Genomic DNA, 46,557 nt, shown 5'->3' on the forward strand with positions numbered 1-46,557 from the left:
ACCCCCAGCTGGGCGAGTACCCGGCGGCCTCAATTCTCAAGGTTATCGAGGAAAAAGATAAAAACGAGATTGACGACCGCACCCTTATCCTGGGCGACATCGCCAGAAAAGCCATGGAGCAGGTGCGGGAAAGCCTGGTAGAACTCCTGGCTGAAAAAATGGAACGCCAGAAGGCCGAGGAACTGGCCACCATTTTAAGTGAAGGCCGCTGGACCCATGACTATCCCATCAGTGTTGAGCAGTTAATAAAAATGGGGCTGCCGGTGAAAACCGGTTTGCCCCGGGAAATATACCAGCTTATGGAACTCTATCCCCAGCCGGCCGGACGCCGGCCTTCGGTCCAGTACGTGCCCCTGCCCTACAGCCGCCGCGACGGGGGGCGGCGTTAATATCCGGGAGCACCGGCACCTTAAAAGGGCGGTACCAGGGGCAGCCGCCTTTTGTGGGCACTGCAGGCGGCCATGGCCTCTATTTTCTCTTTCGCCGCCGGCGGCGCTTCTCCCGTCAGGAGATAATGATCCAGGACGGCATAGCTGAGGCCCATCTCGCCCTCATCTGTCTGGCCGGCCCACAGGCCTGCTGAAGGGGCTTTGGCAATAATCCTTTCCGGCAGTCTTAAATGACGGGCCAGTTCCCGTACCTGGGTCTTCACCAGGTTGGCCAGGGGCAGCAAATCCACACCGCCGTCACCATACTTGGTAAAGTACCCCACTGCCAGCTCACTTCTATTACCCGTACCAATGACCAGGTAATTGCGCTCGTTGGCATAGAAATAAAGGGTTAACATCCTGAGGCGCGGCTTTAAGTTAGCCAGGGCTAGGCTCCGCCGCTCAGCTGCGTAAGGTTTTCCCGTCAGCAGCAGTACCAGCTGGTCGTAGACGTCATCCAGCACCACCTCTACCACCGGTAGATCCAGGTGCCGGGCCACCAGCCGGGCGTCCTCTGCATCGCCCGGGTCGCTGTGGCAGGGCATGATCACACCCAGGCAATTATCCGGGAAGGCCTGTCGGCAGAGGGCCGCCACTACGGCGGAATCAATCCCGCCACTCAGGCCGACCACCGCACCCTGGGCTCCGGCCCTTTGCACCTCCTCCTGCAACCAGGCTACCAGATCGGCTGCCATTTTCGTTGTATCCACCATTGTTACCCCCCGGGCCGCTAAACCGGCTCCAACCACAGGCCGGTAGCAGCAGATTTTAGCCGCCGGCTGAGGGCCTCTCCCCGCTGCTACGCACCTTTGCCGCTTATGGCAGCACCCCCCTGCACTGCCGGGAACACCGGGTGACCACACCGGGCGACCGGCTTGAGCAAAAAGCCCAAGCTTTTTATCACTATTTTCGACGTAAAGACGCCAATTCCTGCCGCCAGTTCCCGGGAACTGGCAATCGCTAAGGACCGGCATAAAGATAGCCTCCGAAGTTATTCCCCCGGAGGCACTCTTACGGTTCAGTTACCTACACCCGGTACTGGGGTATTCCGCCACCTATCTGGGGCGCCATCCCCATCTGGGCACCCATCATACCACCCTGCTGGAGCTGCATTTGTTCCTGCTGCAGGCGCTGTTGCAGCTGGGTGATTTCCTGCTGGCTGGCCATGTTGAGCTGGTACCACCCTTTTGCGTGCATAACATCCCACACAGCCTTCAGGCAGTTCTGCTCATCCTGGTAAACGGCCATAAAATCCCGCCGCAGCTGATCGTTGGCGCACTCGGTAATCGCCATATTATAGGAGCTGGTTAAAAGCTTTTCGCTGGCCAAGCAATCGCTGAACATGGTCTTGTCGTCAAAAAGTTGCATGGGCTTGCCTTCCCCCTTTACATCATATGCTGCCCGCCCAGGTGGCGGATCAGGGTATTATAGTGGCGCTGGTGGGCCTGCTGCACAGAACTCAGGACCTGCTTCAACTGGGGATCGCTGCACTGGGCTGCATAAGCCCCGAATTTCCGGATCATCAACAATTCGTTACTTAAATTTTCCCGGAGCTGCATTAATTCGGCCTGGGTTAAACCAGCCATCGTATGGCCTCCTTCCGTATATTTAATTTTACCAGGGATCATTTTTCCCTACCGTCTGGCGCCTATACATAAAAATGGCAACCAATAAAAACCAGGCCGGGGTACTTACCCCGGCGTTAATGAAATATTTTATTCAAGCGATTTTCATCAAAGCCGACAATTACCTGGCCGTCAACGATCAGGGTGGGCACGGCGGCCAGGCCGCCATTACGCCGGCATAATTCCTCCCTGGCCCGGCCATCAACGCTAATATCCTTTTCTTCATAGTTAACGCCATGTTGGGAAAGATACTCTTTCACCGTCTTGCAGGTGGGTCAGGTCGGAGTAGTGTAGACGATTACATTATCTGGCATCAGGCTTACCTCCCGGAAGACTTTTTTCTTAGTCTGCCGGGAAGCCACCAGCTTTATGCCTTCTGAATAACCTTCTATTTGCGTTTCAACAGGGAACCCAGGACTGTTTTGGCGCTGCTTAAAGTTACACCGATAAAGCCATATCCGTGCAGGATAGTTTCCAGGGCCGCCAGCACCTGCTGAATCTCTTCTTCGGTGACAATCAAAGGCGGTTCCAGGCGGATAACATTGGGGTTATTTAACGTATAGGCCGTAATCACCTGATGTTTATTCAACAGTTCCCCGGCCACCAGGGACCCGAAATATTCCCCGGCCAGCTCATTAACCTTGCCCCGGGTAAGCTTGTCGAGCCACCCGCCAACGGGTTGGTTAAACTCCAGGCCGATGAGAAGGCCCCGGCCGCGGACGTCTTTAATGAGGCTATATTTCTCTTTAAGCTGCCGCAGCCGTTCCAGGAAGAAGCGACCTCTGGCTGCCGCCTGACCCGCCAGGTCTTTATCCAGGATGCTCTGCAGGGCCGCCAGGCCGGCAGCCGCCGCCAGGCTATTACCGCCAAAGGTGGAAGTGTGGAGCAAAGCTTTATCCATACTACCGTAGGCTTTATCCCAGACATCCGGACGGGCAATGTAAGCGCCGATTGGTATGACGCCGCCGCCCAGGGATTTGGCCAGGCACATGATATCCGGTACCACACCCTCATGCTCACAGGCAAAGAGATAGCCCGTCCGACCAAAGCCCGTCTGGATCTCATCGATGATTAACAGGCTCCCGTAGCGGTCGCAGAGGTCCCGCGCCCCCTTAAGATAGCCGTCGTGGGGGACGATCACACCCCCCTCACCCTGGATGGGTTCAACGATAAAGGCGGCCACATCACCACCGGCAAGTTTGGCCTCCAGGGCCTCCAGGTCATCATAGGGCACCGCCTCGCACCCAGGCAGTAAAGGAGCAAAGGGACGCTGGTATTTCTCCCGCCCGGTGACCGACAGGGAACCAAAGCTTTTACCGTGGAAGGAATTGCGGCAGTAGACGATCTTTTCCCGGCCGGTGGCGGCGCGGGCCAGCTTCAGGGCGCCCTCCACGGCCTCGGTACCGCTGTTGCAGAAAAAGACCCGCTCCAGGTCCCCGGGCGTCACCCGCGCCAGGTTGTGGGCCAGGGCCGCAGCCAGGGGATTTAAAGAGGCCTGGAGGATATTGGGCCGTCCCAGGACTCTTTTAACGGCGGCCAGCACCTCCGGCGGGTTGTGACCTAGATTGAGGGCGCCATAGCCACCCAGGAAGTCCAGGTAGCGCTTGCCCTCCCTGTCCCAGACGGCAACTCCTTGCGCCCGGACAAAGGACTTGTCAAAATCCAGCAGGGCCAGCATCCCCGCCAGGCCGGGATTGACATAGCGGCGATATACTTCCCGCGTCTCCTGACGGGAAAATTCCATGGCCTCTTCCAGGCTGTATAACTTATCCTCAGCCAATCTCTTCACATGCCTTTCAATAAAATGACCTCAAGAGCCTCTCTCAAGGTCATTTTACCATCTCTATCCGCTTTTTGTCTAATGTGTCCGGCAACAATTTTCCCCCTCCACTGTTACAGCTCCAGCTTTTCCTTCCTCTTCCCAGATGCGGTCGGCCACCTCTCCCCAGGCCCGGGCATAGGGGGCCAGTTTGGCGGCAAACTCCGCTGCCGTCTCGTCACTATGCAGCTGGGTCGAGCGGGCACCGGACTCGGCCACTATGTCCCGCAGCATTTCCGGGTTATCAATAAGGGGGCAGGGACGGCGCAGGTTCTGGTTAAAGGGCTGGCGCTTCTGGTAGGCGCGGAAAAGAGGGTTCTGCAGGGCTTCCACCAGGCTGACGTCCTTAATATTGCAAGTGCTGTAGTGGACAAAGGCACAGGGCTCCACTTCCCCGGCCGCGTTAATGTGGAAATAACGCCGCCCGCCGGCGATACAGCCGTTACTGGCCTCGCCGTCGTTCCAGAAGTCCACCAGGAAGATGGGTTTGGTCCGGCGGAAATACTGGATACGCTCAAACATCCAGGCCCGCTGGGACGGGGTGGCCATCATTTCCAGGTCCACGTCCTTGCCAATGGGGATATAGGTAAAATACCAGCCAAAGGCAACCCCTTTGTCTACCAGCATATCAACAAAGGCGTCGCTACCCAGTTCCTCGGTATTATTGCGGCTGTAAGTTACTGAGACCCCATAGACGGCCCCGGCGGCCCGCATGAGGTCCATGGCCTGCATTACCTTGGCGAAAACGCCTTTGCCGCGGCGGCTATCGGTTCTTTCCTCAAAACCTTCCAGGCTCAAGGCTACCGTGATATTACCCAGGCGGACCATATCGTCGACAAATTTTTGATCAATTAAAGTACCGTTAGTAAAGAGGTGGAAAACCTGGTCGGGGTGCTTCTCGGCCAGCCTGATAATATCGTCCCGTCGCAGCAGGGGTTCGCCGCCGGATAGAACGATAAAATTAATGCCCAGCTTCTCGCCTTCGGTAACTATGCGGTCCATGGTAGCAAAATCCAGTTCTTGCGCCCGCTGGTAGTCGCCGGCCCAGCAACCCAGACAATTTAAATTACACTTTTCCGTTGGGTCCATAAGGATGGCCCACGGTACGGCGACACCGAGTTTCGCCGCCCATTCCTTCTGCCGCGGCACACCGATAAAAGTCGAATTAACAAAGAAGTCCATAGCCAGGCGCTGCCTGATATTAGGATGGGTCTGAGTCAGCAACCTCTGGGCGAACTGGTACCAGTTGCTATTTCTGTCCTCCAAGACCCTCTTAACATTGGCCACCATTTCCCGGTGATAGGGATCCCGGGCCAGCTTTTCCGCCACGGCAATCAGGCGGGGAATATTCTTTTCCGGGTTATTGAGAATTAATTTAACCCCCTGCTCAAGCAACTTTTCCCCTACATAAGTTGCCGCCAGGTTCACGCACAAGACCTCCTTTCCAGCTTTATAAGCACAAAATGGTAGCCTTTACGTGCTGTCAACGCCGGCTACCACCTCCCAAAACACCCAAAAGACCAATTTTTGTTTTTATTATACGCTTATGACCATATCTGGTCAAGGGTTCCCTTCTGTGCAGAAACTACTTCTTATATTATTCTCTTTAAGGATCCAAACTAGCAACTGGACAGGGACCAATACTGCAAAGGAGGGCTTTTAAAAATTGACTGTTGGTACCAAAATGCACCAGACCCTCACCAGCCTGGAAGGCGCCATTGCCGATCTGAAGACCTATGCCCTGGAAACCCAGGATAAAAACGCCAAGAAGCAGTTTACCGATTATGCCAACCAAATCGAAAATATCGCCCAGGGCTTAAAGGGTCGAGTCAACTACCTGGAAACCCAGGAACCCCAGTACAAGGTTTTCCAGCAGGCGCAGGGCAAGATGCAGTAGCGTCCCTTTAGCATAGCCCCCGTAAAAACGGGGGCTTATATTTATAGCATATGCCGAGATGGAAAAGAATACAACGCTATTTTTTACCCTATCAGTTCAAGCTGCCCCCTCTGGTAATGGTATTTCTGCGGAAGAAAACCAGGGCGTATCAAATCTTCGACAAGCTTTACGATGGCAGCTACGGAGCTGGCAAACATCTTTTTTTGTTCTTCTTCATTCAGGGTGATTTCGATAATCTTTTCTACCCCGTCTTTACCAAGGATAACCAGGACGCCGACATAATAGCCTTCAACGCCATATTCGCCCTGCAGGTAAGCACAAACCGGCAGGAGGCGTTTTTTCATCGCGGAGAACGCCTTCCATCATCTGGATGGTAGATGCTGCCGGGGAATAAAAGGCCGAACCTTTTTGCAGCAGGATTACAATTTCTGTACCGGTATTGCGGATGCGTTCAATGATACCGCCAATTATTTCCCTGGCCCTGGCGCTGCTGTCATATTGAGAAGCTCCATTACCGGGATACCGTTAACGTTGGCATAACGGATGAGCGGTACCATTCTATCACCGTGGCCACCAAGAACAAGGGCATTGATGTCTTTATCAGAAACACCCAGTTCCCAGGTTAAGAAGGTAGCAAAGCGTGAGGAGTCAAGAACACCTGCCTGGCCATAGACCAGGTTCTTCGGAAAACCGGTTACATATTGCATAAGGGTAACCATGGCGTCCAGCGGGTTGGAGATAACAATGACATGGGAATCGGGAGCAAATTTTTTAATGTTTTCACCGACCGTCTTAATGATGTTGGCATTGATGGTGAGCAGGTCGTCGCGGCTCATGCTGGGTTTGCGCGGGACACCTGCCGTCACGATGCACAGGTCCGCTCCTTCGATATCCTCATAGGTATTCGTCCCGAAAAGCTTGATGTCAAACTGGTTAATGCGGGCAACCTCGGCTATGTCGAGGGCCTTGCCCTGGGGCATGTTTTCAACGATGTCGATCATGACAACATCGCCGAGCTGACGAAAAGCGCACAGCTGTGCCAGAACGCCGCCGATCTGACCTCCGCCGATCAGGGCAATTTTTGGACGTTTAAAAGCCACGGTGAACACCCCTGTTTAATTTTGTTTGTCACCCCTCTGCCGTATCCTGTTGCCAGGGTTCAGGAACGCACGAGGACGGTGCTTAGAAATTATAATGAATACAGCCTTTAATATAATGTATACATCCATTCATGTATAAATTAGCTATTTTTTTGTTTCTCCTTCTTAAGATATGAAAAAGTTTTCCACAAAAATTTAAAACCGTGGGGGAGGCTCCCCTGAAACCGCTAGTTCATTCCGGGACATTAATCTGCAATTTCCCATCTGTTAGCGATGTTGCCGGGCGCCAGCTTGAGGAAATATATACCCCGGGAGGATATACCCGAAAACCGGTTTCATTTTTACTCAATAAACAAACCCTGCAGCAGCGAGCTACAGGGTTTCGCGAGTTGTGACTACCAGTCACGACCTATGGTACGTGGGTAAGCGTAAAATAACCCCCACCTTGCATCTAAGGCGGGGGCTAAAACAAGCTTAACTATTCATCCGGCAGACAGGAGGCAAAGTTTCCGACCACGGCAGGAGTTGATCCAGGGCATTTTTATCCTTGAGGTCCAAGTTGGGAAGTTTTTCAAAGAGGTAAATGAGATAGTGGAAGGGATTTAACCCGTTTTCTTTTGCCGTTTCTATGATACTGTAGGTAATGGCACTGGCTTTAGCACCCCGCGGGGTGTTGGCAAACAACCAGTTCTTGCGGCCAATGACGAAGGGCTTGATGGAGCGCTCGCTGCGGTTGTTGTCGAGTTCCAGACGCCCGTCTTGCAAGAAGGCTACGAGTTTATCCCACTGGCCCAGGCAATAGTAAATCGCCTGCCCAAAAGTGCTTTTGGGCAGTACCCGGGATTTCTGGGTTTTTAGCCATGCCAAAAAGGCGTCCAGCACTGGTTTGCTGCGCACCTGGCGGATTTGATATCGTTCTTCCGGCGTTTTATCTTTCAACTCGCCCTCTATGGCAAAGAGCCGGTTGCAGTACTCCAGCCCCTCCCGGGCGGCTACCGCTGCATTGCGTTTATCTTCCGGCAGGGCCTTTAAGGCTTCGTCGAACTTGCGCCGGGCATGGGCCCAGCAGCCGACCAGGGTGACATCCGGCAGTTCGTTGTAGCCGGCGTAGCCGTCGACGTGTAGATAACCCTTAAAACCTGCCAGGAAGCGGCGGGGGTGTTTGCCGGCCCGGGTGGTCTGGTAGTCGTAAAGGATGATGGGAGGACCGTCCCGCCCGGTACGATAAAGCCAGAGGAATGACTTGGTGGCAGCTTCCCTTCCAGGTTCCTGAAGCACCTGTAAGGTCGTCTCGTCGGCATGGAGGATATCTCTTTTAAGCAGGTATTCATGGAGGCGGTCGTAAATAAGGGCTAACCAGGTGTTGGCTCCATGGAGCACCCAGTTGGCCATTGTCTGCCGGGAAAGGTCTATCCCTAAACCTTTAAACTGCTGCTCCTGGCGGTAGAGGGGTAACCCCGCCCCGTATTTCTGGGTCATGATGTAGGCCAGGAGGGAAGGAGATACAGGGCTGCCGGGAAGTACGGGCGCCGGAATAGGTGCCGTGACAACGGGAGTGGTTATCTCTTCCCGCTCGCAGCGGCGGCAGGAATAGACGTAGCGCACATGTTTAACCACTTTCACCTGGGCCGGGATGACCTTAAGTTCCTGCCGCACCTCGGTGCTCATCTCATGCAGGGGACCGCCGCAGCACGGGCAGACCCGCTCTTCTTCCGGCAGGCGGTGCTCTACTACTTCTACCGGCAGTTCTTCCAGGTTCATCTCCCGGCGGCTGTGTTTTTTGCGGCGCTGGTAGGTGATGGTTTCCAAATCGGGTTCAGGCGCCTCCGGCCGGGCTTCCGCTTCCGCCTCATTAAAAAGCAAAAGCTGCTCTTCTTCTAAAGGCCTGGTCCGTTCGCTGGAAACACCGAATTGCCGTTTCTTGCTTAAACGAAACTGCTCCATAAACCAATTCAGTTTAGCAGTCAGCTCGGCATTCTGTTGTTCCAGCCATCTACACTGCTCTTCCAGCTGTAGACAGCGGCTTTGCAGCTCTTCTATATTCATGGCAGCGATAGATTGCGAAGTAGTGTTCATGAATAAAAGATTCGACGAAACCCGTCGAATCCCTCTAGAATCAACCACAAAGTGAAAATATTTCTTTCTGGTGTTTTATATTACACGATGGTGCGCGCTTTTACCTCGGGATGGGCCTGAGGTTGTTTTAAGGGGAGGCCGTCGAGTAGCCAGCGCAGCTCCCGGCGGCTTATGGTGATGGTTGCCGAAGTGGTTTCTTTAGGCCATACGAATTTGCCCTTCTCCAGCCGGCGGTAATAAAGCCAGAAACCGTTGTGCTCCCAGTGGAGGATCTTTAGTTTATCGTGCTTGCGGTTACAGAAAACGAAAAGGCAAGAAGAGAAGGGGTCTAATTCAAACCCTTCCTTGACCAGCACCGCCAGGCCGTCAATGGACTTGCGTAAGTCAGTGGCACCGCAGGCGAGATAAACCCGGTCGATACCTAATTCGTTTAGCATAATGCTACCAGCACCTTAACCACCTGAGAAAGCAGGGCGGGATCAAAGCCGGGTTTTACTTCGATGCAGGTCTTGCCTATCCTGACCAACAAGGAGTTGCCCTGAACACCAGAAGATGGCTCCCTTATTTCTACCGGCAGCCACCGATTTGAGTTTCCCGGGGAAACTACGTCCTGGTTCTTATACTTCCGCAGCCAGTACCATAATTGTTTAGGGTTAACGTCTTCATGGGTAGCGCACCATTCTCTGACGCTTTGCCCGCTCTTCTTGTATTCGGCTATCCGGGTTTCCCATAGTGCTTGCCGTTCAGCTTTGGTCATAACAAAAAATCCTCCTCAGCTTGTGTTCTGAAGAGGATTATCCCCTATACTTGCGATTGGTGCCAAGGTGGGCTGTATTTGACGCTTACGTACGTGGCGGGTCCTGGCCGGCGGCTGACGGCCGGAAGGCCGGAAAAAGCGCCCGCAGCCAAAAAAACGGCGTCATGCCCTACCACAACTAACGAGATATGGGGAGCTCACCAGCGCCCTCTCTAAGAGCGCCCTGCAAGGCAGCGGAGGAAGTGGGCGCTTGCTTTTCCGCCCTAGAGCCGGCGCGGAGCATAGCCGTGCCGGAGCAGGGGCCGGGCCACAGGCCAGGCCGGGCGGAGGCCGGCGGAGCCGTGCGCGGGCCGGGGGCCAGGGCGCCACAGGCACCCGCCGGTAGAAGTAACCTTATCCGCCACTCTAACAAAGTGAGGTAGCCGTAGATCCCTACGCGCCCCCTCTTCCGGAACGTTTTTCGATCACGCTTTGGGATGAATGCCAACGTTTCATAAGCCAGCTTTACAAGAAAAATTCAAGAATAAACTAAGGGTTGAGAGCGCTATATTTAGCAATGATATCTTTTATATCACTAATATTGTAAGAGACATCAGCAAACCATTTCCCAAAACCGCCGTGGGTGTTAACTGCCATAACCCATTCTTTGAGCGCCTCCCTCTTGGCCCGGCTCTGCTCGTTATCCTGCCCCTTAACTTCCAGCGCCAGCATATTACCATTCTTAAACCGGATAAGATAATCGGGGCGGTACTTACGGACCACACCCTTATAGATATAAAGGATTTCAAAACCGAGATGATCATTTTTGACCCAGGCATCAATCTTGTCATCATTTTCAGGCCGATCAAATTCAAAGGCCTCGCTGGCTTCCCAGGTGCTGTCAAAGACGGCATGGCTAATGTGGGATTTCCTTGTTACCTCACAAGGTTTGCTGGTATACCAGGTAATCATGTCCCCTGTAGAGCGGATAGGTTTTTCGGTATCAAACACCAACTCCAGGGATACAGTATTTTCATATTTGATGGCATCAAATATGTGCTGGATAATCTTATTCATATTAAGGGTGATCAAAATCCGCCGACGCAGCTCATGCTGGTGGTAAAGAGTGGGGATCGAAATCTTGTCGGAGTTAATAAACTGCTCCACCAGCTTTATGAGCTGAATTAAGAGAAATTCCTTATTGCCATGCCAACCGGGTTTCATCTGGTCATAGATGTCCCTGGCCGTCTCAAAAATTATTTTCTGCAGGCGAAATTTTTTGCCCAGTTCTTCAAGGTCAATCTGGGTTATTTTACTCACATCGGGTTTACCATCAATTATTGGTGCCATTTCCGCCAGAGTAGGAGTTTCTTCAGGTTTAAGTTCTAATACTTGCAGCTTACTCCAGTCCAGGCTAAGTACAGGACGAAAGACACGTTCGATACGGATTATGTTGGGCCATTTAATTTCATACTGCCTTTTTTCTGGTACCGGTTCTATGCATGTTCGCGGTTTAGGAGGTGGCGGCGGCGTGCCGTCCCCACCTTCATGGGGCATAAAGGTAAAGGGGACCCCAAAAATGTTAACGTATTCTGGTTCAAATAGTCCCGTCTTAGGGTCAACTTCGTAGGAAGTACGTCTTAAACCTCTGCCTACTACCTGCTCACACAGGAGCTGGCTAGAAAAGGCTCTAAGACCCATAATATGGGTTACAGTTTTGGCATCTCATCCCTCCGACAACATGGCAACAGCAATTACATTCTGGATTTTCTCACCCGGCTTCCCTACCTTGCCTACCGTATCCACCATTTGCCTTAAAAGTTCAGCCTGGTCTTTCTTAGAAACCTTTTTTTGTTTTCCTTCATTTTCTTCTTCATCAAATAACAGTGATGCTGTATCCTCCAAATCAACTCTGCTCTCGGCTTCCTCTAATATCTTCGAATCAATACGCAGAGTCTTATCTGGGGCTTTCAATTCATCAATTTTGATTTTCCCCTGGTTAAAAGTATATTCAATACGCGCGGCAGTTTCCGTCCGATTACAAACGGTTATCATTACCGGTGGCGTTTTTATACCCGCCTGCTGCCACAGTTTATATGTCTCCAGCCAATCCAAACCAAGAAAATAATAAGCATTGGTGACCAGATCCGGGAGGGGTTCCTCCGGATTTGCTTTGCGATTTAAATCATCCTTGACCTCATCGTCCATATAGATATGGTAAAAGCGAGATCTCAAATCTTTGGTTAACGTCCCATCATCCCTTATTACCACCCGGGGTGTCTTTACTAACCCTGATTCGATTGCATCATTAAGGCCAAAATCAGAGACAATCCAACTAAAGAGTGCTTCTTCATAGTTCTTTTTCCCTGAAGGAGAGAAGGGAGTAGCGGAAAAGTCAAAGCAATAGAGGATGCCCCTTTTCCTGTGGATACGATCTAACCCTTCGACCCAGAGGGTAGCACGTTCTAGTTCATCTTTACTAACTCCTTTTATTTTTGATTCTGCCGGCACGCGCCAGGCATGATGGGCTTCATCATTAATAACGATAATATTCCTGGCGGTGGCCATATCGCCCAGAACCCGGCGGGTAAAGGCTTCATCGCTCTCCGGTCCTTTTTTTATTACTTTGGGACCAGCGTTCTCATCTATCGGCTTCATCATATGCCAGTTGATTATCATTATTTTCCCCTGGCGCAGTTTATCAAAAAGCGAAGATGGAACTATGTTAAATTCCTGGTAATAATTATGTGGATCTGCCGGATTGAGGACCTGGAGCCTGCTTTTTACCGTCAGGCCAGGTGCAACTATCAAGACATTCTTTGAAAAACGTGTATCCTGGGGATAGGTTACTTTATTCAATACCTGCCAGGCGATCAGCATGGCCATGACGATAGTTTTTCCTGAGCCCGTAGCCATCTTGGAACATAACCGGCGGAATTCCCCGCCATCGCCTGGTATCTCGATGCCCTGTTTACTGGCTGCAGGGGCTTCAATTAGCCAGATCAATGTTTCAATGGCCTCTAGCTGGCAGAAGAAAAATCGTTGGTGTTGTCGTTCTTCGGGATCGTGCCAGTGTTCTAAAAGCTTCCTGGTGATACCCGTTACCCCGGGATACCCTTGTTCCCGCCATTCATCTACCCTGGGACGGATTTTATTTACCAGAGGTAGTTCAATAAAGATACCCGGGTCATCAAAGGATTTAGAGGCGCGAGAAGCTACGATATAGCCTGCCGGCCGCCGTCCTTCTTTAAGGATAAATTCTCTTTTTTCGCGGTTGTAACTCCAATGTCGGGTTGGTTTTTCATAAGGGCTGTTGATAATTAATTTGTCTATTGTAGCAGCCATTATTTCACCTCCAGGACCTTTAAGGATTCAATGCCCCGGTCATCGATGATCTTGACTGCTACCCGCCGGTGTTTTCCTGGAGTAAAAGGAAGGGACACAGTACCGTGGTACTGTTCAATTAAATCTTCATCAATCTGGGCCTTCAAGTTCTTGGCCAACTTATTCCAACCATCCTTTTCGCCAGCCATTGGAAAAAATACTTGTTTAGGATAGAGGCTTCTCCCATCATAGTCAGTATCAAGCATCCACATAGCAATTTTTGAGGTGTCACCGGATTCAATTTGTCCAGTTTTAGGATTGTAATAGTCGAATCCGTGAACTTCTACAATATATTTTCCTTTTGTTTTACGTATTGAAATATCTGGTTGGCCAATTAACCAGAATGACTGATTGCTTGCGCGTTTCTTTTTTAAATCTGCTGTCAAAAGATCGGCATTCATCTGTACTTTAAGGAGCGTAACTCCAGGCCAGTTTAATTCGTCAATATCTTTGGCTGCTTCGGGGTCAAACTGGAAGGCTGCAAATACAATTAATTTCGGCCTGGGTACCAGCCTCTGTGCTTCTTCGATAGCCAGCTCCACCTGGCGCTGTTCCAGGGGCGCGTATTCAGGGCCAAAAGACACCACTACCCGTTTGGGTTCATCTTCTTTAGTTTCCCCGTCGGCATGAAGCCACCTAGTGCCTGGCAGGGGTTCGAGCCTGGCAAATTCAATACACTGACCTCCTTTACCACGGATACCTGTTTTTAAAAGCTCAGCCCGCCATTCTGCCTGCCGCAGGGTCTCGCCAGAACGAGAAATGGAGGCGTCGACGATCCCTGCTTCGCGTTCGACATCTTCCAGGGATTTAACCACAGGCGCCGGCACCGCCTCGACAGTAAAGGGGCCGGTGATCCGTTTCTTCTTACGGTCTATGTAAGGTTGGTCATAAAGAATCTCCTCAGCCGGGGGTTCGTTATTGGCGATTGATTTCAAGGTGATATGGGGGACGGTCTTGTACTTAAACCCGCCGCTCACTCCCTCTTCCGAGTGAGCCAGCTCATAGTAGTCAAAAACGGCAGTCATCAGGCGCTGTTTGGCCAGGGCAATAGCTACCCGAGAAGTGTCACAGGTGATCCAGCGCCTGCCCCATTGCTCAGCGACATAAGCAGTAGTACCGCTACCGCAGGTAGGGTCAAATACCAAGTCGCCTGGATCGGTTGTCATGAGGAGGCAGCGTTCTATAACCTTTTTGTTTGTTTGAACTACAAAGACTATTTCGGATTCCCCCATAAGATCCTGCCATATATTAGATAAAGTAGAGTATGGAAAATCATCAAAAAAATGAATATAGCGCAAAGAATTTTTTGTAGGAAGTAATCTTCCAGCCTTAGCCAACAACTTTAATCCTTCTAAATTTGTCCTCCAACCCGCATTTGGTCGTGGCAACCATTTTTTGCCATTATACTCAAATGGTTGAGTTGTACTAATTGAACCGCTGCGAGAATGAAGGTCTGTACTTTTAAAAACCTTGGCACCTTCTGGTAAAGGTAAAATTCCAAGCAATTCTTCCTTCTTTAAAGTTCGATAGCTACCATCAGGTAGTAAAATTTGCCTAAACTCTGTTTCATCCAAGCCAATTCTTTTAGGAATAAAAAGCGGATTGAATTTTATTTTAGTAATATCTTTAGCATACCATAAGATAAAATCACAAATTGTAGGTACAGTTGAACTCGTCTGGCTTCCAGATTTCCTAAAAATAATAGTTGTGCAATAATTCCCTCTTCCAAACACCTCATCCATTAAACACCGAACCAAATGCACATTCTCGTCACCAATCTGCACAAAGCAGCTCCCGCTCTCTGTTAGTAATTCTTTGGCTAATAGTAATCGGTCGCGTAAGTAAGTCAGGTAAGAATGGATGCCTAATTCCCAGGTATCGCGGAAAGCACGGATCATTTCTGGTTCGGACGTTAAATCCTCGTCTTTTCCGTCTTTTACATCCCGTTTATTAATAAAAGGCTGGAAATTAGAACTATACTTGACCCCATAGGGCGGGTCAATATATATCATCTGCACCTTGCCGGCCATGCCTTCTTTTTCTAATAGGGAATTCATTACTAAAAGAGAATCGCCGGCAATGAGACGGTTGCTCCAGTTCTGGTCGTGTTTATAAAAGTCTATCGCCTCTCGTAAAGGTAAAACATTCTCCGGTTTTTCAAATAAGCTAATCTGATGATATTCTTCTTTTTGATAGGTATCCTTACAAACATGGCGAATAATAGTCATAGGGTCAATTCGTTCGTGAACATGAAGGGAGACGGTATCTACCTCGAAACTTGTTCTTTCTGCTTTACCACTCCATTGTAATTGGGGATCCATATAAGGATCATACTGATATTCTTTTTTTGGAGCATCTTTATCTGTCTCAGGCGTAACTAAACCTACCGGGGGATTGTTTAGTCTTTTTTCTCTGGATAAAGATATTGCTCAAGAATTTCTTTTTCTTTACTTTTTTTCTTAGCCATATAGAATCACCCCAGTCAAATTATCGCCAAGTATACTTTTTTAACCTTGCCAAAAACCTGGTACCCTATTAAACAACGGTTAGAGAAATAGTCGGTAAAAAATTATAGGATTTGATTCCAGTTAGTTATTCTTTACATTCTTTCTTCCTGGCTCAAATTCACCTTTACACCATCTTATAAAATTCCAGGGATGTAAAAGATAAGTATGTGCTGTTTTATTGCTTAAAAGCCCTTAATCTATTTTTTATCTTTAGCTTAAACTGAAAAATTACATATTTACTTCATCGCTTATCTCCCTTCTCAACTTCTCCCTATCAGCTGCCAGATCCAAAACATGCATCTTACGGTGGCAGTTGGGACAAAGGGCGACGGTGTTATTTATGGTATCTTCCCCGCCGCGGGAAAGCCAGACAATATGGTGAACTTCTAAAAAGGGTTCTCCGTCTGGGTTTAAAAAAGGCGCGGGTTGATGGCAGAGTTGACATCTCCCATTTGCCCGTCGCCGGGCGTATTCAGCTACATAGGGGTTGCGTTCATAGGTGGTTGTGGTTACTTTTCTTGAGGCTGCTTCGGGACGGGAGAACTGGATGCGGCGCTGAAGTTCTTTCTCATCCAGTTTTCTGGCCTGTTTTGCTTTTTCTTCCTGTGTTTTGTATATAATTTCTGCAGGGATAGCTACGGTAGCTGCCGCATCTACTAGCCTTAAAGGGAAAATCCATACGTTACGCAGGTTACCATCAGCATCTGTTTGACGTTCCTGATAGGGTTCTCCAGCTAATTCTACCTGACCGATGTATGTATATTGTCCTGGTACAAATACCTCAAAAAGGTGGACTTCTACTCCACTATAACGTGATTCGGCCAGGGTTTTATTCTGCATAAAATTTAGATCTTGATCACCCCGCTTACCCATGCCTGTATAGTGGAATATATCCCCTATCCAGCGGTCTTCATAGATGGAGCGGGTATGATCGGATACAATGACTAAAGTATTGGTTTGGTGGGAGCGCCGCATGCCACCCTGACGACTGCAGCGAAATATTTCTGTTAGGCGCTGGTTATCGATGGTGTCACCGGGTTTTAGGCCCGGGTTAAAACTCATCTTCCCTCACCTTGCTTTACTATTCCAATTTCTCCAATTCGCCCTCTTTCTAAATTTTCCTGCTTATTGCTGCATCCTCGCCCAATATAAAAACCGCCAGACGATTTACCTGGTGATTTTTATATTTAGTGTATGGCAATCAGTTTTAACAGCCTGCCCACTATCTCTAAATCCGCCGGGACAAAGTCATACTCCGGTAAATCTTTGATTGGCACCCAGCGGTAGTCCTCGCATTCTATGGCTTCCGGTTCTCTAGAGGCAGGGGTCAGCCTGGCCAAATAGGCTATAAGCTGCATTTTACCCCAGGGATACTGATAAGTGAGGGCGTGAAAAATATCTATTACCTCTACTTCTATCCCCAGCTCTTCTTTAAGCTCGCGGATCAGGCAGTCTTTAGGTTTTTCCTTTGGCTCTACTTTACCCCCGGGGAATTCCCATTTGCCTTCAAAGCGATCGCCTTTTTTCCTCTGGGTAATCAGGACCATACCCTCGTTAAAAATTACGCCTGCTGTTACTAAGGTTGGGAGGGTTGGGTGGTCGGATTCTGGTGATATGCTCATGATGATACCCCTGTAATAAAGTTAAAGCACTTTAATCCGTTTACCAAATACATCTCTAAATTTAATCAGGTTTGTTATGGCCCAATCTTGAAGTTCTTTTAATTCTTCTTCGTCGGCATCAATGTTCCCATCCCGTATAATTGCAATCCTGCAGGCCCGGGCATTTTCTAACCTTTCCCAGCTCAAGGTCATACCTAATTCCCTTTCGATATCATCCTTCTGGGCATAAAGCAGGTCAAAAAATTGCTCGTTTTTATCTTTATCGCCAGTGTCTATATATAGCTCTATGCCAAACCGTTTCTTTGACTTAAAAGATGCCGAATACGCGAAGCCGCTCCTCCCGGCGCTAATATTGAACCAGTTCTGGGGTAGTCCTTTTTTGGCGTTAGTCAAACCCGGCGCCTGTTTTTTTATTTTTTCCAAGAAGGCTGTCCAAAAGGTCTGGTAGGCTTCGCCCCTGGGGCTGGTGGCTCTGGAACTGGCGACGCTTTTTTGCCATTCGTTAGGCTGGGATACTAACCTGAACAGGGGAGCGGGTCGGGAATTGTCTATACGTACCAGCTTTATCTCTATGCCAAAAAAGGCCTGATCTTCACCAGTGTTTTCGTTTAACCAGTCCAGGGCCTGGCGGTGTTCTTCGCGAAACTGTGGTGATATCCATATTACTATCTTGGCCTCACGGCCGGCAGTGTAGGTAAGCAATTGGCCTAAATGGGTGTGATCGGTGGGTTCGAGCTGGTTTTCGATAATTACCGTGTGCCCTGAACTCAGGTCCTTTCCTACCAGGTCGACGGCAAAGGGTCCTACCGCGCCTTCGCGCTCCGTTATTTCGATATCGAGCCCCAGCACTTGATTTAGTTGGTCGATATTATCTTTTAGCCAGGGGGTGAATTCCTTTGCTTCCTTAGTCCAAACCTGGCGAAGATCCACTTCAGTAAGGGTGCCGAGTTCCGCCATATATACTTTCCCTCCGTGATAATCTTTCTTACCCTGGAATTATACCTTCACGGCCGACATACCTTGCACGGCTGGTAGCCGGCGTTTATGGCCTCTTCTCTGCTGTTAAACTCTACGCGGGCTTATCTCCTTGGCCCACTGGCAGTCGGGGTGGTGGAATTTTTTTAAGTTGGAGTTGCCTATATACTTCGTTGCGCTTCCGGTGTCACCCCCGGTAGTCGGTGCGAGAGCGGGCGCAGTCACGGCCGCACCCCCATATACCCTTGCCCGCCTGTCGGGCCTCCCTTTGGAGCTTGACGAAAAGGTCGGCGTATTTGACGTTGAGCGGGACGGTCATCACTTTGGCGTAGCCGTTCAGAAGTAGCTTGGCATTATACATCTTGGCCCGGACTTCATCTTCGCTGTCGTTTGCCAGCTTTTCCAGCTACACGTAAGCCAGAAGCCGGCCGTACTTGTCCCGCTCGCCTACGTCCAGCTCCAGGTAGACCTGCCTGCCGGCCAGCCGCTTCTGGGTGTAGGCTAGGGCCTCCTCCCCGTAAGGCTCCTCTTTAATTCCCAGGTCCGGGTGGGCGCTCTCGGGCGTGTTGACGTCGATCAACCTCACTTTTTCTTTCTTGCCATTGATTTGGACATGCAGGGTGTCACCGTCGACCACTTCTGTAACCGTAGCTGGGATTAACTTTATTTGCCCGGTGTCCTGGTTATTGGTTTTTGGCTGTTGCTCTGAATCTTGTTGGCTGTTAGTGGAATTTTGGGTGTCAGTAATTTTATTACTATTCACCGTGCCCTGCTGGGCAGGGAAAACGCTCGGACTGCTGCTGCACGCGGTTAGAATGGCTGCTAAAAAAAGAAGCAGTAAAAGCCAGAATAATAAGGCCGGCACACGGCGCCTTAATCCTGGCTTTATCTTTAAACTCAGATTCAAAATCTCTTTCCCCTCATTCGGCCAGGAGCTATCCCTGGTAAACCACGGTAAACGCGGCCAATTTTTATTTTTAGTGCAGGATGTCCAGGGTTTTATTCAACCTTACTGCTTTATAGCTTTCGCACCAAACAAGGGGCCATTGCTGAAGGTTTTTAGTGAGACCTGTTTAGACACGGCCGGCCATTGTAAGGTTTACTGCTTTCTCTTTTTTTGATAATAATTCTACGGTTTCCTGGAATATCCTGCTGCCGGGATCCATTTCTTGTTTAAGGTCATTACGCGGGTATCCAGAAGTATTCCTTTTCCATACCTTCTACTGTTGCCCTCTTGAATAAGACATTTCCCTCACCGTACAATCCATTTAAAAGCAATTCCATCAGCCGATCTTCGGGAACAAATGCATATGCATTGCCAGGGAACTTATCTTTTATCTCTTTAATAATGAAGAAAAGCTGTCCTTTGTAGATACCTTTTTTACCTTTGAGTTTTTCCGCCTTAACATATTTGATATTGTATCGCTGGGGATTATCAAGCCTTTCCTTTAGTTCGTCTTTCATTTTTTTGAAATCTGCATCCAGTTCTTCCGCCAATATCCCTGCTTTGGTGATAATACCACCTTCACTGGCATCTGGCTTGACATAGGCCCTGTATAATTCTTCAAAATCCCTTACCCGCACTGGTAGAACAAAAGGTTGGTTAGGAGCACTCCACATATAACAGTTACCTCGTATAGGCTCGGCTACCAAATGTGCCAGGATGTCATCGGAAAAATGGGAGTTGTACTTTCCTAACGTGCCCGCATCTCCTTCAGAAAGCAGGTGAAAGCTGAACCAGTTGTCGGCCTGGCTTAGTATCTCAGGGGCAATTGAGCCAGGTTGCTGGGTAATGAGTATTGCTCCTAAATCGTATTTGCGGCCCTCCTTAACCCACTCGACAAAGGGGCTGCTCTCATCAAGATATTTCCCCAGCACACTCTGGGCTTCTTCAATGATAGCTATGGTTGGGATTATGGGATTTCCACCTGTAAAGTTTTCCTGATTATGCGAAAAGATATCTCCTAGAATTAATCCCGTAAGCATCTTGCCCACTGCTGAGCTTAAGAGACTGATATCAACAACAACTATCATTCCTTCCTTCAGGCCTTTCTTTATGCCTTCCAGAAGCTTGCTGTTGGGATCGTGCAAGGTGCGTACCACGTTATACATATTACTGCGGGCAGCTGCTACTTCCGCTATATTGCTTGCACCCGAGGAATCATACCCTAAAATCCCTGCTATTTCATTGTCAGGAGCCTTCAATCCACTTTTATATATTAAATCAACCATTCTCGCCCATTCTATTTCATTCAAACCTTTCAGTTTGAGAACATTCTGGTTTTCCTGTTTTTCTGAGGGTAGGGCTATTCCAAGCACATCACGGGGTTTCAGCTGTCTAATATCAAGCTTTATTCCCCCTACCTTCCAGCTACCATAATAAGAATTCGGGGGCTTCCTGCTGGTATATACGATTATCTTATCTTTAAGGTGGGGGACATCGCAAAGACCCGGTCTGCCGTCTACAGTGTCCGGCCAAAAATATTCACCGTCAGCATCAAATATCAAAGTTCCTACTTTTAACCCGGCTTTGGTCATGGGTTCTTCCTTGTAAAGCTCAGAAATTAAGTATTTTATCAGGTTGGACTTGCCATAGCCCGCCCGCGCAAATACCACCGTCCGCCTAGAAACAAGATTTCGGACATTGAATGTTACCGGAAGCTTCGGGTCGAGAGACCTGAACGCTGGATCCTTGTGAGTTTTTCCGGCCCCGCAGTAGACAAATTCTCCCAAAACATAGTCGCCAAGTTCTGTTTTTCCGCCACTCAGCTGGCATATTCTCCTCAATACTGATTCGCTGGGGTACGCTACCTTGGCTCCAAGGTGCGGAAGTCTACGCATGGACGGTACATATATTATGTTGTTATTTTCAATCCTTACTGCTCCCAGGAGCTTCAACTGCACGCGGTACTTCAAGCGATGTACCATAAGGTCTTCGGGTATACTGTGCCCTCTCTGCTGGAGGGTATTGAAATAGTCCTCACCCTGCGGGGACACCAGGATTCCAGTAGGTACCAGGCGGGTAATCCTTCCTAAAGCCGCTTCCTCTTCCGTAGCCAGCTCTATAAGGACAAACTGGCCCAGTTGCGGGCGGTCAAGCATGCTGGCATCGTAAGGAGCCACTATCTCTGCATTGAACTCCATCCCTTTCTCGGTGAACCCCTTGAACGTCCCCATTATCTGCGAGCTGGCGAATAACACTATCATCCCTCCATATACCGCCACTTTTTGAGATCCTGGCTTAAATACCTGAAGCGGAGGAGCCTGTTATACTCGTCCGCATTCAAATTCTGGGTTAGTCCCTTGAAAACCATATCCTGAAGAATCTCTATTTCTATGTGACCAATCCTTGACCTATCATGGGCCTTCTGAATGCACATTGGGTAATCGGGAATAGGAAACCCGTACTGAGCATCGTATATTAATTGTCCCAGGATTTTAGGAGCCTGGTCACGCTGCCAGTCCGCTATATCGACAGGCCAAACTGGGTCCCCGGGTTTATCACCGAACTTTACCAAGTGCAGGCATCCCATGCTCTGGAATCGCGCGCGTTCCTCTTCAGTCTCAGCCGTATCGTAATTCAACAGCCAGGTCCTGTCGTAGTTGTAACAATCCCTTTCGATGTCCAGGGGAACTTCAACATAACAGGGGTATTTCCTGTGAAATACCCCTTCGAGTTCCAATGCTACCGCCAGCTTGCTCAAGACTGCGCTCTGCTTGGCTACCCCGACTAAGGAGACAGTCACGTTCCGTCTGGCGTGAACTTCTATCCCGGCTTTTATCTTTTCCCTTATCTTGGGAAAGATGTCTCGCCTGAAGGTCTTGGTCCGCAGCAGGCCATCCCTGACAAGTATCGTGTCCCCGCCCCACTGAAGGTGCGGGTTGCAGACCATTTCATAGAGCACTGCCCACTCGACTATGTCACGGTAGGCTCGCAGGGCACTGGTGCTGTTCCCCCCTTGCCCCATGTTTTTAAGCAGGTATGAGAGCTCGCCTAATTTCAATCCCAGATCAGAGCAGAGCCTCCTTAATGGCTCAATGCACTGCGGCCCTGGCTGAATTCTTTTTTCCAGCTCGTCCAGGGTCGAACTGCTAGCTACCACATCAAGCACATACTCCTTTCCGCGCGAATCCACAACCCTTACAAGCTCGATCAATGCCGGGTCAAACATGATGCGGTTGTCTCCACCGTCTGCCGAGACGAAAGATACCGCGTTCACCGAATATGCCTTGAGCGGGCGCACGTTGTCTTTTAGCCGCCTAGCGTATTCCCTAAATTTCTCCAAAAGGTGACTGTCGGCCTGGTAAGCCTCGATTATCTTTTTCTGCAGGGCTTCCATGTCCAGGTTCGCTATTGTCATACGCCCAACGCTCCTTTAAGAGACTGGTACTCTGCTCCCAGGAGGCTTAAAAATTGTTCCCGGTTCCACATAAGGTATTCAGGTTTTCTCTTGGACCTGGGGACGAGCCATCTATCCCTTGCAAGCTCGCCAACTTCTGTAGTTGACAGCAGGGTATCATACCGGGGAGAACTATATTTCCCTGACAGGAAATCATAGGCATTGTCCGCCACCCTGCAGGCGAATATCTGCCTCTTGACACCATGTTTGAGGATATCACTATTAAACCCTATTTTCTCAATACACCTGCGGATAACACGGAACCTCCAGTTTGGCCCTTTCCCGAACGAATAACTCTTCACGTAGTCATCCCCAGTGCTTTCCAGATACTTACACATCAAATCGAATATGCTATCTGGAATGTGAAAATGGCCCCATCCTTCGGTGTACCCGATAGGTTCGAAGTATACTTGATTATTAAGTTTTAGCCTATTATAGATCGATGACCTGCCGAGTGCTGAAGTGGTCGTGACCAGTACTAACTGAGCATTTTTGTTCTGCTTTGAAATAATCCCTGAGCGCTCACTGTAACGGCGCGAGAAAATCTCTACTACTTCTCGCGTTCTTACTAGGCAGGCAACTAATTTACCGCCAAGTATGTAACTGTAAGGCGGGACGGCTCCTAGCACATAGGCATCCATCACGTTGACTAGGCGCTCTTTTCTATCCTGAGCGGTCCAGCCAATCAGGTTATCTCTCGCTTTAAGGTTAAATACTGGGTCACCCAAAGCAATAATCCCCATGAGCTTCCCGTTGTGCTCATCCCATACTAGAAAGCGCATCCTGCGCCCGTAGCCATTTGAAACCGGGACGCTCCACGAAAGGGTAGCTAATTTGAAAAGATCCCTTCGCCACCCTTCTCCCTCGACCAGTTCTAGGCTAGGCGATATCTTTTCCGGTTCGACCTTGCGCCCGTCAGCAAAATATTTAGACAACCTAACCCATGCCCTAGCAACAAAATCGCTCTGTTTTTTTAATACTTCCTCTCTCTGCGCATAGTGCAAACCCCGCAGGGCTTCCTTGCTCTGTCCTGGCGGGATCAGGTTCCCATTCTTATCTGTGGAAAAACCCAGTTTTTGTAAGTGAGAATGGAGTTCGGAAAGAATACGAAATTCCAACAAAGAAACCGTCCTGGCCATTCCTACCTCACCTTTTCTACTGCTCCCTGCAAGTCCTTTATTGAAAGTGCCGTATTAATAATTTCCACCTTGTAGTGCCCTGTTCGCCACCAGATCGAAAGGCATACCGACATCTATGAGATTCTTACAGGACGTGCACCGCAGCGTATAGGGGCAAACGTCTTTCAGTTTCGCTCTGAAAGCGTACTCAGTAACTATCTTGTAAACAGACCAGGTCGATAAAGGTTTGCCGTACCTGATACACAAGGACCCAACTGAAAACCCAAAAAATCCTTTTCATGAGGACATATTCTCCAGAAAATGATAATTTCCTTTTTGTAAGGGATATTTATCCAGGGTGATGACGCTCCCCAAGACTACCGCAAGCGGCTACGCACTGCCATCGGTGTCGAGAGGCTCAATCAGGAAATTCGCCGGTGTGTGGGTAGTAATCCGCTTTTTCCCAACGAAGAGTCAGCATTCCAGTTGATCGGGGCGCTATACATCGCTATTTCGATATGGCGGCAAACTTAGAGTGAAAGGCTATACATTTTCCTTCATTAATCTGCATTATCGCTTTCCGCCCCTTCAAGGGTTTCGCCTTTTCAGACAGGCAGGTTTCTGATGCCCCGCCGCCTTCTCCTCCGCTTTTTCCCGGCGCTGCGGCTTCTTTTCTGCTGTCGTCCTCACCTGCTGAGGCTATCTCTTCTCTCAACCGCGCCATATCCATATGCCGCCCCGGGCAATCAGTCGCCGCGCCCGGCACCTCGCTGTGGCCCAGGACCCGCCCCGGCGGGACGCTGTAGCGCCGGCACAGCTCCCGCACCAGCCCGATAAGTAATTTCCACTGTTCCGGGGTGGGCGGGCGGTCCATGAGGTTGCCGATGACGGCCACGCCGGCGGACTTGAAGTTCATCCCCGCGTCCCGGCAGTGGGCGCCGGGTATGTCGAGGTCCGCGGCCGCAGGTTTCACCCGGCTGTAGGAACGCTTCCGGTAAACGGGCTGGCCGTTTGTATCGGTCCCCATCTGCACCTGGATGCGGAAGGACGTGGCCAGGGGCGTGCTGATAAGGGCCGGACCGGCTGAAGGACGGCCCCGCCGAAAAATGTAAAAGACCGGCCAGGTTAATCAACCTCAGCCGGTCTTGGGTTCCAGCGTAACCATAAAAAGAGAACATGTCAAGGGGCGATTATATAATTTTTTGCATGTTTTGCATTTCCGGACCGCCACTTTTCCGTCCCTCGAAGGGGTGAGGGTATTCGTAACCTCGATGACGGGTTTGATTTTAGCTGGCGTCTGGAAGAGTTTCCGTCCCCCGAAGGGGTGAGGGTGTTCGTAACTCCGTGCCCACGAAACCTTGGGGCCCAAAAGCTGATTCGCTACTTCGCGGGGCTCGGGCAATTTTTGCCTAAAATTTGACCGTTTTTTGCCTGCGCACCGCAAAAACATCGGCACAAAATTTTCTTGCCGGATGTGTCAGTCTTGCAGCCCATCATTTACCTTTTTGTCCAGTCTATTCTACAAAAACCTGCAAATATCCTGCCTGCATTATAATAAAAATTTTATTTTAATTAAGCTGAAAGTAGGCCCGCCGCCGGTAGTATCTATCCTCTATCAAACTGTTGCAATTATTTCTTCCGGCACTGTCATCTTTAAAAATTCCACTCCTTTACAACCTCTGCCCACCAGCGGTGCTAGCGTTTCGTGTAATTTTGGATACACGAGATTTTGGCCCAACTACCCGATACTCCTCTCTTTAGCTACTCGATACTATACAATAAAAAACGGTTTATAGGCCGATTTGTTAAGCCCATAAACCGTTGATTCTCAAGGTGGTGCGAGAGGCGGGACTTGAACCCGCACGGACCTAAAGGGTCCACGAGATTTTAAGTCTCGGGCGTCTGCCGGTTCCGCCACTCTCGCAAGCATAGAATATTATAGCATATAACGATGGGAATATTCAATACTGAGTTTTAAACTTCCTCGCCACCCACCGGATGCACTGCGGTATTTTTTTGTCGCCACGGAGTAGATGTCGCCAGTATCTCCCGGTGAAAACCGGATTATTTCACATAAAATATTCCCCCCGCTGTTGCTATCGTTTGGCCGGCAGAAGTCAATCTTGCCTCTGTTACTACTATCCGCTCGCCGTTGTGGATTATCATTCCCCGGCACTCCACCACCTGACCGGCTTCAATCGGCTTTAAATAACCAACCTGGAGGTTCAAGGTTACAGCCTCCTTACCGGTAGAGCGCACGGCAATTCCCATGGCCCGGTCGGCCAGAGCGGCATAAACGCCACCGTGGAGGGTGTGCCAGGAGTTGAGATGTTTAGGAAGCACTTTCAGGCGCACCAAGCTGCGCCCCGGCCCTACTTCGACTACTTCTATTCCCAGTAACTTGGCAAAGGGATTGTCCGGTTGAACGATGGCCTGCCATTTTTCTGCATCAATTTCGCCCGCCGGCCAAGCAAAATCCCCTCCCATAATGCCACCCCTTCTGATATAATTAATCGCAAACGTTTTGCCCCAAAAAATCACTATGCCTTCCTATGCTATAAAGGATAGAGGTGGGATTAATGTGGCAATTTTACAAGAACGCATCAACCAGTTGCAGGTGGAAATTGCCGATTTGAAGCGTTGTTTCCCTGCCCACTCCTTAAAGCATGCTGTGTTCCACAGCTGGAAAAGTTACTCCAGCAACAAAAGGAGGAACAATTACATCCTAACAGTTAACTGCTGATATGTCAACTTTTGGGAAGTAAGATGCTTCATACAAACGTAAATTGCAAGCAGCGCCTTAACAATACAAAAAGACCATTTTGCCGTTGTGCAAAATGGTCTTCTAGTAACCAACCTGGAGGCGCGGGCCGGATTTGAACCGGCGAATAGCGGTTTTGCAGACCGCGGCGTTAGCCACTTCGCCACCGCGCCACGGTAAAAAAATGGAGCGGAAAACGGGATTTGAACCCGCGACCCTCGCCTTGGCAAGGCGATGCTCTACCGCTGAGCTATTTCCGCTCGCTCACTGCATGTTAGATTATAGCACGGGCACAAAGTCCTGTCAAGCATTTGCAGGCTCTATAATAAAAAGTGTGGGAAGGGATAGGTAGATATGGAAGGACAGAGGAGAAGAGATTTTAGAAGTTAAAGGAGGAAAAAGAGGGGGGCACATCCAAATCAAATGTTAGCAAACAAAAACCCCATTAGGAAAGGAGTGCCCCCATGAATAAGAATAGCACGATCACCCTCAAGGGACAAGAGAATTTTGATAAAATACTCCAGTCCATTTTAGGAGAACGGCAGGAACGTAAAGATATTGTGTTAAGGGTGACGCTAGAGCCGCCAGCATTATGCCCTGCATGTAACAAAGGCAAATTACATAAGCACGGCATTTTAAAGAAGAACCGGAAGCCCCAAGAAAGGAAAATTCGTCACGCTTTTTTATACGGGAGATGGATTTTTTTATCCTGGGTTCCTGTACGGTATAAGTGTTACCATTGTCATAAGACTTTTACCCTTCGTCCTCCGGATACCATCCCCTGGGCCAGATTTACAAAACTAGGAGTGCAGACAGTAGTGTATTATGCCCAGAGGATGAGCTTTACCTATGCAGCCCGAATATTACACCTTACTCCTAATAGGGTTATAAGATTACTAGACAAGTATATCCAGTCCGGTCTTCCAGCAGATGATACTCAAGAGCCCATAGTCTTAACCTTAGATGAGCTGTCCTTTAGCGGGAATGATTTTGTATGCGTAGTAGGGCGCTTGGAACCGGATAAGAGGCCTTTGACGATTTTGGGTGATGACAGGAAAGCAACTATAAAGGCTTACCTGGAGGGCCTCAAAAAAGCCGGGGTTAAAGTAGAAGCAGTAGTAATTGATATGAAAGACGCTTGGCGCAAGTTAATAAAAACAATCTTTCCTTCAGCCAGGATAATAGTAGACCCTTTCCATGTAATCCAGGACGCTAACCGTCGCTTAAATGAAGCACGCAAGATAGAGCAAGAAGCAAGCAAGGAGAATATACCCCGACTGCCCTTGCTTAAGGCCAAGGAAAAACTTACTTCCAGACAACAACAGCAGCTAGAAGAAATTAAGAATAAATACCCGTCCCTCTATGAACTATACCAGCTAAAAGAAGATTTAAGACAAATCATAAAGATGGACCGGGTTGAAGAGGCAGAAATTGCCTTAAGCCGTTGGCTTATAAATGCAGAATGCGCTGAAAATGTAGAGGGACGGGTATGGGCTCGTACTATTAAGTCCTGGAGGTCAGAAATATTAAACCTGGTTAGATACACCCAGCAAGGCCGCCGGTACACCAATGGTTATATAGAAGGCAAGAATACTTTAAGTAAAATGCTCAAACGCTTAAGTTTTGGTTTTAGGAATCGTAATCATTTCATCAAAAAAATTTTCCTGGGATGTTGCCCCCAAAATTTAATCCCACAACTATTGACATAGAGCCGCATTTGCAGGCTCAAAGCAAAAGTATTATTACGGGATAAGCCAGGCTATCACCCTTCCCCATTTTCGACCTTGCCCATCAGGATATACTCCACCTCCGCCTGGACAGCCGGATTAGTGAGAGCAAAGACCAGGTCCCCTGCTTCCAGGACCGTATTGCCACAAGGGACAATGGCCGTATCACCGCGGACAATGGTTACCAGGATACATTCGTTGGGAAAGGGTATCTCCTTTATTTTCCGCTCCAGGACAGGGGCATCAGGACCAAGTTTAAACTGGATCATTTTTAAATCTTTAATGCCCTGCATCCACAGAGCCGTAGTCGCATCCATATCCACCCTTTCCTGGATTAATCCCAGGATAAGGGATGCCGGGCCAATTACCTGGTTGACCCCTAGCCAGCGGAAGAGCTTCTCATTACCAGGATTATTTACCAGGGCCAGGGTACGTTTGGCTTTAAACTGGCGCTCTGCCAGCTGGCAGATTACCAGGTTATCCTGGTCGTCATCCGTAATAGCAATAACTATATCAGCATTTTCAGCTCCGGCCTTTTTGAGTACCTGCGAACTGGTGCCGTCACCAATTACTACCGGTAGGCCGAGTTCCTGCTTAATTTTCTCACCCTTTTCCTGGTCATGTTCCACCATCACTACTTTACAGCCCCAGGCGGCACACTGTTTGGCTACCTGGTAGCCAACCTTACCACCACCGACTACAACAATCCTCATGACTCAACCCCTCTCTGCAATAACTATTCGCCACCACATCCCCGCTTCCTGCCGTTGGTAAATTTTATTCTTTCCAGGCTAGTTTCGGCAGAACTGGCTATCTCTGCTAGGCGGAACTTTTATCGCCGCGATGCGCAATGAAGGTGATACGGGTTATATAACGGGCCAGCGGCCATGACCACTACTATACGTGGTCCGGTAAAGCTTTTGACGCCGCCCCTCCGGGCGGCGTCAAGGTAACAAGGTTAATATTTAACTTATCCCGAGAACTTGCCGGGCCTCTCCTAGCAGCTCGGCCCGCGTGGGAGGAGGTATAGGTTCAGGTCGCCCGGCGCTTCGGGCAATCCGGCTTAAAGCCTGCCATCGCTGCTGCATACGGCTATAAAGGTGGGTGATATAATCCGCTAGCTCGCCATCAAGCCAGGCTTGCAGGTAATTGCGGACGTAATCGCCGGCAGAGGCATCTCCGAGTTTGTAATAGGCAGCCCGGGTACCCCGGGCACGACCACTGGTAGTATAGGGCAACCACCAGGGCCGGTAGGGATCGTCCCCATTATCGCTGTGTAAATAACGGATGTATTTGTTGTCAGCAAGGGCTGCCAGGGCTGGTTTTATCCAGAAGCGGGCGGCGGCACCAACATGCAAAACACGGCCTTCCCCCAGGAGGAGCAGGTGCCACTGGACGGCCCGGGCTTGGCGCAGGTAAGTACTCCCTACCCTGGAAGGCACACCTTGCAGCTGGAGGATAGCAGCTTCATCCGGGGAGATTTCCCCTTCCATTGCCAGGCGGGCAGAGTTAAAGCTGATTTCCTGCTTATTCTGTTCCTGCAAAGACCTTACGGCCCGTAAGACCTCTTCTTCCAGTTCCGGCCAGATGATGTTTTTCCTGTCCTTCCAATTAGAGCCGAGCTTGGTAGCCACTCTTTCAAGCTGGGATTTAACGGTACCCTGCTGTAAACCTAAAGCCGTGGCTATTTCCCAACGCTTTAAACCGGCCCGGGCCAGCAAGGCCACCTGGAGTTCAAGTTTAGCTAATTTAAGGCGTGCATCAATAGCTTTCTGGCAACCGGTATCCATTGGGCTCTCTATACTCCACCACGGATAGAATGTATGTAACTACCTCTTATATACATATTCGGCAATTAAGAATATAATCCTGCTCTCGCCCCCTGGTACCAGGCCTGTTTATAAATTTAAAGATTTTCTGGCCGGAGGAAAAATGATGTTAGTGTTTTCTTTAATAAGTTAGGCTTACTGCTCCTTTTTCCGTAACCACATACGTATCTTCTACCCCGGCGCTGCCCTGGCCCGGAAAGACAAACTTGGGCTCCAGGGCAAAGACCATCCCCGCTGCCAGGACGGTATTATTCCCTCTGGCGATGACTGGCCACTCGTTCAATTCCAGCCCGATACCGTGGCCAATATAACTAACCTGGCGGCCATGACCCATGAAGTATTCGCCCAGCCCGGCCTGGCCGGCCATCTTGACGGCCAGGTCATAAAGCTCGCCTGCCGTCACACCGGGCCTGGCCTTCTCCGCCACCCTGGCTGCTATCTCCACGGCTACTTCCTGGGCTTTTTGCAAAACAGGCGCCGCGGCTGCATCCAGGTAAATGCGCGTCTGGTCGACGGTATAATCGCCGTAAACGCCGGCGTAGTCAATGAGCAGGGGTTCCCCCTTCTCCCAGCGGTGCTGGCTGGGACCCAGGGGATACAGGGGCGTGAGGCCATTTCCGGCCAGGGGTATGTCGTAACAGGAAGCCAGGGCGGCATTGGCCCCGGCCGCAACTATGCCCGGTATCATTCCCTGCTCCTGGCCACGGAAACGTTTTGTACCCTGGTGGCCCAGACGGCGGGCGTAGCCTTCAAACTCGGCGGCGATTTCCAGTTCCGTCATCCCCGGCCTTATCACGCTGCTTATGTACTTAAAGACTTCGGCGTGCCTGCCCGCAGCATAGCGCAGGGCGTCGAGTTCCGGGCCGGACTTGACCATGCGCTGGGAGCGCAATATTTGGCTTATGTCCACCCACTGACATTCCGGGAAAATCTCCTGGTAACGCCGGAACAGGCTTAAAGGGATGACATCCATTTCTAAACCCAAACGCTTTAGCCCGTGCCAGCCGGCTTCGGCCAGTAGTACAGGTATTTCTCTGAAGCTCTTCAGGGGCAGTACCCGGTTTAAGGCAGCCTCGGCCTGCGCCCTGGCGGTATCCCGGTAGGCCAGGAGTAAAGGCTCTCCCATTGCGGGGATAAAAAGGTGGCAGCTCTGGGCCGTACCGCTCAGGTAATACAGGTCAACGGCCTGGAAAATGATAGCGCCGTCTAATTCCCGGGCCTGCAGGGCCTCCTGGAAACGCTTGATTCGCTCCCTGTATTCAGTGGTGATCATAGTCAGCCTCCGTAAATCAGTTTTGATAATAGAAAAGGCCTGGTATCTCCAGGCCTTTGGTACTGGTGCCTCAGGGCGGAATCGAACCGCCGACACGAGGATTTTCAGTCCTCTGCTCTACCAACTGAGCTACCGAGGCATGTCTGGCGGAGCCGACGGGATTTGAACCCGCGATCTTCGGCGTGACAGGCCGACATGTTAAACCGCTACACTACGGCTCCTTCCCTGGTGGGCAGTGGCAGGATCGAACTGCCGACCCCCTGCTTGTAAGGCAGGTGCTCTCCCGCTGAGCTAACCGCCCCCATTAACCTGTTGCGTTAGTTATTATAGCATGGTCCTGCCGGGAAGTCAAATATTTTTCTCCCACCTGCTAACCCCAGGCGAGGATAGCCTCACGGGTGATTTTGCTTGCCAGGATGGCGGTAATGTTACCGTGATCGTAGGCCGGGCATACCTCTACCAGGTCAAAGGCCACTACCCTGGCCTGCCGCAGCAGGTAGATAACCTGCAGGATCTCCCGGGGCGTACAGCCCCCCGGTTCGGGGGTCCCGGTGCCGGGAGCGAAAGCTGGGTCCACGACGTCAATATCTATGCTAACATAGAGGGGGCGAGATGCCAGTTCGGGTACCAGCTTCTCCAGGGGGGTGGTGATGACGTCCATAAAAAAATTGGTCTCTTCCTGGCCGTAGGCGAATTCGCCCCAGGTACCGGAACGGATGCCAAACTGGTAAAGGTTGCCCGGGCCGATTTCCTCTGCCACCAGGCGCATGACGGTAGCATGGGAAAGCCTTTCCCCCAGGTATTCCTCCCTCAGATCGGCATGGGCGTCAAAGTGGAGGACGGCAAGACCCGGGTAGTGGCGGCGGGCCGCCCGGATAAGGGGATAGCTCACCAGGTGCTCCCCCCCCAGGAATAAAGGAAGCTTACCGTCCTGGAAAAGGGCGGCAGCAGCCGTCTCCATACGTTCCAGGTTGGCCTCCACCCGGCCCGGTACCAGGTCGAGGTCGCCGGCATCGTAAAAAGGCACCTGCCCCAGTTCGCGTTTAAGGTACGGGCTGTATTCTTCCAGGACTTCAGACACAGCGCGAATGGCCTGGGGGCCCCAGCGGGCGCCGGGGCGAAAGCTGGTGGTGGCGTCAAAGGGGATGCCCGCCAGGACCACCCGGGCGGCTTCATAATTATCGCTACTGGCCATAAAGCCCTGGTTTTTGACAAATCCCGGTAACACTTATCTTACTTCCCCCGTTCAACCTTTTTTACCCAACCCGTTTAGCACCCTAAAACTCCTCTTCGTCCCGCTTTTCAAGGATTTCCTGGACAAAGGGCGGCAGGGCAAAGGCTGCCTGGTGGATGGCCGGGGTGTAGAAACGGGTCACCAGCTGGGGTGCCTTTTTCCAGTCAACCTCCAGGGGATCATACTCCTTGCTCCCCAGGCTGAAGCTCCAGAAACCGCCGGGGTATGTGGGTACCGTGGTCAGGTACAGGCGGGCAATAGGGAAAATCTCTGCCAGATCCCGCTGGATACGCCGGATAAGCCTGGCGTTAAAGAGAGGTGACTCTGTCTGGGCGACAAAGAGCCCGTCCGGCTTTAAAGCCCGGTAAACGTTACGGTAAAATTCGGTGCTGAAGAGCCCTACCGCCGGGCCAATAGGATCGGTGGAATCCACAATAATCACGTCATAGGTGTTTTCCATCTGGCGGACGTGCTCGATGCCGTCTTCAAAGCGGATCTCCACCCGGGCATCGTCCAGGCCGCAAGCGATCTCCGGCAGGTATTCCCTGGCGTTGGCCACCACCCGGGCGTCAATTTCCACTAGGGTGGCTTTTTCAATGCTGGGATGTTTGATAATTTCCCGGATAACACCACCGTCACCGCCGCCAATGACCAGGGCCGTACGGGGATTGGGGTGGGTATTTAAAGGTACGTGGGCCATCATCTCGTGGTAAAAAAATTCATCACCCACTGTGGTCTGGATTATGTTATCCAGGAGCAACATGCGCCCGTAAGCCTCCGTCTCCACCACAGCCAGGTCCTGATAGGGCGTTTTTTCGTGGTGCAGGGTTTTTTTCAGCTTGACGGATAGAGCCAAGCCGGGGGTTTGCAGTTCAGAAAACCAGATGCCTTGCAAAGTTAATTCAACTCCTTCCTTTTTTTCCAGAAAGCTATCTTAGCAAAAAAATAACTTTACCACAAGGGCCTGCAAGTTAAATAATCCCCATAACCGCCTGGGCTATGCTGACGCTATGCATGTTGAGGCGCAGGAGCTGGTTGATGAGATCCATGTGGATGGATGTGGTTTCTAAACTGAGGCGGTTCTCCTGCTGCAACCGCTGGAAATGGGAGTAGCGCAGGTTCTTTTCCAGGCGTAAGATTTCAGGATGATCCCTTATGACCCTGGCAGCCAGGGCTTCGTCATCGGCGGCGAAGGCCTGGATGGCCGTCGCAAAATTCTCCTTGACTTTATTAAACATCTCCTGGAGTTCAGCCTGCCCCGCCGGGGAAAACTCCACCCCGCTGGCTTCAATTTTCCGCCACTGGTGGGCCATTTCCACGACCACGTCGCCAATATGCTCCAGGTCATTGGCTATATAGAGGAGCTTGGTCTGGGCCACTAACTGGTCGTCGGTAAGGTTGCCCTGGTTCAACTGGGCGAGATACCTGGCCACCGCCCGGTAAAGATAGTCAAGGATATTGTCCAGGCTGCGCAGCTTTTCCAGTAATTCAACTTCCCGCTCGGCTAAGGGCTGCATCACCCGGGGAAACATCTCTTCCCTGATGATGCCGGCCATGCGTAAAAGCTCCTGGGTCGCGCGGGCCAGGGCCAGTTCTGGTATCTCCAGGACTTTTGTATCCAGGTACTTGGCCACCTTTTCTTCCTCGGGAGCGCTGGGGAGGACCTTTTCCATAAGGCGGCCTACCCGGGGAGTAAAAGGAAGAAAGAGGATCATATTAATAACATTAAAAAGGGTGTGGCCGTTGGCCACCTGGCGGGCAATATCCGGAGAAGTCAGCCGGGATAAATAACTGTACAGTCCCAAAAAGGGTAGAAAGAGGAGGGTACCCGCCAGCTTAAAAAAGAAATGGGCCAGGGCTACCCTTTTGGCTTCCCGGGACAGGGCAATGCTGGAAATGAGGGCTGTAGCTGTGGTACCCAGGTTGGCTCCCAGGACCATGGCCAGAGCCGCTTCCAGGGGCAGGGCACCCTGGGCGGCCAGGGTCATAGCCAGGACCACTGTTGCCGCGCTGGCCTGGACAACGCCGGTAAAAAGGGTGGCTGCCAGCATCATTAGCCAGGGGTGGGCGGCCAGGGGGCTCAAGGCAGTTTTAAAGCCGGGCAGGGTATTTAAGGGGGCTACGGCCGTACCCATAAGGGCCGCCCCGTAAAAGATAAGGCCAAAACCGAGGATAGCCTGTCCCAGGTAGCGCCAGCGCAGGCGCCTGGCAAAGAAGTATGGTATGAGGCCGGCTGCCACGGCCCACAGGGCGTAGTCGCTGAGGCGCAGGGCAATAAGCTGGGCCGTCAGGGTAGAGCCAATAGCCGCCCCCAGGATGACCCCCAGGGCCTGGCCCAGGCTCATGAGCTCCGCGCTGACAAAGCCTACCAGCAGCACCGTCGTGACAGCGCTGGTCTGAAGGAAAATGGTCACCACCAGCCCCGCCAGCATACCAAAGAAGCGATTTTTCGTTACCGCCCCCAGGAGCTGCTGCACCTGGCGGGCCGCCGCCTTTTGCAGGCCGGTACTGATAAGATGCATGCCAAAAAGGAAAAGGGCCAGACCACCTGCCAGCCCGGTGGCAATGGGGAATATCAACGAACTCAAGCTATTATCCCTCTACATTACCGGAGCTGGTCCTCTTATTGTCACACCCCGGCAGGATTGTTTTCTGAGGCCCCTGGTAGTCTTTAAAGGCGCGGCGCTGTCCTGTCTCCCTGTAGACGACCATCTCGGCGACGTTCACGGCATGGTCGGCAATACGTTCCAGGTAACGGGCCACCAGGGCGAGATAACTGGCCTGGTCGACATACTCCGGCCCCTGCTTCATAAAACCTACCAGTTCGTCGTACAGGTCTTCAAAAAGACGGTCGACGGCATCATCGGCCCGGACTATTTCCCTGGCTGCCTCCAGGTCGCGGTCTACCAGGGCCTGGAGGCTTTTCCTCAGCATAGCCTGGGCCAGGTCACTCATGCGGGGAATATCTACCAGGGGTTTGAAGTATGGTCCCAGACTGGCGAGGCGGCCGGCTATCTCGGCAATATTGACGGCATAATCGCCGATGCGTTCCAGTTCCTTGCCTACCCGCATGACGGTAGCCAGGATACGCAGGTCTTCCCCTCGGGGTTGTTGTAGAGAGATCAGGTCCAGGGCCGCCATCTCAATGTTGTAATCCAGGTCATCGGCAAAGTTATCGCCCTCTACCACCAGGCGTGCAAGGTTACAATCCTGGGCCTTAAGGGCAGCCAGGGCTTTATCTACCTGGTCGGCAACGTAATCACCCAGTTGTAAGATGTTTTCTTGCAGGTTCATTAACGCCCGGTCATAAGCATTAAGTGGCCGGCCCATGTAATATTCCTCCTCTGCCCATGTTAAATTGCCCTCCGCTTCCTGCCTGCCGGCGCAAGAATCCGCTCTTCAATCAGGTCCACCAGGCCCGCGGCGTCATCCAGACCATAACAAGGGACGTCAATGGCCAGGGGCTCGTCTGTAGCCACGGCCAGAAGTTCTTGCGGTTCACACAGGAGCTCGCCGCTTACAGCCGCACGGTGGACTTCGATCTTAGGTTTGTCACCGCGCTTGTAGCCTTCAGTGATAATCAGATCGACATTCTGAATGCGTTCTGCAATGGCATCCAGAGGGAGCTCTGCATCAACTTTTTCAATGAAAGCCATCTTGCTGGGTGAAGAAATTACGACAACGTCGGCCCCGGCTTCGGCGTGGCGCCAGGTATCCTTACCAGGGCGGTCGATGTCAAAGCCGTGAGTATCATGCTTAATAGTAGCGACCCGGTAACCCCGCCGTTTTAACTCCGGCAGGAGTTTGGTAAGTAATGTTGTTTTCCCGACATCGGACTTGCCAACTACGGAGATAACAGGTGTACTCATGTTATCACAAAAACCTCCATTCCCATTATTTTACTTAATCATTATCACCCGGACTTCTTCCCCGGCCGCGGGTGCTGCGTGTGGAGGTAAATCAATCAAAGCGTTGGCCCCTATAGCAGCGCGAATGCCGCCGGGTCGACGCGGCAAGGGTGTGACCTCCCAATAACTGCCGCAGGCCCGGGCCCGGGCCCAGTGAAAGGTTCGTTCCGGTCGCGGTCGGTCAATGGCTTCCCCCAGCCGAGCTAAAAAAGTTAGCGGTGCCGGCTCCCGGCCACCGAGAGCTCGGATAACTGGCACCGCCAGGAGGTAAAACAACACCATGGCCGCCGGCGGCGTTCCGGGCAGGCCCAGCATCAATTTTGCCCCCGAGCGTGCAGCTATGACCCGTCGTCCGGGGCGAATAGCCAGTTCCGTAAAGAGTATCTCGCACCCGGTCCTGCTAAAGGCAGCAGGTGTAAAGTCAAAGGGGCTGCCGCCGGCGCCGCCGGTGGTCAGAAGCAGATCCCCTTCCTGCAGTCCCCAACGGTAGGCCTTTACCTGTTCTTCCAGGTTGTCGGCTAAAAGGCCCAAGGATATTGCCTGGCCGCCGGAGGCTTCTACGGCTGCTGCCAGGGCATAAAAGTTACTGCTATATATATAGGGAGGAACATTGACATCAGGATAATCTGCCATGCGGTTAGGAGGGTTCCCTGCCTGATTGTCACCCGGGAGACTTTTCCCTGGACCGGCCGGGTCCAACAACTCGCTTCCGGTGGCGGCCAGAATCACCCGGGGCCGCTGGTAAACCAGCACTTCCCGCAAACCCAGGGCGGCTAGAAGGCCGATTTCCGCGGGTCCCAGGGTGGTACCGGCGGCCAGTATCTCCTCCCCGCTTTTCACTTCGGCTCCGGCCGGTTCCAGATAGCTGCCGGAAGGCAGGCCGGGTATGCTGATAAATTCTCCCCGCTGTTTTACCAGCTCCCGGGGAATAATGGCCACCGTCCCTGCCGGAGGACGGGCACCGGTAAAAATGGCTGCCGCCGTCCCCGGACTTAAGGTGATGCCGGGATTGCTGCCGGCCGGAACCGTCCCCACCAGGCGGTAGATTGCCCCCGGATCAGCAGACCCGGCGGGGATGGTAGCGGAGGCGGGGAGCGGCGGCCCCACGGCGTAGCCGTCGACCAGGGCACGGGGAAAAGGTGGAAAGGGCCCCGGGGCTGTTACCGCTACCGCCAGGACCCGTCCGGCAGCCTCCTCCAGTCTTACTTTAACCCGGCCGGGCGGTTTTAACCCGGTCAGTAACATCGCCCGGGCTACCTCCAGGGATAAAGGTGGCATTGCGTTGCATCCTTTCGCCAGGAATAGACGAATTTATTCCTCTCGTGCTATCAAGGCTGCACTTCACCGGAGGTGGTGCTGTCCCGCAGCATGCGCCGCGCCCGGGCCAGGTCGTCCGGGGTGTTGATATTGAAGAAAATCTTCTCGGGGTCATTGGAACCAACCAGCCGGTCAACGTCCACATAACGCACCTTTACCCGGGGATAAAAGGCAAAGGCCTTATATTTTCCCTCTATCAGGCAATCTTCAATGGCTTTTAAACAATCCCGGGAATAAACGGCGTGCAGGGGCTGCAGGTACTCACCCCGGCGCGGCACTACCACATCGTAACCCGGAGCCTGTTCAAGGAGATACATTATAAAACTCGGTTGCAGGAAAGGCATATCGCAGGCCACGATAAAGTTGTATCGATAAGTTGAAGCCAAGAGGCCGGCATGGAAACCGCTTAAAGGTCCCCGGCCGGGGATAACATCCGGGACCAGGCGCGCCTTTAAGTCCCGGTACAGTTCCGGGGTATTGGTGACAACGATTATGTCAGAAAATAACGGCCGTAAAGCTGCCACGACCGTGGCCAGCATGGATTCCTTCCCCAGGGGCAGGAGGGCTTTATTGGTACCCATACGGGTACTTTTGCCTCCTGCCAGGACGATCCCGGCTGCTTCATACATTGCAAGTTGCGCCTCCGGTAAGGTGGTTCCTGGTTTTAAAATGATTATATTTGAATAAATATGTTATTGCAATCTTACCTTAGATTCTACTGCCAGATTATCCTTCTTTATCTGCCGGTAAAACCCAGAAAGAATCTTTTTTTAAAGATACAGTCACGTTGTTACCTATGCTGATAGCCATATCATGGTAAATATAACTTGGAAGCTCCAATTCAATCTCTATTCCTGTACCGGCAAGATCTAAGAACAATAAGTAACTACCATACTGGTCAAAAATCCGCCGTACAGTGGCTGGAAAAATATTAGACCGCACCCTCGGCGTCAGGGGACGGTCGGGGCGAATAATAACTATTTCCCGCGGGTTGATGCCAAAATGAATTTTATCGCCCGGCTGTATATGGGGAGTTGCCGGCAATTTAAAATCAAGCCCTTCCTCAATACGGGCGACAATTTCACCGGTGGAAAAGTCTATCACCCTGCCGCTCAAGGTATTCCGGTTTAATAATAACCTGGCTACGGCCAGGGTGGCCGGCCGGCGGTAAATCTCGTCCCGGCTGCCTATCTGGTGCAGGCGCCCGTCAATTAAAACGGCAATTTTATCCCCCAGGAGAAAGGCTTCCTGGAGGTCATGGGTGACATGGATAACCGTGACCTGGAATTGAGCAAAAATCTCCGGGAGTAAAAAAATCAACTGCCTTCTGGTAAAACTATCAAGGGCAGAAAAGGGTTCGTCCATCAATATAATATCAGGTTCTACCAGCAGGGTCCTGGCCAGGGCCACCCGCTGTTTTTCACCGCCGCTTAAAGTCAGGGGATTGGCACGGCTTAAAAGGTGTTCAATGCCAAGGAGTGCCGCTAATTCCCTGGCTCGCTCGCCGGCCCTGGCAGGCGGGATCCGGTTGGGACGGGCGCCAAAGGTGATGTTTTCCATGACAGAAAGGTGAGGAAATAAAGCAAGGTTTTGTTGAATATAACCAATCTTCCGTTCTTCCGGCAAAGCACGGGTAACGTCCCGGCCGGCAAAGAGTATCCTGCCTTTCTGGGGTTTTTTAAGGCCTGCCAGAGTATCTAACAGTACCGTCTTCCCGGCACCGGACGGCCCTAGAATAATCAGATATTCGGCTTTGTTTACCTTGAAGGAAATATCGTCCAGGTAAAAACCGGGGCCAGCTACGGTTAGATTTTCAACGTGGATCACTGGTACAATGCTCCTTTATCCGTCAGTAAACGTAAAGCCAGGAGAATTAAAAAGGCCATCAGAACTATAATGCTTACCAGGGCCACTGCCTTTTCAATTTTTACAGAAGAGAGATTTAAATAAATGGCAATCGGTAAGGTCTCGGTTTTCATCTTGGTAGCTCCTGCCAAGGTAACTGTGGCGCCAAACTCACCCAGGGCCCGGGCCCAGGAGAGTATAAAGGTAGCCATAATACCCGGTCTGGCCATGGGCAAAGTCACTCGCCAAAAGGCCCCGCTCCTGCTTTCCCCCAGGACCCGGGCCGCCATTTCATAGGCCGGGTCTATAGAGTCAAAAATGGATTTCATCAAACGAATGGCCAGAAAAATGACAATGGTGGCCTGGGCGACAATAATGCCGGTTACGTTAAAAACTACCGGGAAAAAATGCTCCTGAAAAAACAATCCTGGAGCCGTATTAAAAAAAATTAGCAGTATCGCCCCTAGGGCAACGGGTGAGATAACCACCGGCAGATCCATAATGGTATCAATAACCGCTTTAGCCGGCACGCTGAAGCGCGACAGGGCATAACCGGCAGGTATGCCAACTAAAAGGGCCAGCGTAGCCACTATAAGGGCCGATTCTAAAGAGAGGGCCAGGGCAAAATGAACCTCTCTATCTTTTAGACTGCTGAGAAGTACTTCTTTGTTCAAATAGCTAACCTGGGAGAATAAAAGTAGTAAGATATACATCGACACCATGGTAAGAAGGCCGCTGAAAGCCATGGTAAAGGCCTTAGCGGCAATTTTTTTCCCGCCCACTTTCCTTCTTCACCCTCATTTCTAAAACCCTGGCCTGGTAGCTTACCTCCAGTCTGCAGGCAACTGGTATTCGCCCCCAACCGGCGCCTCCGGGGCAAATTTACGCGCTTCTTCAATGCTTCCCAGGTAACCGTATTTCCGGAAAACTTCTTTGCCTTCTTCTGAGGTGAGAAAAGTCAAAAATAAGGCGGCCAGCTCCTTTTGCTGGGAAAAGCTGGAGATGGCTGCGGGAATATAACCAATGCGGGTTACCTGTTCCGGCGGCAAATAGATTGTTTCAATCTTGGCCGGGTCCCATTTTTGGAAGACATCCCAGCCCAAAACGGCGTCTACTTGCTTTAGGGCTACCAGATTGGCTGTTTTCTCGCAGCTTTCCGCATAAGTAACAATATTCTTTTTGACCTTGTCAGCCAGGCCGGCTTTCTCCAAGACCTCTACCCCGTAAAGGCCTACGCAGACTGTATCGGGACGTGCCAGGCCCACCCGCACCCCGGGACGGGCTAGATCGTTTAAAGACCGGATCCCTTGCGGGTTGCCCCTGGGCACATTAATAGCCGGTATAAGGTAAACCAGTATCTGTTCGGTTTGGGGATCCACAACGCCCTCTTTCTTGGCCATTTCCATAAAATCAGAAGAACCGGGGATGTAAATATCGCCCCGGCGGGATAATTTCATCTGGGAAAGAACAGAACCCGAACCGCCAAAGGTAAGGTTTACCTTAACACCGTACTTTTGCCAAAAAAGCGTAGCAATCTCCTCCAGGGGAGGTTTACTGGCGGCCCCGGCAAAAATTTGCAGCTCTTTAGTTTCTCCTTGCCTGGCCGCGTTTACGCTTTCCTTTTGCGAGGTACAACCAGTTAAAAAAAGAAGTGCCAGCATAGTAATGACTACTATCTTCAAGATTCGTCTCAAAGTTAATCAACCTCCCGCAAATTTTATGAGCCTGCCGGCCCTAAATAAGTAAATGCCCCGGCTCGCAAAGGATGCCGGGGCGTCAATGCCCTGCCACGCCGCATCTCCTTTCCGAGCAAGGGGAGGCAGGCCCGTTTCCCGACCTACCCCGTGGGTACTGACGACCCAGGCCGGTGTCCCATAGGCTGGTGGCCCTTAGGTGATACCGGCTCGGAGATGGTATGTAATTTTATTTTATCATACTCTTATCCCTTTGTCCCGTCAAGATATTGATAGTCCTTTTAGTCCCGATTAACTATTAACAGGTAACGGTAGCTGAAGATGATGTTTTTCCAAAAAACAGGTAAAGGCCTCGGCTGCCGGGCTTAAAAGCTGGCGACGCCGCACCAGGTACAAATCGCGCTTTAAATTTACACCCTGGAGGGGAACAGTAAAGAGACGGCCGAGTTTGACGCTTTTTTCCACCGCCCAGCAGGTGACCAGGGAAATACCAAGGCCGGCCTCCACGGCACTGACAATGGCTTCCGTACTCCCCAGCTCCATGACGATCTGGGAAGAATCAACGGTGAAACCGGCTTTCTGCAGGCGTTCTTCCACCACCTTGCGGGTACCCGAACCGGCCTCCCGCCAGACCAGGGCCTCGCCCTGTAAATCCCGGGGAGTTGCAACTTTAACCCCGGCCAGGCGGTGCCCCGGGGGAACAATGAGGACCAGTTCATCCTCTACCAGACGGCTATAGGAAAGGCTACGGACTCGGCCCCCGACGCCGACAACCCCAAGGTCGATTTCTCCATCCTGCAGGCGCCGGATCACTTCCTGGGAGTCGGCAATCTCTACCACGACTTCCACCCGGGGATATTCCCGCCGGAAACTACCAATCAGCCGGGGCAGGATATACTGGCCCGGCGTAGTGCTGGCTCCAAGAAGCAAACGGCCCTTCACCAACCGGGTCAGTTCTGCCAGTTCCCGCCGGCTTTGTTCCAGGTGGCGGGCAATAGCTTTAGCATGCCGGTAACAAATCTCCCCGGCCGCCGTCAGCCGTACTTCGCGGCCCCGGCGTTCAAGCAAACGCGCGCCGTAGTAATCCTCCAGGGCCTGAAGCTGTTTGCTAACCGCCGGTTGGGTAAGGTGCAGATCCTCGGCTGCCGCGGAAAGGGTGCCTTTTTCTACTGTGGTAATAAAAGTTAACCAGTAATTGAGGTTCATAATTTATAGCTCCAGCTGCCGTATAACCCTCCTAGTAACAGTGGAAAATATACGTGGAGGTGATATTATGCCCTTGCAGGGTCCTGCCAAGGTAGCCATCATCGGCGCTGGCTATGTTGGCGCCAGTACCGCTTTTGCCCTCCTCTTCAGCCCTATCGTCAAAGAAATAGTCCTCGTCGACATTAACCGCGCCCGGGCTGAAGGGGAAGCCATGGACCTCGCCCACGCGGCCACTTTAATCCGCCCCGTAAAAATTTATGCCGGGAACCCGGCCGACTGTGCCGGTGCTCGTATTATTATTTTCACCGCCGGTGCTAACCAGCAGCCCGGGGAAACCCGCCTGGACCTGGTGCACCGCAATACGGCCATTGTCCGCGAGGCCCTGCCGCCCCTTTTGCAGCACTGCCCGGATGCTTTAATCATTATGGTTGCCAACCCGGTTGATGTCCTTACCTATGTGGCCTGGAAACTCTCGGGGCTACCAGAGACCAAGGTCCTGGGCTCAGGGACTGTCCTGGATAGCGCCCGTTTTCGCCACCTTTTGAGCCGGCACCTCCACGTCGACCCCCGCAATATCCATGCCTATGTAATCGGCGAGCATGGTGATACCGAAGTGCCCGTTTGGAGTTTAGCCAATGTGGCCGGGGTATACCTGGAGGAGTTTTACCTTCTGGACGGTACTATAGAAGAAGATGCCTTCCGTATTGAAATAAGCCGCCAGGTCAAGGAGGCTGCCTATACGATCATCGAACGCAAAGGGGCTACTGCTTATGGTGTAGCCCTGGCTTTAAGTCGAATTACCGAAAGTATCCTCCGGGATGAGAAAAGCGTCCTCACCGTTTCCAGCGTCATCCGCGATCTTTACGGTCTCGAGGGTGAGGTGGCCTTAAGTCTCCCCTGTGTGGTAGGCAGCCAGGGGCGGGAAAAGGTCCTGGCCATTCCCCTGGGAACCGGGGAACTGGCTGCCCTCAGGCACTCGGCGACCATCCTCCAGGATATTATCACCCGGCTCCGTCTTTAGGTTAGTGGCAGCGTTTATAGAGCTGGATAAAATTGAGGATAAAACGGAGTTCATCCTCGGTACAATTACACACCAGGCGCAATACAGATTGTACCTGGGGTTCCATTAGCAACCGGCGTACTGCAGGGCTCATCTGGTTTAGCATCTCATCCAAACCAGCATCATCAGCTATAAAATAACAGGGAGAAATATTTAAGACTTCGCCGATTTTTTCCAGGGTTTTTAACGAAGGCTGTACCTTCCCCTGTTCTATCTGGCCGATGAGGCCGGCCGAAACTCCGGCCGCCCGGGCCAGGTCAGCCTGGGTAAAGCCCTGTTCTTCCCGGGCCTGGCGCAATTTATGTCCCAGTGAACCGCCTGTACCGATAACTGTACTTAAAGGGACATCGAGGACGGTAGTAATTTTTTTCAGGGTATCGATGGCCGGGTATACATTTCCCCTCTCTATTTCACTCAGATAGGAAATAGAGATACCGGCTTCCTCGGCCAGGGTGCTCAAACTTTTACCTTTTTTTTCCCGCAAGAGGCGGAGCCTCTCCCCCAGGGCGAGGCCCCGCTCATTACCGGCCTCCACGAGTTGCTCCCGGGGGAGATTTAAAGCCACGGCTATTTTATCAAGGGTTTTCAGGGAAGGTTTTTTCGCTCCCCGTTCGATCTCGCTTAAATATGAAACGGAAACTTCGGCTTTTTTAGCTAGGTCCTGAAGTGAATAACCCCGTTCTTCCCTCAGTTCCCGGATGCGTTTACCACAGACCCGCATTTTCTTTCGCTCTCCTGGGATTTAACTTAAATTAATTTATAGTATTATCGAATAAAGTATAAATTAAAGGCTCCAGCTCTGTCAAGTTTCAAATTTTCTTCATACTTTATTCATATTTTTATCATTCCTGCCAGGTAGAATATACCTCGAAAGGAGGTGGCGCGGGTGACGAAAAAAATTGCCCTCGTCCTCGCCATAGTGTTGATGCTGGGGGTGCTGGCACCGGTGGCCTTTGCGGCAGTTACCGACCAGCAAAAAGCTGAGATTGATTCCTTGTACCAGCAGATTATCGAGCTGCGTCAGCAAATTGTCGACAAGTATGTTGAAGCTGGCGAACTAACTAAGGAACAAGGTGAGGCGATTAAAGAAAGTATCCGGGACATGGAAGAATACCATAGCAAATATGGTATAGTTCCCGGCGCCTGCCATGGCGGGGCGGGCTATGGCATGATGGGAGGCTGGGGCCGCGGATTCCTGGGCGGTTTTGGCAATAACCCCAACCCGGGTAACCAGAATTCAGCCTTCTACGGCCCTGCCATGATGCGCGGTTATATGGGTTTGTAAAGCAACACACTACCTTATCTCTTGCTAAACTTAAGTAAAAACAGCCCCATTGTTAAGGGGCTGTTTTTTCGCGGGTAACAAGGAGGCTCAAACTCAAAGGAGATCCTTTACAAGATTATCCAGTTCTCCTGGCCCCAGGGGCCCTTGTTTGACCCGGCGGATCTGGCCCTGGCGGTCGATGATAAAGGTAGTGGGAATGCCGGCGACTCCGTAGCTCCTTGCAACCCGGCTGTCGTGGTCCAGGAGTACGAGGTAATTATGCTCCTTATTTCCCAGGAAGGCCCGGATGCCGGCCTCTGTCTCCCGCTGCATGATATTGACGGCCAGGACCTTCACCCCCTGGTCCGCCAGTCTCCCCGCTGCTTTATCCAGTTCCTCCATTTCGGCCACACAATAGGGACACCAGGTGGCCCAGAAGTTCAATACTACCACCTGGCCCTTAAAGCTTGCCAGGCTGACCTGACCACCATCCAGGGTTGGCAGGGTAAATGCAGGTGCCAGGACTTTGTTGCCCTGGCGGCCCGGCAGGATAAAGGAAGCTGCCAGGACAGCAAACATAATGACTATGATTATGAGGGGCACCTTCCAGTTTTTCGGCATGGGGTCTCCTCCTAGATAAAAGTATTCAGCCGCCCGAAAAAGACCAGCAAACCCATAATAATAAGTATAATCCCGCTTACAAAGGATATAATGGGTAAATAACGAGAAAACTGGCGTAAAAGGCGAAAAACCGGTCCTAGGGCCAGGGCGCTGGCGATAAATGGAACTGCCAGCCCAAGGGAGTAAAAAGTAAGGAGAAGCATACCCTTAAAAAGGGTGGCCTGGCTGCCGGCGTAAATCAAAATAGAAGCCAGGACCGGGCCGATGCAGGGCGTCCAGCCAGCGGCAAAGGCCATCCCCAGCAGAAAGGAAGGGGCGACGCCTGGAGCCCGGGGCTGCATGTACCACTTTTTTTCTTGATTTAAAAAGGGCAGACGGACAATTCCGGCCACCTGCAAACCGAAGAATATAATCAGGATTCCCCCGGCACGGTTTAAAAAGGGACGGTACAGCTGGAGCAGAGAGCCCAGGCCACCGGCCGAGGTCCCCAGGAGGATAAAGATCAGGGAAAAGCCGGCGGTAAAGAGAGCCGCCCGGCCGGCTAAAAAAGAGCGGTCCAGTTCCTCTACCTTACCGCTAGCTACGGCTGAGCCGCCTAGGTAAGTAAAATAGGCCGGCAACAAAGGTATAATACAGGGTGAAAAAAAGGATAGCATACCGGCGGCGAAGGCCACGGCTATAGACCAGTTTCCCAGAGTTGCTCACCTCTTTTTGATTATATTATTTTTAAGTTACGCCGTCAATATAATACTGCCAGGAAAAGGAATCAAGCCGAATGCAAAGCAAATGAGACAAAAATGTGGATAAATGACCTCTTTGTAATCTGGAGAATGTCTTTTGCCTTTGTACCATCATTAAACCCAATTGGTGGCAATGTCTTCTAATGCTATAATAGGTGGCGGCGTAAATACCCTGATTGGGGGAGATAAGAATGGATTGGGAAATAATAAGCCCTGCCCAGGTTTTATATCTAGTTGCTGTTGGCTTTTACCTGTTTTTTTTCACCCTTTTCCTAAGGTATTTCTTCTGGATGTGGTATTCCTACCGTAATTACTGGAGCAAGCGGTTAGCCCTCGACAAGGAAAAGGTGGTAGCCCTGGCAGCTACCAAAAACCTGGAGCTACCTTTTTT

Annotated in this window: 40 protein-coding genes, 6 tRNA genes, 6 pseudogenes and 1 riboswitch (1 of these 53 running past the window's edge); of the genes and pseudogenes, 8 read left to right on the forward strand and 44 right to left on the reverse strand. The window is 51.3% G+C overall.

Going from position 1 to position 46,557, the window contains the following annotated elements; genetic code table 11:
* Nucleotides 1-389, forward strand: partial view of an SDH family Clp fold serine proteinase gene (locus E308F_RS12320; RefSeq protein ID WP_141265165.1) — the final stretch only. It extends 442 nt beyond the left edge of the window; the window shows 389 of its 831 coding nt (coding positions 443-831); its start codon lies beyond the left edge, outside the window; the stop codon is at nt 387-389.
* A 20-nt stretch (nt 390-409) separates the two neighbouring features.
* Here the strand turns inward: E308F_RS12320 and nadE are convergent, their stop codons facing one another.
* The 6 genes and pseudogenes from nadE to E308F_RS12350 all read right to left on the reverse strand — a co-directional run bounded on the left by nadE (nt 410) and on the right by E308F_RS12350 (nt 5,300).
* A complete protein-coding gene (nadE, locus tag E308F_RS12325; RefSeq protein ID WP_253260458.1) occupies nt 410-1,402 on the reverse strand; it encodes an NAD(+) synthase in 993 nt (330 codons plus the stop codon).
* Nucleotides 1,403-1,454: 52 nt separating this feature from the next.
* Nucleotides 1,455-1,796, reverse strand: a complete 342-nt coding sequence (locus E308F_RS12330; RefSeq protein ID WP_141265166.1) for a spore coat protein — start codon at nt 1,794-1,796, stop codon at nt 1,455-1,457.
* Nucleotides 1,797-1,813: 17 nt separating this feature from the next.
* Complete coding sequence (locus tag E308F_RS12335; protein WP_054935738.1) at nt 1,814-2,014, reverse strand: hypothetical protein; 201 nt, start codon at nt 2,012-2,014, stop codon at nt 1,814-1,816.
* 116 nt (nt 2,015-2,130) lie between these two features.
* Nucleotides 2,131-2,316 (reverse strand): annotated as a pseudogene (locus tag E308F_RS12340) (glutaredoxin family protein); the annotation flags it as partial.
* 125 nt (nt 2,317-2,441) lie between these two features.
* Nucleotides 2,442-3,797, reverse strand: coding sequence for an aspartate aminotransferase family protein (locus E308F_RS12345; RefSeq protein ID WP_172613940.1), 1,356 nt, complete (start codon nt 3,795-3,797; stop codon nt 2,442-2,444).
* A gap of 114 nt (nt 3,798-3,911) precedes the next feature.
* Nucleotides 3,912-5,300, reverse strand: coding sequence for a radical SAM protein (locus tag E308F_RS12350; protein WP_141265169.1), 1,389 nt, complete (start codon nt 5,298-5,300; stop codon nt 3,912-3,914).
* A gap of 238 nt (nt 5,301-5,538) precedes the next feature.
* On the opposite strand from E308F_RS12350, the gene E308F_RS12355 reads away from it, so the two are divergent.
* The gene (locus E308F_RS12355) at nt 5,539-5,769 is read left to right on the forward strand and encodes a DUF1657 domain-containing protein (RefSeq protein WP_141265170.1); all 231 of its coding nucleotides are present in this window, start codon (nt 5,539-5,541) and stop codon (nt 5,767-5,769) included.
* An 83-nt stretch (nt 5,770-5,852) separates the two neighbouring features.
* Here the strand turns inward: E308F_RS12355 and mdh are convergent.
* The 13 genes and pseudogenes from mdh to E308F_RS12425 form a co-directional block, all read right to left on the reverse strand.
* Nucleotides 5,853-6,869: pseudogene (mdh, locus tag E308F_RS16940) on the reverse strand (malate dehydrogenase).
* Between the two features lie 474 nt (nt 6,870-7,343).
* Nucleotides 7,344-8,915: an IS66 family transposase gene (gene tnpC / locus E308F_RS12365; protein WP_141265291.1), complete on the reverse strand. Its 1,572-nt coding sequence runs from the start codon at nt 8,913-8,915 to the stop codon at nt 7,344-7,346.
* Nucleotides 8,916-9,025: 110 nt separating this feature from the next.
* Nucleotides 9,026-9,382, reverse strand: coding sequence for an IS66 family insertion sequence element accessory protein TnpB (gene tnpB, locus E308F_RS12370; RefSeq protein ID WP_141265171.1), 357 nt, complete (start codon nt 9,380-9,382; stop codon nt 9,026-9,028).
* Entirely contained in the window at nt 9,376-9,702 is a 327-nt protein-coding gene (tnpA, locus tag E308F_RS12375) for an IS66 family insertion sequence element accessory protein TnpA (RefSeq protein WP_141265172.1), read from the reverse strand. The genes tnpB and tnpA overlap by 7 nt, the downstream gene beginning before the upstream one ends.
* Before the next feature lie 528 nt (nt 9,703-10,230).
* A pseudogene (locus E308F_RS16945) lies at nt 10,231-13,026 on the reverse strand (BPTD_3080 family restriction endonuclease).
* Complete coding sequence (locus E308F_RS12385) at nt 13,026-15,386, reverse strand: site-specific DNA-methyltransferase (protein WP_172613924.1); 2,361 nt, start codon at nt 15,384-15,386, stop codon at nt 13,026-13,028. Before E308F_RS12385 ends, E308F_RS16945 begins: the two are co-directional and overlap by 1 nt.
* Nucleotides 15,387-15,800: 414 nt before the next feature.
* Nucleotides 15,801-16,634 (reverse strand): HNH endonuclease, encoded by an 834-nt coding sequence (locus E308F_RS12390; protein WP_141265173.1) that lies wholly within the window; start codon nt 16,632-16,634, stop codon nt 15,801-15,803.
* Nucleotides 16,635-16,759: 125 nt separating this feature from the next.
* On the reverse strand, nt 16,760-17,194 hold the full coding sequence (gene mutT, locus E308F_RS12395) for an 8-oxo-dGTP diphosphatase MutT (RefSeq protein ID WP_141265174.1): 435 nt from the start codon (nt 17,192-17,194) through the stop codon (nt 16,760-16,762).
* Between the two features lie 21 nt (nt 17,195-17,215).
* Nucleotides 17,216-18,151: a DUF4268 domain-containing protein gene (locus E308F_RS12400; RefSeq protein ID WP_141265175.1), complete on the reverse strand. Its 936-nt coding sequence runs from the start codon at nt 18,149-18,151 to the stop codon at nt 17,216-17,218.
* 205 nt (nt 18,152-18,356) lie between these two features.
* Nucleotides 18,357-19,034 (reverse strand): annotated as a pseudogene (locus E308F_RS16765) (thermonuclease family protein).
* A gap of 317 nt (nt 19,035-19,351) precedes the next feature.
* The gene (locus E308F_RS12415; protein ID WP_172613925.1) at nt 19,352-21,370 is read right to left on the reverse strand and encodes an ATP-binding protein; all 2,019 of its coding nucleotides are present in this window, start codon (nt 21,368-21,370) and stop codon (nt 19,352-19,354) included.
* A 2-nt stretch (nt 21,371-21,372) separates the two neighbouring features.
* Entirely contained in the window at nt 21,373-22,530 is a 1,158-nt protein-coding gene (locus E308F_RS12420) for a hypothetical protein (protein WP_141265177.1), read from the reverse strand.
* Nucleotides 22,527-23,708: a Druantia anti-phage system protein DruA gene (locus E308F_RS12425; protein ID WP_141265178.1), complete on the reverse strand. Its 1,182-nt coding sequence runs from the start codon at nt 23,706-23,708 to the stop codon at nt 22,527-22,529. Before E308F_RS12425 ends, E308F_RS12420 begins: the two co-directional genes overlap by 4 nt.
* Nucleotides 23,709-24,056: 348 nt before the next feature.
* Here E308F_RS12425 and E308F_RS12430 point away from each other — a divergent pair.
* A pseudogene (locus E308F_RS12430) lies at nt 24,057-24,188 on the forward strand (transposase); the annotation flags it as partial.
* Between the two features lie 7 nt (nt 24,189-24,195).
* Here the strand turns inward: E308F_RS12430 and E308F_RS12435 are convergent.
* The 3 genes from E308F_RS12435 to E308F_RS12445 all read right to left on the reverse strand — a co-directional run bounded on the left by E308F_RS12435 (nt 24,196) and on the right by E308F_RS12445 (nt 26,174).
* The gene (locus E308F_RS12435; RefSeq protein WP_307722592.1) at nt 24,196-24,795 is read right to left on the reverse strand and encodes an N-acetylmuramoyl-L-alanine amidase; all 600 of its coding nucleotides are present in this window, start codon (nt 24,793-24,795) and stop codon (nt 24,196-24,198) included.
* 726 nt (nt 24,796-25,521) lie between these two features.
* Nucleotides 25,522-25,611, reverse strand: a tRNA-Leu gene (locus E308F_RS12440).
* A 140-nt stretch (nt 25,612-25,751) separates the two neighbouring features.
* Nucleotides 25,752-26,174, reverse strand: coding sequence for a PaaI family thioesterase (locus E308F_RS12445; protein ID WP_141265180.1), 423 nt, complete (start codon nt 26,172-26,174; stop codon nt 25,752-25,754).
* A gap of 94 nt (nt 26,175-26,268) precedes the next feature.
* On the opposite strand from E308F_RS12445, the gene E308F_RS15930 reads away from it, so the two are divergent.
* On the forward strand, nt 26,269-26,430 hold the full coding sequence (locus E308F_RS15930) for a hypothetical protein (RefSeq protein ID WP_172613551.1): 162 nt from the start codon (nt 26,269-26,271) through the stop codon (nt 26,428-26,430).
* Between the two features lie 115 nt (nt 26,431-26,545).
* Here E308F_RS15930 and E308F_RS12450 read toward each other — a convergent pair.
* Nucleotides 26,546-26,621: transfer RNA gene (locus E308F_RS12450), tRNA-Cys, on the reverse strand.
* Between the two features lie 12 nt (nt 26,622-26,633).
* A tRNA-Gly gene (locus E308F_RS12455) sits at nt 26,634-26,708 on the reverse strand.
* Nucleotides 26,709-26,912: 204 nt separating this feature from the next.
* On the opposite strand from E308F_RS12455, the gene E308F_RS12460 reads away from it, so the two are divergent.
* Nucleotides 26,913-28,157 (forward strand): ISL3 family transposase, encoded by a 1,245-nt coding sequence (locus tag E308F_RS12460; protein WP_141265181.1) that lies wholly within the window; start codon nt 26,913-26,915, stop codon nt 28,155-28,157.
* Between the two features lie 53 nt (nt 28,158-28,210).
* Here E308F_RS12460 and E308F_RS12465 read toward each other — a convergent pair whose 3' ends face one another.
* The 17 genes from E308F_RS12465 to E308F_RS12545 form a co-directional block, all read right to left on the reverse strand.
* Nucleotides 28,211-28,888, reverse strand: coding sequence for a potassium channel family protein (locus E308F_RS12465; protein WP_141265182.1), 678 nt, complete (start codon nt 28,886-28,888; stop codon nt 28,211-28,213).
* A 252-nt stretch (nt 28,889-29,140) separates the two neighbouring features.
* Nucleotides 29,141-29,965: a LuxR C-terminal-related transcriptional regulator gene (locus tag E308F_RS12470; RefSeq protein ID WP_141265183.1), complete on the reverse strand. Its 825-nt coding sequence runs from the start codon at nt 29,963-29,965 to the stop codon at nt 29,141-29,143.
* Nucleotides 29,966-30,125: 160 nt separating this feature from the next.
* Nucleotides 30,126-31,277: a M24 family metallopeptidase gene (locus E308F_RS12475; RefSeq protein ID WP_141265184.1), complete on the reverse strand. Its 1,152-nt coding sequence runs from the start codon at nt 31,275-31,277 to the stop codon at nt 30,126-30,128.
* Nucleotides 31,278-31,340: 63 nt separating this feature from the next.
* Nucleotides 31,341-31,416, reverse strand: a tRNA-Phe gene (locus E308F_RS12480).
* Between the two features lie 5 nt (nt 31,417-31,421).
* Nucleotides 31,422-31,498: transfer RNA gene (locus E308F_RS12485), tRNA-Asp, on the reverse strand.
* Nucleotides 31,499-31,503: 5 nt separating this feature from the next.
* Nucleotides 31,504-31,578 (reverse strand) — tRNA-Val (locus E308F_RS12490).
* 69 nt (nt 31,579-31,647) lie between these two features.
* On the reverse strand, nt 31,648-32,472 hold the full coding sequence (speB, locus tag E308F_RS12495) for an agmatinase (protein ID WP_141265293.1): 825 nt from the start codon (nt 32,470-32,472) through the stop codon (nt 31,648-31,650).
* An 82-nt stretch (nt 32,473-32,554) separates the two neighbouring features.
* Complete coding sequence (gene speE, locus E308F_RS12500; RefSeq protein ID WP_141265185.1) at nt 32,555-33,406, reverse strand: polyamine aminopropyltransferase; 852 nt, start codon at nt 33,404-33,406, stop codon at nt 32,555-32,557.
* Nucleotides 33,407-33,482: 76 nt separating this feature from the next.
* Nucleotides 33,483-35,099 (reverse strand): Na/Pi cotransporter family protein, encoded by a 1,617-nt coding sequence (locus E308F_RS12505; protein ID WP_172613550.1) that lies wholly within the window; start codon nt 35,097-35,099, stop codon nt 33,483-33,485.
* A gap of 4 nt (nt 35,100-35,103) precedes the next feature.
* Nucleotides 35,104-35,841: a phosphate signaling complex protein PhoU gene (gene phoU, locus E308F_RS12510; protein ID WP_141265186.1), complete on the reverse strand. Its 738-nt coding sequence runs from the start codon at nt 35,839-35,841 to the stop codon at nt 35,104-35,106.
* Between the two features lie 23 nt (nt 35,842-35,864).
* Complete coding sequence (mobB, locus tag E308F_RS12515) at nt 35,865-36,380, reverse strand: molybdopterin-guanine dinucleotide biosynthesis protein B (protein ID WP_141265187.1); 516 nt, start codon at nt 36,378-36,380, stop codon at nt 35,865-35,867.
* A gap of 30 nt (nt 36,381-36,410) precedes the next feature.
* Complete coding sequence (locus E308F_RS12520) at nt 36,411-37,697, reverse strand: molybdopterin molybdotransferase MoeA (protein ID WP_141265188.1); 1,287 nt, start codon at nt 37,695-37,697, stop codon at nt 36,411-36,413.
* 50 nt (nt 37,698-37,747) lie between these two features.
* Entirely contained in the window at nt 37,748-38,365 is a 618-nt protein-coding gene (gene mobA, locus E308F_RS12525; RefSeq protein ID WP_141265189.1) for a molybdenum cofactor guanylyltransferase, read from the reverse strand.
* Nucleotides 38,366-38,462: 97 nt separating this feature from the next.
* The gene (locus tag E308F_RS12530) at nt 38,463-39,563 is read right to left on the reverse strand and encodes an ABC transporter ATP-binding protein (protein ID WP_172613549.1); all 1,101 of its coding nucleotides are present in this window, start codon (nt 39,561-39,563) and stop codon (nt 38,463-38,465) included.
* Nucleotides 39,560-40,363: an ABC transporter permease gene (locus tag E308F_RS12535; RefSeq protein WP_141265191.1), complete on the reverse strand. Its 804-nt coding sequence runs from the start codon at nt 40,361-40,363 to the stop codon at nt 39,560-39,562. Before E308F_RS12535 ends, E308F_RS12530 begins: the two co-directional genes overlap by 4 nt.
* Before the next feature lie 42 nt (nt 40,364-40,405).
* On the reverse strand, nt 40,406-41,275 hold the full coding sequence (modA, locus tag E308F_RS12540) for a molybdate ABC transporter substrate-binding protein (protein WP_216363877.1): 870 nt from the start codon (nt 41,273-41,275) through the stop codon (nt 40,406-40,408).
* Between the two features lie 88 nt (nt 41,276-41,363).
* Nucleotides 41,364-41,503: riboswitch (molybdenum cofactor riboswitch) on the reverse strand.
* 63 nt (nt 41,504-41,566) lie between these two features.
* Nucleotides 41,567-42,481: a selenium metabolism-associated LysR family transcriptional regulator gene (locus E308F_RS12545; protein WP_141265192.1), complete on the reverse strand. Its 915-nt coding sequence runs from the start codon at nt 42,479-42,481 to the stop codon at nt 41,567-41,569.
* Between the two features lie 67 nt (nt 42,482-42,548).
* Between E308F_RS12545 and E308F_RS12550 the strand changes: the two genes are divergently transcribed.
* Nucleotides 42,549-43,502, forward strand: coding sequence for an L-lactate dehydrogenase (locus E308F_RS12550; protein ID WP_141265193.1), 954 nt, complete (start codon nt 42,549-42,551; stop codon nt 43,500-43,502).
* Between the two features lies 1 nt (nt 43,503).
* Here the strand turns inward: E308F_RS12550 and E308F_RS12555 are convergent, their stop codons facing one another.
* Nucleotides 43,504-44,262: a helix-turn-helix domain-containing protein gene (locus E308F_RS12555; protein WP_141265194.1), complete on the reverse strand. Its 759-nt coding sequence runs from the start codon at nt 44,260-44,262 to the stop codon at nt 43,504-43,506.
* Nucleotides 44,263-44,427: 165 nt separating this feature from the next.
* Between E308F_RS12555 and E308F_RS12560 the strand changes: the two genes are divergently transcribed.
* Nucleotides 44,428-44,826, forward strand: a complete 399-nt coding sequence (locus E308F_RS12560; protein ID WP_141265195.1) for a YckD family protein — start codon at nt 44,428-44,430, stop codon at nt 44,824-44,826.
* A 93-nt stretch (nt 44,827-44,919) separates the two neighbouring features.
* Here E308F_RS12560 and E308F_RS12565 read toward each other — a convergent pair whose 3' ends face one another.
* Together E308F_RS12565 and E308F_RS12570 are read right to left on the reverse strand one after the other, a co-directional pair.
* Nucleotides 44,920-45,426, reverse strand: coding sequence for a peroxiredoxin family protein (locus E308F_RS12565; RefSeq protein WP_141265196.1), 507 nt, complete (start codon nt 45,424-45,426; stop codon nt 44,920-44,922).
* A gap of 11 nt (nt 45,427-45,437) precedes the next feature.
* Complete coding sequence (locus E308F_RS12570) at nt 45,438-46,100, reverse strand: cytochrome c biogenesis CcdA family protein (RefSeq protein ID WP_216363876.1); 663 nt, start codon at nt 46,098-46,100, stop codon at nt 45,438-45,440.
* 257 nt (nt 46,101-46,357) lie between these two features.
* On the opposite strand from E308F_RS12570, the pseudogene E308F_RS16275 reads away from it, so the two are divergent.
* Nucleotides 46,358-46,557: pseudogene (locus tag E308F_RS16275) on the forward strand (glycosyl transferase); the annotation flags it as partial.

This window comes from Moorella sp. E308F, assembly GCF_006538365.1.
Classification (GTDB): domain Bacteria; phylum Bacillota; class DSM-521; order Neomoorellales; family Neomoorellaceae; genus Neomoorella.

What these genes read in the sequence shown, in the direction of transcription:
- E308F_RS12460 (WP_141265181.1), top strand. Translation starts at nt 26,913, where the DNA reads ATGAATAAGAATAGCACGATCACCCTCAAGGGACAAGAGAATTTTGAT.
- mutT (WP_141265174.1), bottom strand. Translation starts at nt 17,194, where the DNA reads ATGAGCATATCACCAGAATCCGACCACCCAACCCTCCCAACCTTAGTA.
- E308F_RS12420 (WP_141265177.1), bottom strand. Translation starts at nt 22,530, where the DNA reads ATGACAATAGCGAACCTGGACATGGAAGCCCTGCAGAAAAAGATAATC.
- E308F_RS12555 (WP_141265194.1), bottom strand. Translation starts at nt 44,262, where the DNA reads ATGCGGGTCTGTGGTAAACGCATCCGGGAACTGAGGGAAGAACGGGGT.
- E308F_RS12445 (WP_141265180.1), bottom strand. Translation starts at nt 26,174, where the DNA reads ATGGGAGGGGATTTTGCTTGGCCGGCGGGCGAAATTGATGCAGAAAAA.
- tnpB (WP_141265171.1), bottom strand. Translation starts at nt 9,382, where the DNA reads ATGCTAAACGAATTAGGTATCGACCGGGTTTATCTCGCCTGCGGTGCC.
- tnpA (WP_141265172.1), bottom strand. Translation starts at nt 9,702, where the DNA reads ATGACCAAAGCTGAACGGCAAGCACTATGGGAAACCCGGATAGCCGAA.
- E308F_RS12475 (WP_141265184.1), bottom strand. Translation starts at nt 31,277, where the DNA reads ATGATCACCACTGAATACAGGGAGCGAATCAAGCGTTTCCAGGAGGCC.
- E308F_RS12400 (WP_141265175.1), bottom strand. Translation starts at nt 18,151, where the DNA reads ATGGCGGAACTCGGCACCCTTACTGAAGTGGATCTTCGCCAGGTTTGG.
- E308F_RS12345 (WP_172613940.1), bottom strand. Translation starts at nt 3,797, where the DNA reads ATGGAATTTTCCCGTCAGGAGACGCGGGAAGTATATCGCCGCTATGTC.
- E308F_RS12550 (WP_141265193.1), top strand. Translation starts at nt 42,549, where the DNA reads ATGCCCTTGCAGGGTCCTGCCAAGGTAGCCATCATCGGCGCTGGCTAT.
- E308F_RS12470 (WP_141265183.1), bottom strand. Translation starts at nt 29,965, where the DNA reads ATGGATACCGGTTGCCAGAAAGCTATTGATGCACGCCTTAAATTAGCT.
- E308F_RS12565 (WP_141265196.1), bottom strand. Translation starts at nt 45,426, where the DNA reads ATGCCGAAAAACTGGAAGGTGCCCCTCATAATCATAGTCATTATGTTT.
- E308F_RS12390 (WP_141265173.1), bottom strand. Translation starts at nt 16,634, where the DNA reads ATGAGTTTTAACCCGGGCCTAAAACCCGGTGACACCATCGATAACCAG.
- nadE (WP_253260458.1), bottom strand. Translation starts at nt 1,402, where the DNA reads ATGCCGGTCCTTAGCGATTGCCAGTTCCCGGGAACTGGCGGCAGGAAT.
- E308F_RS12520 (WP_141265188.1), bottom strand. Translation starts at nt 37,697, where the DNA reads ATGCCACCTTTATCCCTGGAGGTAGCCCGGGCGATGTTACTGACCGGG.
- E308F_RS12385 (WP_172613924.1), bottom strand. Translation starts at nt 15,386, where the DNA reads ATGGATCCCCAATTACAATGGAGTGGTAAAGCAGAAAGAACAAGTTTC.
- E308F_RS12465 (WP_141265182.1), bottom strand. Translation starts at nt 28,888, where the DNA reads ATGAGGATTGTTGTAGTCGGTGGTGGTAAGGTTGGCTACCAGGTAGCC.
- E308F_RS12545 (WP_141265192.1), bottom strand. Translation starts at nt 42,481, where the DNA reads ATGAACCTCAATTACTGGTTAACTTTTATTACCACAGTAGAAAAAGGC.
- E308F_RS12335 (WP_054935738.1), bottom strand. Translation starts at nt 2,014, where the DNA reads ATGGCTGGTTTAACCCAGGCCGAATTAATGCAGCTCCGGGAAAATTTA.
- E308F_RS12425 (WP_141265178.1), bottom strand. Translation starts at nt 23,708, where the DNA reads ATGGCCAGGACGGTTTCTTTGTTGGAATTTCGTATTCTTTCCGAACTC.
- mobA (WP_141265189.1), bottom strand. Translation starts at nt 38,365, where the DNA reads ATGTATGAAGCAGCCGGGATCGTCCTGGCAGGAGGCAAAAGTACCCGT.
- phoU (WP_141265186.1), bottom strand. Translation starts at nt 35,841, where the DNA reads ATGGGCCGGCCACTTAATGCTTATGACCGGGCGTTAATGAACCTGCAA.
- speB (WP_141265293.1), bottom strand. Translation starts at nt 32,472, where the DNA reads ATGGCCAGTAGCGATAATTATGAAGCCGCCCGGGTGGTCCTGGCGGGC.
- tnpC (WP_141265291.1), bottom strand. Translation starts at nt 8,915, where the DNA reads ATGAATATAGAAGAGCTGCAAAGCCGCTGTCTACAGCTGGAAGAGCAG.
- E308F_RS12330 (WP_141265166.1), bottom strand. Translation starts at nt 1,796, where the DNA reads ATGCAACTTTTTGACGACAAGACCATGTTCAGCGATTGCTTGGCCAGC.
- mobB (WP_141265187.1), bottom strand. Translation starts at nt 36,380, where the DNA reads ATGAGTACACCTGTTATCTCCGTAGTTGGCAAGTCCGATGTCGGGAAA.